The following is a 57,671-nucleotide window of genomic DNA, read 5'->3' on the forward strand; positions in this document are numbered from 1 at the left end:
GCGGGGCCGGGGGCTACTGTTCCGCGGCGCGTTTGGCCGCCTTGGCCGCCTGCTTCGCGTGCTGCTTGAACGCGCGGACCTCGGCGAGTGATTCCGGGCCCGTGATGTCGGCGACCGACCGGTGCGAGCCGGCCTCCCCGTACGGACCCGCGGCCTCTCGCCAGCCCTTCGGCCGGACTCCGAACTGCTTGCCCAGCAGCGCCAGGAAGATCTGGGCCTTCTGGGTGCCGAACCCGGGCAGCGCGTTCAGCCGTTTACGCAGTTCGGCCCCGTCGGGTACGTCGGCCCATACCGCGCTCGCGTCGCCGTCGTACTCCGCGACCAGGTACTGGCACAGCTGCTGGACCCTCTTGGCCATGGAGCCGGGATAGCGGTGCAGGGCGGGCTTCGTGGTGAAGAGCTCGGCGAACGCCTCCGGGTCGTAGGCGGCGATCTCATGGGCGTCCAGATCGTCCCCGCCCATCCGCTGCGCCAGCGAGTACGGGCCGGAGAAGGCCCATTCCATCGGCACCTGCTGGTCCAGCAGCATGCCCACCAATGCGGCGAGCGGGCTGCGCGCGAGGAGCTCGTCCGCCTTCGGCTCCTGGGCGATCCGCAGGGTGATGTGCTGGTCCTTGTCGCTCTTGGTCATGCCATCGATCATCCCGACGGCGGTGTGGCCCGGCCACTCCACTGCCCGCCGGTGCAGCCGTTTGCCGTACGGACGGGGCGGGTGCCCGAAGGGGCAGCGGCGGCTGCCCCCGGCCGGCGGGGTCCGGGCTGGACGGGGCAGTGAGGCGTCGTGAAGGTGGAGTGGTGAGGCCATCACGACGCGCCTTCGACCGGGGCGCGGGCAGGGGAGATGCGGTCAGGGGAGATGACGATGCACGCACCGGAATGGGACCGGGAACACGACCACGACCACGAGCGGGACCACGGTCACGGGCACGGGCATGAGCACGACGAGCCGGTGCACGCGTCGCGGGCGTCCGAGGGACGGGAGCCGGCGGACACCTCGCACCTCTACCGTGCGGCGGCCGCCGGGCGGCCCGATGTGGTCGGGGCCGGGGGCATGAGCGTGCTCCAACGGGCGGTCGGCAACAGCGCCGTGGGGTCGATGATCCAGCGCAAGGAGGAGGAAGAACGCTCCCCCGTGCACGACGTGGTCTCGTCGGGCGGCGGGCAGCCGCTGGACACCGACACCCGCGCCGATCTGGAGGGGCGGATGGGGGCGGACTTCTCCGACGTGCGCGTCCACACGGACTCCGCCGCCCACGAGTCCGCGAAGGGCGTGGGCGCGCACGCGTACACCGTGGGCAACAACGTGGTCTTCCAGCGGGACGCCTACGACCCGTCCTCGTCGCAGGGCCGCACCACGCTGGCCCATGAGCTGACCCATGTGATCCAGCAGCGAAACGGCCCGGTGGACGGTACGGAGGCGGCGGGCGGGATCCGGGTGAGCGACCCGTCCGACCGGTTCGAGCGGGAGGCCGTCGCGAACGCCGACCGGGTGCTGTCGGACCCGGCTCCGGCGTCGGCCCCCGTTTCGGACTCTGCCGCCGCCCCGGCTTCGGCGGCGTCCGTGCAGCGGGCCGCGACGGAGGACGAGGACGAGCAACCGGCCGATGTGCAGGGCTCCTTCGTGCAACGCGCCGAGGAAGGGGCCGAGGAGGAGGAAGAGGCTCCGCCCGAGTGAGGGAGGGGCGGGGTTCCGGCGGGGCGGTGGAGCGGGAGCGGGGCGATGGAGCGGGAGCGGGAGCTTCACCGGAAGCCCCGCCGCGTATCCGCCCCGTCGTGTCAGTCCGCCGAGTCCGTCTTCATCGTGCCGCCCAGGAACAGCGACTCCGAGCAGCGCGAAGGCGTCGGCGCGTTCACCGGCTTGCCGACCTTCCGGCAGTCCACGGTCAGCGTGACCCGGCCGCCGCCGAGCACCAGGATCGGCGTGACGAAGTGGTAGTCGGAGTCGCGGAAGTTCTCCAGCGCCAGCCGGAGCACGGGCGCGTCCCGCCCCGAGGAGACCACGAGCGTCCCCGCGTCGCCCTGCGGGTTCTGGACCACGATGTCGGTCAGCTGGAATGTGTGGCCGCCGGGCACCTGGAGGGCCGTCTCGGTGTTCGACCCGCCGCCCACCGAGTCCCTGACCTGCACCTGCGCACTGGTCGGGGCCGCGGCCGAGGCGCCGGAGTCCGCGTCGGCGCTCGGTGAGGGGCTGGGCTTCGGCGAGCCCCCGTTCGCCCCGGAGGAGTCACCGCCGCCCGACGCGCCGGCCGAGGACCCCTTCTCGGGCGCCTTGCTCTTGTCGGCCGCGGCGGCGGACCGTACCGCGTCCGGGGTGATCGCCTCGCGGGCCGCCGACTTCACGGCCGGGCGCAGCAGCGCGTACCAGAGTCCCACCAGCGCGATCAGCAGCACGGCCGCGGTGATCAGCGCGCGGGGGAGCCAGCGCGGCAGGATCGGCTCCTGCTGGTACGTGCCGTCCACGACCACCGGTGCGACCGGGGCCTGACCCTCGGCCACGTCCGGGGTGGCGACCAGCTGGAAAGGGTGCGTGACCGGGATGCCGCGCCACACGCGCTTGGCAGGCCGGATGCGCACCTTCCCGAAGTCCGCCCGTCCGGGCGCGATCAGCAGGGTGTCCTCGGCGAACGAGACCTGTGCCCGCTCCGTGCCCGACTGGGCCCCCAGCCGTACGGTGACCGGGGCGTTGCCCCGGTTGTCGACGGCGAGCTGGTGCTTGCCGCGCCAGGCTCCGTGCGAGCTGCGCGGCACCAGTTCGGCGGTCGTCTCGGTGAAGGGGAGTACGGTCACCCGCCCTTCGGGCACCACCGTGTCGCCCTGCTCACTGGTCGGCACCACGCGTATCCCGAAGGGCGTGTCCCCCGCGAGCACCGTCGAGTCCCGGGGCGGACGCAGTACGAGGGAGACCGTCTGCGAGTCGCCCGGATACAGGGAGAGCGTCGCCGGTTCGACCGTCGACCAGGCGGCACAGGCACCGACCACCTCGAAGCGGTACTCCTCGACGGTGCTGCCGGAGTTGAGGATCCGCAGGGGGAGGGCCGTCTCCTCGCCCGGTGCGGCAGTGACGGACGAATCGTCGAGGCTTGCCGTGAGACTCATAGGCGGCACCGTAGGTTCGCCGTTGAACACCGACATCGGCCGTGGAGGAACACTTCCGGGCAGATTCTGTGCCCGGATCGGCCTTTTTGTTTCCCTGTAGGGATACGCGGGCATCTTTTGACCGCCTCAGACGAGTGAGGCATACGAAAACAGCCGTGTTGGTTGTGTTCGCTGCGACGCCATCGGCTGTTGCCCAGGGGGAGCATTGCCATGGAGCGCATCACTGTTGCATTACGAGCTCAGGATCCGATCTCGCAAGCGGGCGTGGCCAGTCAGTTACGGACCCGGCCCGAGGTCAGCGTGACGGAGTGGGGAGAGGGCGACACCTCTCCCCGGATCGTGGTCGTCGTCGTGGACGCGGTCGACGAGGCGGTGTTGACGATGCTGCGCCACATCCAGCGCACCAGCACCTCACGCACCGTTCTGGTCACCACGGACATCGACGAGCAGAAGCTGGTGAGTGCCGCGGAGTGCGGTGTCGCCGGTGTGGTCAGGCGCTCCGAGGCGACTCCGGAGCATCTGGTGCAGGTCATCGGGACGGTGGCGCGGGGCGAGGGCCATCTCCCGTCCGACCTGCTGGGACGGCTGCTTGAGGAGGTGGGCCGCCTCCAGGGGCAGGTGCTCGGCCCGCGCGGTCTGCACTTCACCGGTCTCGCGGCGCGCGAGGTGGATGTGCTGAGGCTGGTCGCGGAGGGGTACGACACCGCGGACATCGCGACGAAGCTGGCCTACTCCGAGCGCACCATAAAGAACGTGCTGCACTCGGTGATGACCAGGCTGCAACTGCGGAACCGGTCGCATGCGGTGGCGTACGCGATGCGGCAGGGGCTGATCTGAGCCTTCCCGCGCCGGTGCGTACGTCGCCTCGGTAGGGCCCCCGGATGCACTTTCGGGCAGCGGGGGCTTCCCGAGGATGTGACTCCCGCACCGCTGTGCGTCCGCCGCCCGTACAGGACCCTGACGTCCGGTGTGCCGTTCGGCCTAGGGTGGGGGAGGACTTCCGTGCGCTGGTTCCAGCCGCTTCGGCGGGTGCCGCGGTCGCGGCGGGACGGATCGGTCCGGGCCCGGCCGTCCGCCTCGCGCCGCACCCTGACCGCGCTCCGGATCCCGGCCCTCGCCCTGCTTCTCGTGGTCAGTGGCGTGGCCCCCGGTTCAGCCGTCACGTCCGGGGCGCCGTCGGTGTCGGTGCCCGAACCCTGGGTCACCCCGGCCGAGTTCACCGACGCGGTCGACCCGGGCGGTTCCACGGGCGTGGCCAAGCAGGTGCGTACGCCGGCGATCCCGCCGAGGCCGGATGTGATCCTGCTGGTGGACGGCACGGGCAGCATGGACGTCCCGATCGAGCGGGTGAAGGCGCGGATCCCCGAGATCACGAAGGCGATCCGCGACGAGCAGGAGGATTCGCGCTTCGCCGTGGCCACCTTCGGTGACCAGCAGGTGGACCCCGACGCGGGCTTCAAGGTGCTGCAAGGGCTGACCGACAACCTGGACGATGTGCAGACGGGCGTCAACCAGCTCAAGTCCGACATGGGTTCCTTCAGCATCGGCCCGCCGGAGGACTGGATCTACGCGCTGTGGAAGCTGGCCAACGGTGGTGACGGGAAGACCGTTTTCCGCCCCGACTCCAGCCCCGTCATCGTGCTGGTCGGTGACGCGTCCAGTCATGACCCCAGCAACGAGCGGTCGTTCAGCGAAGCCGAGTTCGCCCTTCAGGACGCGGGGGTGCGGCTGATCGCGGTCGGACTGACCAGCGACAGGGGCGACGGCCTCAACGGGAACGGCCGCACACCCCAGTACCCCAATGACAAGGAGCACGAACCGAACCAGGCCCTGCGACTGGTGACGGCCACCAACGGCCGGATGATCGACGGCATCGAGGGCAGCGACGTCGTGGACGCCATCATCGACGGATTCAGCAACCTCCCCACCAACGTCAGTTACCGCCTGGACAACTGCGATCCGCATCTGTCCGTCGGCCTCGACCCGCCCACCCAGCAGCTCACCAGCGGGGACACGGCGCACTTCGCGGAGAACATCGACGTCTCCGCAGACGCGCCCCAGGGCACCCGGCTGACCTGCACCGTCCAGTTCCTGATGGGCACCCAGGCCCCGGGCACGGAAACGATCGGGCCGGCCGCGGCCGCCGACCCGGACTTCCAGGAGCAGATCAGCATCGATGTGAACGACATCGACGCGCCCGTCGTCACCGTGGACGATCTGACCGTCCGGGCCAAGGACAAGAAGGGCGCGCGCGTGACGTACGCCGCCACCGCCCAGGACACCACCGACGGCACGCTCCCGGTGACCTGCACCCCTGCTTCCGGTTCGCCCTTCCCGGTCGGCCGCACCACGGTGACCTGCTCGGCGACCGACTCGGCGGGCAACACGGGGACGGACACGGCGGAGATCGAGGTCCTGGAGGCTCCCGTCCCGCCCTCGGCGGACGTGGCGATGAAGGTCGACGTCAGCCCCGACCGTACGTACACCGGCCGCCCGGCCCGTGCGCGGTTCACCGTCACCAACGCCGGTCCGGACCCGGCGACCGGCGTCGTCATCGGCTCCAGCTGGCCGAAGCCGTCCAAGGGCAAGGACCGCAGCCTGCCCGCCCTGACCCGTTGCACGGCGGCGAAGCCGTGCACCATTCCGGCCGGCGGCCGCATCGAGCTGACCCAGACCGGTACGTACCGTGCGGCGATCACCGGGGACGTACGGGCCACCGTGCGCGGCACGTTGCCGGACCGCCGCAAGGCCAACAACCAGGACACCGACCGGCTGCGCGTCCTGAAGCCCTCGCTGACCGTCACTCCGCAGGTCGCCAAGCCCGGCCAGCCGGTGCTGGCCCGCGGCAAGGACTATCCGCCGGGCGCGACCGTACGTTTCACGTGGAACACCGGGATCACCCCCGGCGGAGCGACGGCCACGGTGGGGCGCGACGGCACCTTCGAGGTCCAGGTCCTGGTCCTGCGCAAGGACAAGCTCGGTCCGCGCGAGCTGCGAGCGGACTCGCGCGACCTCGCCCGGCTGAAGAAACCGGTCCTGGTGGTGCAGCGGAATCTCCAGCCACCGGACTTCGCGGGCCGCGCATGAGTACCGGTGGCCGCAGGGCCGGTGACACGGCCGGTGACCGCACGGCTGACGACCGCACGGCTGACGACCGCACGGGAGTGATCGGGTGATCCACGAGGTCGACGACGTACTGCGGGCACTGATCAGGGCGGAGGTACTCGAAGGCGGCCAGATCGCGGTGGTCTTCGACGCCCCGACCCGGGAGTGGGCGGCGAAGGTCAACGCGCCCATGGTCAACCTGTATCTCTACGACATCCGCGAGGACATGCGCAGGCGCGAGCGGGGTCTGCACAACGACTACGACGAGCGGGGCACGATCATCGCGCGCCGACGCCCGCCCCGCTTCTTCAAGCTGTCGTACCTGATCACGGCGTGGACGAAGCGCCCGGAGGACGAGCACCGGCTGCTCTCGTCGCTGCTTGGCTGCCTGCTGCGTTACGAGGCGCTGCCCCCGGAACGGCTGGCGGGCACCCTGGCCGAGATCGGGGCGCCGGTACCGATGTCGATCGCGCTGCCGCCACCGGAGGACCGCTCGTTCGCCGATGTGTGGAGCGCGCTGGGCGGCGAGTTGAAGCCCTCGCTCGACCTGGTGATCAGCGTGCCGGTGACGGCCTCGCCGAGCTATGTGGTCGGCCCGCCGGTGGGGGACGAGGGACTGCAGACCCGCTTCGGGGACGTACCCGAGCCGGCCGAGCCCGTATCGGAGCCGATGCCGGGCCGCGGCGGCCTCCCGGTGTACGGCGGCCGCCCGGGGCGGCCCGGCGGGAACGCCACCACCCGTGTCCCCGACACGGAACGACGACGCGGCCTTTCCCTCCGGATCGTGGAGACCCGGAAGGCCCGTACGGGTGCCGGGGAAGCCCGCGCAAGGACCGCGGAGAGTGCGGAGACGGCAGAGCGTGCGGTGACCGCGGTGACCGCGGTGACCGCGGAGAGTGCGGTGACCGCGGAGAGCGCGGAGAGCGCACAGGCCGCAGAGACCGCAGAGACCGCAGAGACCGCAGAGACCCGTACGGAGGACAGCGCCGAATGACCGACGCGGGCGACCCGAACCTGCGCCACCTCCTCGCCCGCGCGGTAGCGGTGGAGCAGCGCATCCGACGGGCGGTCGAGGCCCGGCAGCTCACCGATCCGGACCCGGACGACGCCTTCCGCGGCCTCTACCTCACGGACGAGAACATCGCCCGCCTGCTGGACGAGAACGAGGCCCGCGCCTTCCCGTATCCCGTGCCGGACCCCATACCGGACGCCGCGCCGGAATCCGACGAGGCAACGACAGAGCACTCCCGACTCACTTCCCTGGCAGCCGAATTCGACCTCACCGCCCTCGATACCGAGATCCTCCTCATCGCGCTCGTACCGGATCTCGACGACCGCTTCGAGGCGTTCTACGGCTACCTGAACGACGACGTCACCCGCCGCCGCCCGTCCATCGGACTGGCGCTGGGCCTGTGCGGGCTCTCCCCCGCCGACCAGGTGGCACGTGGCCGGCTCGCGGCCCGCGCCCCGCTCCGCGAGGGCCGCCTCCTCCTGGTCGAGGACCTGGACCGTCCGTTCCTGAGCCGGGCGCTGCGCGTCCCCGACCGGGTCACCGCCCACCTCCTGGGTGACGACACCCCCGACCCCCGGCTGGCCGACCTCCTCGCCCCCTGGCACGCCGTGCCGGGCGTCGGAGACCCGGCGCCGCTCGCCGGAGCCCTCGCCCACGGCGCCTCGCTGACCTACCTCCGCGAGGACCAGGGCGGTGCGGGCACCGCCCTCGCCGCCTCCGCGCTGACCCGTGCGGGCCACCGGGTCCTGGGCCTGGACCTGGCCCGCCTCGCGGAGGACCCGTCACCAGCCGAGGCGGTCCGCTCGCTGGTCCGCGAGGCCCGGCTGACCGGTGCGGGCGTGGTCTGCGCCCCGATCGACGCGGTCTGCCGCGAACACCCGGAGCTCCTCCGGCTGCTCACCGGCACCCCGGTCCCCACGATCCTGGTGGGCCGGGCTCCCTGGGACGCGGCCTGGTCCACCGCCCCGCCGCTCCTCCTGCACGCCCCACGCGTCGAACCCTCCACCAGGGCCGCTCTCTGGACCGACGCGTACGACGCCCCCGTCCCCGAAACCATCGACGTGGACCGCCTGCTCTCGCCGTTCCTCCTCACCCCGGAGCAGATCACCCGCGCGGCCCGGGGCGCCGCCCAGACCACCCATCTGGACGGCGGCACCCTCACCCCCGACCACGTCCGCCAGGGCGCCCGCGCCCAGAACGCGGCCGGCCTGGACCGCCTGGCCCGCCGCATCGAACCCACCGTCACCTGGAACGACCTGGTCCTCCCACCGGACACCCACGCCCAGCTCCGCGAACTGACCGCCCGCGCACGCCACCGCGACCGGGTCCTGGGGGAGTGGGGCATGCGCCCCGGCGGCGGCCGGGGCCGAGGCGTGTCCGCCCTCTTCGCCGGCGACTCCGGTACCGGCAAGACGATGTCGGCGGAGGTCATCGCCGCAGACCTGGGCCTGGACCTCTACACGGTCGATCTGGCGACAGTGATCGACAAATACGTGGGCGAGACGGAGAAGAACCTGGAGCGGATCTTCTCGGAGGCCGCAGGCGTGAACGGCGTCCTTCTCTTCGACGAGGCGGACGCGATCTTCGGCAAGCGCTCGGACGTGAAGGACGCCCACGACCGCTACGCGAACGTCGAGAGCGCGTACCTCCTCCAGCGCATGGAGTCCTTCGACGGCCTGGCGATCCTCGCCACCAACCTCCGGGCCAACCTGGACGACGCGTTCACCCGCCGCCTGGACCTGGTCATCGACTTCCCGGTCCCGGACCCCGAACAGCGCCTCGTCCTCTGGGAGCGCTGCCTGGGCCCCGTACTCCCCCGGGGCAAAGACCTGGACCTCGCGTTCTGCGCGGAGAACTTCGAGCTGGCGGGCGGCAACATCCGCTCGATCGCGGTGACGTCCGCGTACCTGGCGGCGGACACGGACGGACCGGTGACGATGCCGACGCTGATCCACGCGATCCAGCGCGAGTACCAGAAGCTGGGCCGGCTGACGCTGGCGTCGGAGTTCGGCCCGTATCTGAAGCTGCTGGCGTGAGATGCGGCAGCTCGCAGATCCAGGCGCTCAGACCTTGATGATCCGTACCCGGTCGCCGCACAGCAGCCCCAGATCCTCAGGGTCCGAAGTGAGGATCACCGCAGGCTTCGGCATCAGCAACGCAGTCGCCCCCACGACGGCGTCGATGGCGTACTTGTGCCCATGAAGGCCGGCGTCGGTCAGCAGCTTCATGGCCGAGCGTCCGATCTCCTCGCTCACGGGCTCGACCGTCAGCCTGGACACCACCCAGTTGAACCGGGCGGCGTTCACCTTCCGGTGGTGAGCTTCGATGAGCGTGAGAACGCTGACGATCACCCTCATGTCCTCCTGCTCCGCTCCACGGAGCAGTGCCATGACCTGCCGGTCATCGGCGACGACCTTGGACAGACCCTCGCTGTCCAGCACGAGCGTCCCGGCCCGAGCCATCAGGCGGCGTTCTGTGCATCGTCGGCGTCGCCCCGCAGAAGTGCTCGGGCGGCATCGACCTCCGTACTACTCAGCGCCCCCTGCTCCGCCTCGTGCGCGTTGGTCAGCTCGGCGAGGTTGTCCCGCTCGATCTGGCGCTGCACGGCAGCGTCCACGTAGGCGGAGAAACCCCGCTTCCCCACGCGTGCACGGACGGCAGCGATATTGCCCGAGTGCAGGCTGACGGAGACGTTGGCAGTGGGGCCTTCGCCCACGCCGTAGGTGGTGTCGTCACTCATGACATCAATCTAATACATGAACTCGTAGAAGGGTTGGGCTTGCCGCGACGCGGCGGTGGGCACCGGACACGCCCCCTTGCGCGGACCCGTGGTTGGCGCGACTGTGGTCCGCGACCGACCGGACCTCTCCGTACGGCGACGGGAGTCAGCGTGACCGCATTGCCTGTTCTGCCCCACGAACTGCACGGCGACGGCCCGCACAAGGTGATCGCGGTGCACGGCTGGCTCGCCGACCGCTCCGCGTACGCCCCCGTGCTGCCGGATCTCGATCGCGATTCGTTCCAGTACGCGGTGGTGGACCTGCGGGGGTACGGCGAGGCGCGGGACGCGGCCGGCTCGTACACCACGGCGGAGGGGGCCGAGGACGTGCTCGCGCTGGCCGACCGGCTCGGCTGGGAACGGTTCTCGCTGGTCGGTCACTCGATGGGCGGCTCCGTCATCCAGCGGACGCTGGCCGCCGCGCCGGAGCGGGTGCGTCGGATCGTCGGGGTCTCGCCCGTCCCCGCGTCCGGCCTGCCGCTCCCGCCCGAGCAGTGGGAACTCTTCGCCGAGGCGGCGCACACCCCGCAGAACCGGCGGATCATCCTCGACACCACCACCGGAGGCCGCCGCCCGGCGGGCTGGCTGGACCGCATGGTGCGTCGCTCGGTCGACTGCAGTGACGCCAAGGCGTTCCGGGCCTGGCTGGACTCCTGGGCGGGCGAGGACTTCCACGACCAGGTCGAGGGTTCGCCGGTGCCGGCCCTGGCCGTGGTGGGCGCGCTCGACCCGGCGCTGTCCGCGGAGTTGCAGCGCGCCACCTGGATGCGCTGGTTCCCGCGCGCCGAACTGGTGGAGCTGCCGTCGTGCGGCCACTACGCGATGGACGAGGCCCCGCTCGACCTGATCCGGGTGGTGGAGGACTTCCTGCGGGCGGACGCGGGCGCATGAGTGACCCCGCCCCCGCCCCCGCCCCCGCCGAGACGCCCGTACCGGACGTCTTCGGCCCCAGGCAGTACGGGCGGGGCATCCCCCACGACCACTACCGCCTCCTGCGCGACCACCACCCCGTGGCATGGCAGGAGGAACCGGAGGTGCTCGGCTGGCCGGCGGGCCCCGGCTTCTGGGCGGTCACCCGGCACGAGGACGTGGTCTGGGTCCTGAAGGACTCCGCCACGTACTCCTCGTACCTGGGCGCCACCCAGATCCGCGACCCGGACCCGGACGACCTGCCGTTCATCCGCCGCATGATGCTCAACCAGGACCCACCGCACCACCGACGCCTGCGCGTACTCGTCAGCCGCGCCTTCACCCCGAAGCGCGTGGACCATTTCGCCGAGGTCGTCCGCGAACGCGCTCGCTCCCTGCTCACCCGCGCGGTCGCCGAGGCGCGGGCCGGCGACGGCACCTGCGACCTCGTCACCCAGGTCACCGACGACTACGCCCTGCTCAACCTCACCGACCTGCTCGGCGTACCGGACACCGACCGCGCGCTCCTCCTCCACTGGACCCAGCGCGTCATCGGCTACCAGGACCCCGACGAGGCCGGAACCCCGGAACTCGGCCCGGACGGCAAACCGCTCAACCCCCGTTCCCCGTCCGCCCTGCGCGACATGTTCGACTACGCGCACGCCCTGGCCGCCCACAAGCGCCGCCACCCCGCCGACGACGTCATGACGTCCCTGGCCACGGACCCCGAACTGACCGCCCCCGAGCTGGAGATGTTCTTCTTCCTCCTGGTGGTGGCCGGCAACGACACCGTACGCAGCGCGGCTCCTGGCGGTCTGCACCTCCTGGCGGAGCACCCCGATGCGTACCGCCGCCTGTGCAAGGGCGAGGTGGGGCTCACGACGGCCGTGGACGAACTCCTCCGCCGCCACCCCCCGGTCCTCACTTTCCGCCGAACGGCGCGCGAGGACACGGTGCTGGCGGGCACCCGCATCCGCACCGGCGACAAGGTGGTCGTCCTCCACGCCTCCGCCAACCACGACGAACGCGTCTTCCCGGCCCCGTACACCCTGGACCTCTCCCGGTCCCCGAACCCCCATGTCTCCTTCGGCGATGGCCCGCATGTCTGCCTGGGGGCGCACTTCGCGCGGCTTCAGCTGCGGGCGCTGTACGAGGAGATGTGCCGGGCTCTGCCGCCAGGGCGACTCCAACTCGCGGCTCCACCTCGCCGCTTGGTGTCGAACTTCATCAACGGAGTGAAGTCGCTGCCGGTGCGGGTGGCCGATGTCTGACGATCGATCCCTCAGGTAGATGTCGGACGCCTGGCACGGTGACAACTACAGGCGCAATGCAGGTGTTCGACAGGAACCTCGTCGGGCCTGACACGGATGACCTGCTCGCCGTGGCACAGCCGGTGTCCCTCAAGCCATTCGGTGCCTGAGGTTCTGCACTCGGGGGATCTGTATGCGGCATGCGACCCCAGTCGGGGCGCGGAACCGCTCACGGTCGACCTGTGCCTGAGATCCGCCCTCGCACGCCAAGGTGAGGTGCATCTGCACCGGGGGCGGTGAACGGCGCACATTTGGGATGGGCATGGACATCAGGTCGTGCCCCGCTCATCGAGAAGCCGTCGCCGACCACCTCGGCCGCGCCTTCGATGAGTTCCTGGCAGTAGAAGCAGATCCTCATGACGCCGCTCGCTTCCCGCAGGTGTTGCAGCAACGGGGGAACCAGACACCGGTGCCATCGCGGTTGTGCCGACCCCTCGGGCCGAGGTCGACCGCAGTGCTCGGGGTCAGGGGGACGCCACACCACACGCAGTGTGCGCCGCGTTGCTGGGCCTGCGAGAGGAAGTCAGGATCCGGAAGCATTCTGGAGCCGTGCGCGTTGCAGCTCGCCTTGTAGGTGTCCACGCACTGACGGTCCCAAGCGTGGGAGCCTGATGGGAGGCGACAACCTATGACACGGAGTTGATCATGCACGCCGTGGCGATCACGGGCACTCGATCCACGGACCATCGCCCGCGAGACGAGTACGTGGCGCTCTTCGCCACGTACCTCGGAGCGTTCGCGCGCAGCGCCTTCTACGTAGGCGGTGCGAAAGGAATCGATACATTGGCTCTGCTCTGGTTGGCGGAGAGTACGCATGCGGACGTCACTGTCGTTGTTCCGGGCACGGTTGCCCAGCAACCGGAAGAGGCTCGGCAGTCCATCTCCCATGCCCGCAACCTGAAGCGCATCAAGAAGATCGTCGAACTCGGAGCTCCTGATCTGTCCGCCGAGGCGTACCACGCACGCAACCGTTGGATGGTCGATCATTCCGCGTTGACGATCGGGTTCCCGCACAGCGCTGCCCCGTCATCGGGTACGTGGCAAACCATCGGCTATGCAGCAGATCAGGGGAAACCGCGGCTGATCGTCCCCGTGTAGCGCTGGTCTGCGTCACGATGACGGGATGGACAGCTCAACCGCGGGTGCGGCGGCGCTGAAGAGGCTGAGGACTCGACGCGGTCTGTCTCTGGCCGACACGGCACGAGCCTTGACGCAGATCGCTCAGGACCTGGGCATGCCCAGGCTGCCGCAGATCTCGAGTGTCCAGCGCTCGATCGCGCGCTGGGAGTCGAAGTCGGCGACGATGCCTGACGAGCGTTACCAGCTGCTGCTTGCCCATCTCTACGTGGCCACGTCTGGTGGGAGTCGCTCGCTCGGAGCGGGGTCGGACTTCGCGCAGTACCTCGATGCGTTGGGGCAACTGGGGGAGAGCGAACACCGGATCGCGGAGTTGCGGAGCACTCTGCTCCGGGCGGTGACAGATGATGGCGGCGGTCTGCTCGGGCTGTTGGCACCCAAGACCGGTGTCGGATTGGTCCAGGCCCTCGCGAATGCGTCGCTCCTGGATGCGGAGACTGTCGTAGGACTCGCCTCTGTTGTTGCAGACGTCAACGCGCAGGTGGGGAGCCTCCCCTTCGTACGCCTGCAACTGATGCTCGCTCCGGCGCTGGAAGCGTGCCGTCGGCTGATGGCTGGTGGGCCGCCGGAGCCGGTGCGCGAGCGCTTGCGGAGCACGTGGGTGGAGGCAGCGGTTTTGGCCGGCCGCCTTGCGTTCGAGACGCGAGACGATGCCGCCAGTCGGTCTCTGTACGAGGAGGCGACCAGGGAGTCCGGCTGTTTGAGGGAACCATGGCGGCAAGCCCCGGTGCACCTGAGCCACGCCCTCACCGTCCTCTACTCGTCGCCCGACATCGCGAACGCGGCTGCACTCGCCGAGGCGGCAGTCCGAGCAGCCAGCAGTGGAGAAAGCCGACTGATCCGTGCGCGAGCGCATGCGCTGCGGGCGGAAGTCGCGGCCCGATCGGGTCAGGCCCGGCAATCTCAAGCGGCGCTTGGGCTGGCCTGGTACGACATCGAGCGGCAGTCTCCCGACGACCCCTTGCCCGGCGCGTTCTCTGCGGAGTACTTGCGTGGCTTCGAGGGGGTGTGCCACCTGTACGTGGGTGACCCGATCGTCGCCCACGACCAGTTCGCGGCCTCGGCCAGCTCTCTCGGATCTCCCCGGCAAGAGGTGCAGCGCATCATCGTCGCAACGGATCAGGCCCTGGCGAGGGTCCGGCTCGGCGAGCCGTATGCGGGAGCCGAGCTGCTGCACGAATGCATTACAACGGCAGCTTCAACTGGCGGGAGGGTCCCAATGATCCGCTTACGGAGGGCCCGCCAGGAGCTTCGGCCGTGGCGACGCGAGGACTTCGTGGCGGACTTGGACGACCACTTGATGGACGTGCTCGGTCGGTAAATTCGGGCCGCAGCTCCCTACTCTGAGCGGCGAAACCGAGTACACACAGTGGAGAGAGGGTGTTGTTGATGGTAAGAATTATCTGGCCCCGATGCGAGCCTTCGCCGAATACCGCGTGGTAACTTCGAATTGGCGAGAGACGCTAGCTATCGGCTTCGTGAGAGGGTGACAAACGAGCTGTTGGCCCCTGCCACGGAGGCTCAGGAAACGGTGGTCCGTTGGGGCCGTTCGCCTTATTGGGCGTGGCGTACCGCTGTCGCACATGGAGTCCTCCAGCGGTCCCTCAATTTTGGCGAAAAACCTGTGCGCCAACAGGAAAGAAATGCCTTACCGCTACCTGGTTACCTGGATCTTCATCAAGTCGTTGGGTAGGGGATTATTTTGAGACCCTATTTAAAATTTAGTAGTGACATCGATGCCAGATCTCGGACCTGTTCATCGGAATCGCTGTTTGCTGCAGCTGAGATCGCAGCCTTGAGGTCGGGCCAGGGGGTATACATTGAAGCAATTGCTGCGGCCTTCCTGACGTCTGGCTGATCGAAACCGATTCCATGCTTGATGACCTGACAGATGCCGGGCGTGGAATCCTCTCCAGCTGCTGCAGCAATCATCATCAGTGCGAGAACGCGCGCATTCCAATCTGGCTCAGCATAATAGAGGTCGACCAGCTCTTGGGTGGATATTGTGTCGAATTCCTCTGTAACCAAATTAAGTGCTGATTGTACGGCTTCCGGGGAGGTGCCCTTAACGGAGTAGTTCTCGATGGAGAGGTACATCAAGTCCAGTGCCTCGTCTTCGATCAAGTGCACCCCTACTCCGGCTGGTGTAGCCCAGACCACTTCTGCCGGCGCTGATTCGACGGCTGGGTAGGCGCCCTGGAATACCCAATTCTTACCCTCTGTGAATCTGGCAAATATTTGAGGGTCAATGGAGTCTCGAAATATCACGTTGAGGCGCATTAGTCACCTTCATGTGTGTGATGATCCGTTGATTGATTCGATGACCCAATGCGTTCACTTATTTGTGTTCTCCAACATGTCGCGTATTCCGATCTTGAGTAAGCGGAATTCATGTTCTATTTGTGATGGGGAAGCTCCAGACATTTTGGACTCCGCGTACCTTTCGATCTGCTCTGCGAGCGGGTTGACACTGTATCCGTCCGCCACCAGCATGTGAACTGAGGAGATCAGACTCTGTCCTGCTATCTGTGATTGTCCAGCTGTGGGAGCGGATTTGATCATCTCGATGAGGACGGTGCCGAGGCGCTCTTCGCGTTTCTGTTGCTGAGCGGGGTCCTGGGCGAGTGGTGCCATGATGTTCATGCTGCCATCCATCCCAAGAATCGGATCCAATCCTGTAACGGTACCGGATTGAACCAGTGAATTCCTCATGGTGGTCGCACTTGGCACGCCATGCATGCGCCCTGTTTCCACGGACTGCACGAGTCTGTGATTCCTCCTCATGGCGCGTATGAATATTTCCAGAGCTTTCTGTGCGGTCTTCGTGGTTCGTGTGGCGCGACTGCGCAAAACTGTTTCGTTAAATTCTGAAGAGCTCAATGATTTCGCTATGTCTTGATCGGGTAAAGGTGTTCCGTATGCCTTTTGTGACTTCCTTCGCAAGTCTTCCGATACGCTGAGTATGTCGACAATTTTTCCCTTTTTGTTCATTTTTTGCTTGGCGGCATAGGCGCCAACAGCATTGACTCTCCCGATCACTCCTACGGATGAACTGCTTCGCTGGCTGTCTGGAGTGAATATCGAAACGGACTTTTCGATTGCCAGCACCTTTGCGCCGGGGCGAAAATATGCCATGACCATGGCTCTCTCGAAAGATGAAAGTTTGGTGAGAGAGTTTGCCCGTCCGCCTATCCAGCCGGAAATTGCCTTTGTTATTATCGGGCCGCGATCTTCGGTGAGTAAGAGGTGGGCAAAATATTCCTGCTCGACTTGCGCCAGGGCCGGAATGATGAGAAGTGCCAATTCTTGATCCTTGACGCTGATATTGCCTATGGTGATCGAGGGGTTGATCTTGGCGGTGATCGAACCGTCCTGTGACACCACCAGACTTGCGAGGCGGTACTGGCGACGCCAAATCCCTAGCCTTGCTTCCAGGGCTTTGTGGGACTTTCCTGACCCTACATATTTGGCAATTTTGGGTGTTAGGGAAGCTACTATTCGGTTGAGGTCTTCTTGTTTCTTTTGAGGGCTATCCTTTTCGCGGCTTTCATTTCCTTTATTCTTGGGATTGTTCTTGTTGTCTTTCTTTTTGAGTTTTTCCCAGAGGGCTTTTCCTTTCTTGGTGATGAAGCCGACGATTTTGTCAATGGCCCTGTTCACGGGGCGGGCGACGGCGTGGAAGACGCTCTTGACCTTGTTGGCGAGGGAGCCGATGCCGAGGAGTGAGGCGAGGAAGCCGATCAGCAGCGGGACGCTGGCGGCGAGGGCGGTTTCGACCATCTTGGGGACGCCTGCCGAGCCGCCGTTGGCGATGGCGATGACCGCGTCCAGGACGGCGTTGACGAACTCCACGATCTGGGCGCCCTGGTTCACGATGAACGTGACGATGTCGATGATTCCCTTGACCGCGCGGACGAACGCGGAGGCGGGGTTGAGGAGGGAGATGATCCAGGTGATGCCGGCGATGATGACGGTGGGGATCAGGTAGCTGGTGAGTTTTTCGAGGATGGTGGCCTTGAGGTCGCCGGCTTCCTCGGTGATTTCCTTGACGGCGCCTGCGGGGCCCTCGGTGGCGAGTTTCTTCGCGACGGGGACGGAGGACTCTACGGCGGTCATGGCCTGGTCGGGGATGCCCTTGCGGGTGATGCGGGCGCGGATGTTGGCCCAGGTCAGGCCGAGGAGGGAGCCGATGAGCTGGATGATGCCCTTGAGGTCGAACTTCTGGGGGAGTTCGAGGCCGGCCTTGACGGCGGTGCCGAGCAGCCAGGAGACGACGCCGGTCTTCAGGTGTTCGGCGATGTTGGTGATGAAGAGGTTGAGGCCGGCGCCGACCGCCTTGACCAGGTTGCCGAGGAACCCGATGGGGTCCTTGATGATCTTCATGATCGCGGAGGCGGCCTTGGCGAGGATGCCGAGGAGGAGGTTCTTGAGTTCGTTGATCGTCTTGATGACGCCGACGATCGCGTCCTTCGCCTTGTCCACCAGGCCCTTGTTGGCCTCCTGGAGTTTCTTGATCTCCTCGTCGACCTTGTTCAGGGCAGCGGTGTACTTCTGGGCGAGGTCCTGGACGAGCTGTTCGGACTTCTCGTTGACCGTGGCTTCCAGGTCGTCGAACTTTCCCGCGAAGTCGGTGGCGGCTTCCTGGCCGAACTCGCGCAGGTCTGCGGGGAGTTTGTCCACCTCGGCCTTGAGTTCCGTTCGGCCCTTGGCGATGCGGGCCTTCGCCTTGCCGAGTTCGGCGCCGATGATGTCGGCCACCGACGAGATGACGGTCTGCATCTTCGCGACGTAGAGCTTGCGGGCCTCCTGGAAGAGGTCGTTGGCCTCCTTCGGCATGCCCATCAGCTTGTCCTTGGCCCACTTCGCGGGGCCGAACATGCTTGAGTAGCGCTTGTCCTTGTACTTCTTCATGCGGCGCTTGTGGTCGGCGGTGAACGCGTCCCGGGCCGCCTTCTCCCCCTGCGTGAACGCGGTGTCGACCTTCTTGTCCAGGTCGGAGAGGGTGGTCTCGACGTCCTTCTTCGTGCCGTCGTAGACCTTCTGGAGCTTGGCCGTTACCTCGGCGCGTTTCTTCTCGTCCTTGGACTTCGTCTCGCCCTTGCCGCCGTCGACCTGCTTGCCGGCGGAGGTGCGGGTCGCGGTGAGGGTGTTCATGGCCTGGGCGCCGGAGGCCGCCGCCCCCGCCTTGGCGTTGGACAGTTGCTGGGCCTCGGCCGCCTTGCCCTTCGCGGGGGCCTTCGCCGAATCCGCCTCGGCGGTCTTCTTCGTGGAGAGGGCCTGGTCGAACTCGGGCTCGTTGCCCTTGGCCAGCTGGTCCTCGGTGACCTCGGCGTCCGCCATCGCCTGGTCATTGGCGGCCGGGCCCTGCGAGAAGTCGGTGACCGAGGCCGGCTGCTTCTCCGGTACCGCGTCGGCTGCCGAAGGTGCCCCCGGGTTGGCGGGCGGCTGGTCCGGGGACATCGGGGTGACCGGCTTGTCCTTGGCCGCCGCCGTGTCCGGCGGGGCCTTCGTCGCCGTGTCGATGTCCTTGGCCGAGGAGTCCTTGCCGTCCTTGACCTTGCCGTCGACCTCGTCCTTGATCTTGTCGGCCTTCCCCGACTTGGAGAACTTGTCCGCCTGGTCGAGGTTCTTCGGGGCCTGGGCGTCGATCGCCTTGTTCACCGCGTCGATGAACGCCTGCTTGTTGAACTCGCCCGGCTTCGCCGCGTTCATCTTCTCCGCGTTCGCCGCCTTGCCCTGCGCCTCCTTGTCGTCGGGCGGCGCGACCGCCGCGTCCTGCGCCGACTTCGACTCGGTGGCGGCGGGGGCGTGGTGGGCCAGGCGGATCTTCTTCGCCGCCACGTCGGACTTGACCTTGCGGAAGCCGGGGGCCTGGGCGGGCGACGGCTTCACCGGGGCCGTGTAGCGCTGGGCGACGAGGCGGGAGACCGCGCTGTTCCCCGCCGCGCGTTGCAGGCGTTGCAGGGTGCGGGGATCAGGGGCCGGGCGGTCGCCGGGCGGGCGGTCGACGGGTGGGCGTTCCGGTGCCGTCGTCGTACGGGAGACGTCTGTACGGGCAGCGGCGGGGCCCTTCTCCGGAACCGCCTTCATCCGCCCTCCCCCCGGCCGCACACGCTCCTGACCGCGCCTGATCCCTGGCCGCGCCTGGTCCCCGACCGCACACGCTCCCGACCGCACACGCTCCCGACCGCGCATGGTCCTGTCGCCGTCCCAGGGTGTGCGCGACACCCGCGCGGTACGCAGGGCAGGCGCACCGCGGTCGGGGGCAGCGCACGGCGGTACGTACAGCGCGACGGCATTGCCTGATCGGGCAGGGGCCGGTGCACGGGCGGGCGGCCGTGTGTCCGTTCCCGGTGATCGCCGGTCTCGCGAGAATTGCGGGCGTTCCCCGGCCAAGGAGAGACTCACATGCCGTCGTACCTGTCCCCGGGCGTCTACGTCGAAGAGATCGAGTCCGGATCCCGGCCGATCGAAGGGGTGGGCACCTCGGTCGCCGCCTTCGTCGGCTTCGCCCGCAAGGGCCCGTTCGACGAGCCGACGCTGATCACCAACTGGAGCCAGTTCGCCAGCACGTTCGGTGACTTCGTCGACGGTACGTATCTGGCGTCCGCCGTGTACGGGTTCTTCGCCAACGGTGGCGGCGTCTGCTACGTGGTGCGCATCGACGACGGCACCGAGCCGCAGGCAGAAGGGGACGACGAACGGAGCGCCGGGCAGCTGCCCGCCGGTTCGGAGACGCAGATCGGGCCGTACGCGGTGAAGCCCCGCCCCGGGGCGGCCGGCGAGATCACCGTCGAGGTCACCGAGGTGGAGGGGGACGATCCGCCCTCCGACGTCTTCCAGCTGATCGTGAAGCGCGACGGGCAGGTCGCGGAGACGTACCCGAGCGTCACGACCAAGCGCAGCAAGGAGAACGTCGCCACCCGGGTCAACGCCAAGTCCGAGCTCATCGAGATACGCGAGACCGGGCGCGGCGCCGCCCCGGCCAGGCCCGGGCCGCAGAGCGTGACGCTGGCTCCCGCCGCGCCCGCCTCTCCCGACGCCGGGGCGCTGACCCCCGAGCTGTACGTCGGCGACCCCGACCGCCGCACCGGGCTCGGTGGGCTCGAAGCGGTCGAAGAGGTCACGACCATCGCCGTGCCGGACCTGATGAGCGCGTACGAACGCGGGCTGCTGGACCTGGAGTCGGTGATCGCCGTGCAGCAGGGGCTCATCAGCCACTGCGAGTTGATGGGCGACCGGGTCGCCATTCTCGACCCGCCGCCGGGACTGAGCCCGCAGCAGATCCGCGCCTGGCGCACCGACCGGGCCAACTTCGACTCCAAGTACGCCACGCTCTACTACCCCTGGATCCGGGTCGCCGACCCCTCGTCCGGGCGCGCCCGGCTCGTCCCGCCGAGCGGCCACATCGCCGGAGTCTGGGCCCGCAACGACGAGTCGCGCGGGGTGCACAAGGCCCCCGCCAACGAGGTCGTACGCGGTGCGGTCGCCCTGCAGACCCAGCTGACCAAGGGCGAACACGATCTGCTCAACCCGATCGGGCTGAACTGCATCCGGTCCTTCCCCGGGCGCGGCATCCGGGTCTGGGGCGCGCGCACGCTGGCCTCCGACCCGGCCTGGCGCTATCTGAACGTCCGGCGCCTCTTCAACTACCTGGAGGAGTCGATCCTCGCCGGTACGCAGTGGGTCGTCTTCGAACCGAACGACGACGCCCTGTGGGCCCGTATCCGGCGCACCGTCTCGGCGTTCCTGGTCAACGAGTGGCGCAAGGGGGCGCTGTTCGGGCTCACCCCGGAAGAGGCGTTCTACGTCAAGTGTGACCGCGAGACCAACCCGCCGGAGAGCATCGACGCAGGTCAGGTCATCTGCGAGATCGGGGTGGCACCGGTCAGGCCGGCCGAGTTCGTCGTCTTCCGCCTCTCCCAGCTGACCGGGGGCACCGGCGGCGTCGACGAGTAGCGCGGCCCGGTCCCCTAGGTCCACCAAGCGGTAAGAGCCGTAAAGGAGCCTGTTGTGCCACTTCCCGATCTCGACAGCACCGTCGGAGCCTCCTTCGGCCTCGAATTCGACAGCGTCGTCATCAAGCAGATCACTGAGGTCAGTGGTCTGAAGATGGAGCAGGACGTCATCGAGCTGAAGCAGAACACCGCCGACGGCCGCTACGCCATCAAGAAGCTCCCCGGCAGGCCGAAGGCCGGTGAGGTGACCGTGACCCGCGGTCTCACCGAGGACAACAGCTTCGAACGGTGGATCAAGGACTCCCGGTTCGGCCGGATGACCGCGGCCCGCCGCAACGGCGCGGTCATCGTGTACGACCACGAGGGCATCGCCATCAAGCGCTACAAGCTCATCAACGCCTGGCCGAAGTCCCTGGAGATCGGCACCCTCAAGGCCGGTGACACCTCGGTCCTCACGGAGAAGCTCGCGATCACGTACGAGAGCATGGAACTCGACTGATGCGACGTACGACATCGGCGGACGCCCTCGAACGCTCGGACCCGAACGCCCCGGCCGCCGGGACCGGGCGGTCCGGGCAACGGGAGCCGCTCCGTACCGAGTTCACCTTCGAGCTGCCGCGCGGGTACGTCGACGAGACGGGCGCCGTGCACCACACGGGCGTCATGCGGCTCGCGACCGCGCGCGACGAACTCGTGCCGCTGCGGGACGACCGGGTGCGCGAGAACTCCGCGTACCTCTCGGTCGTGCTCATCGCCAGGGTCGTCACCCGGATCGGCACGATCGACGACATCCACCCCGGCATCATCGAGGACCTCTTCGCCTCCGACCTGGCCTTTCTCCAGGACTTCTACCGGCGGATCAACGCCGAGGGGCACACCCGCGCCGCCGTCTCCTGCCCGGCCTGCAAGGAGGAGTTCGCGGTGAATCTCGCCGGTGGCCGCCTGGGGGAATCGTGACGTACGCGGCCGACCTGCTCTACGAGGAGGTCGCGTACCTCGCTTATCACTTCCACTGGCCGCTCGATGAGCTGCTGGACCTGGAACACCCGGAACGACTGAGGTTCGTCGCACAGATCGCTCGCCTCAACGGGCAGTAGCGAACAGCGCAGGGAGGGCGGGAGAATCCATGGGCCTGATGTCCTGGCTGCGCGGCGGCGGGCGTACGGAGACGAGTGCGGGTACGGGGGCAGGCGGCGCTGGTTACGCTCCGGCGGCGGCGCCGCGCGAGCGGGTCGATCCGGCCGAACTGCCGCCCATTCAGCGGATGTTGGGTGGTCAGGATCTGGTCATCGATCCGTCCGGGTTCCAGGGGTCGCTCGCCACCCGGCAGGACACCTCGCTCGGCACTCCCCTCGGGCATCTGGTCAGCCCGGACGCGCCCACCGGACTGGTGCACGGGATCACCGCCCCGGCTCCGGCGGAGAGCCCGTCGCCGGTGCAGCGGTCCGCGGAGCGGCCGGGGGAGGTGTCGGTCCGGACCGGGTACGTGCCTCTGCCCCGGCCCATGCCTGTGCAGCGTGCTGCCGCGAGCGGTGCGCCCGCGATGACGTCGGCTGGTGAGTCGGCCGTGGCGGGCCTGCCGGTACGCCAGTTGGTGGGTGAGCAGCCTCTCGTAGCGGCCTCGGCTCCGGAACCGGCGGCGGAGGCGTCCTCCGGCCCGGCCGTTCAGCGGTCTGCGCTGCCGTCTTCCCCGGACCGGCCCCGGCGGGCGCCCGGTCTCGGGGCACCCATGTCCGCACTGCCGCCCACCGCACAGCGGCAGGCCGCCCACGCCGCCCCGGAGGCGGAAGCGGCAGCCGGGAGCTATGAGGCCGCTGCGGCTCCCGAGGCCTCGGAGGTCCGCGAGGCCCCCGAGGCTCCCTCCGCGTCGTCCGGAGTTCCGGAGCCTGCCCCCGACACCAGTGGGGCCACCGCTCCGTTGCTCGGAGACTCCCCACTACTCCCCGCCGCGTCCGAGCCCGTACCGGCGGCACCCGCGCCGGCGGTGCAGCGGTCCTCCGCCGTGTCCTTTCCGGGCCCGCTCGCACCGCCCCGGACATCCGACCCGGTCGCGCCGCTGCTCGCCGAGCGGCCCGTGGCGCTCCAGGCCGGGCCGGGCGGCGGTGTGGGCGCCGTACAGCGTTCGGCCGTGGACGGGGCGGAGGCAGAGACGGCAGGGGTTCCGTCGGCCGGCACGGGGGCGAGGCCCGGTCCGTCGTCGTACTCGCCGCCGTCCGCCTCGCCGTCCGCTCCGCCGGATTCCGTTCCGGTGCGCTGGACCTCGGACCGGGCGGGCGTGCCCTCGGTGACGCCGGCCGCGTCCCTGCCGGCGGCGTTGCAACGTACGGCTACGGCTACGGCCACGGCCCCGGGGGAGGCGGCGCGTACGTCGTATCCGTCTCGTCCCGCCCTACAGCGTCAGGCAGTTGGCGGGCCGCCGGTGCCGCGTTCGTTGCCGGGTTCCGGTAGTCGTTCCGCACCGGCCGCCGCTTCTGCCCCTTCCGTGACCTCGACCTCCTTCACCACCGCCGGTTCGGCCGCCGTGGCCGCCGGAGTCGCTCAGCGGATGGCGGACGGCAGCGTCGTCTTCGGGTCGCCGCCGCCCTCGTACTCGGCGGCCGTCGTCCAGCGCGAGACGGAGAGCGAGGAGCCGCCGCCTCCGGATCCGCCCCAGGACGCCGCGCCGGAACCCGAGCCGGAACCGGAACCCGGGCCAACGGCCGAGGCCCACGGCGCGCCCGGCGCTTCCGGGGCCGCCCCCGCCCACGGAGGAGCGCCCGTCGTCAGCGACGAACTGGTACGCGCCCTGTACGCGCCGCTCAGCAGGCTCTTCAAGGCGGATCTGCGGCTGGAACGCGAACGTGCGGGCTTCCTCATCAACACCAGGCACTGAGAACGAGGCAACACCAGGCACTGAGAACGAGACAAGACCAGGCACTGAGAACGAGAGGTACGGACCATGGCCACCGCCCAGGAGAACGATCCCGCCGTCAGTGTCTGCTTCGTCGTCACGATCGACGACATCGAGCTCGGATCGTTCAACACATGCGACGGGCTGGGCTGCGAAGTGGTGCTCGAAACCCGTGAGGAGGGCGGCAACAACGGGCATCTGTGGCAGCTGCCGACCCGGCTGAAGTACTCGAACGTCAAGCTGTCCCGGCCGCTCACCAAGGAGACCGAGAAGGTGGCGCGCTGGTTCGCCACCATGACGACCGGGTTCAGCCGCAAGACGGCGCACATCGAGGCACGGACCGGGGACGGGCAGAAGGTGGCCCAGTGGGGGCTGCTGGAGGTCGTGCCGGTCCGCTGGACCGGGCCCTCCTTCACCCCCGAATCGCCCAAGGTCGCGATGGAGACGATCGAGATCGCCCATCACGGCTATGTGATGGAGGGCTGAGCGTCGTGAGCGGTGCCGGTCCCATCGCCTTCAGCGCCGCCGGTACGTCCGGGGCGGCGGGAGCGAAGGCGGGCAAGGGCGGTTCGGCCCGGCCCAAGCTGGAGCACGCCTATCTGGAGCTGCGGACCCCGCCGACCGGCGGCGGCCTCACCCCCGGCGGCCCGTGCGGGCGGATCGACTTCCAGTTCAACCCCAAGGAACTGAGCCTCACCAAGGCCGCTTCCTGGAAGCGGAGTCCGGCCAAGGGCGCGAAGAGCTCCGGCCCGCCGGAGTACCAGGGCTCGCAGCCCAGCAAGCTCACCGTGGAGATGTTCTTCGACGCCAGCGACACCCAGGACACCCGGGTGGTGACTTCGGTGGAGCAGCTCTTCGCCTGCTGCGTGCCGACGAACGAGACCCGGCAGCAGCAGCGGTCCTCGCCGCCGTGGGTGGTCTTCCACTGGGGCGGGCTGACCGGGTTCCCCGGCTACGTGAGCCAGGTGCAGGCGAAATACACCCTGTTCACCACGTCGGGCGTGCCGATCAGGGCCGTCTGCCAGGTGACGATGGAGGAGATCAGCGGCGACACCCCGGGCCAGAACCCGACCTCGGGCGCCCTCGCCGCCCGCCGGGTGCACCAACTGGGCGCCGGGGACTCGCTGCCCTCGCTCGCCCAGCGCGAGTACGGCGACCCGGCGGCCTGGCGGGTGATCGCCGAGGCGAACGGGATCGACGACCCGCTGCGGCTGGCCCCCGGACGGCAGCTGCTGCTCCCCGCGCTCGACGAGCTGAACCGGCTCCGAGAGGCCGAGGGCGGAGGGCGGTCCTGATGGCGCAGTCGGGCGTCGCGACGGCGCTGGTGGTGGAGTTCGGCGGCAGTCCGCTGCCGGCGAAGTTCGTGAACACCCTGGTCGAGGGGTACGTCGACGACAGCCGGACACTGCCCGACCTGTTCCTCCTGCGCTTCCGCGACCCGGACCGGGTGCTGCTGGAGCAGACCGGGCTGAAGATCGGCAGCGAGGCCCGGCTGCTGGCCCGCGCGGGCGGCGACTCGGCACCGAAGCCGCTGCTCAAGGGGGTCGTCACCGCTCTGGAGGTGGAGCTCGACGAGACCGGCACGTTCACCGTCGTACGCGGGCTCGACGAGTCGCACCGGCTGTTCCGGGGGCGCCGGGTGGCCAGCTACCAGAACATGACGCTCGCCGACATCTGCGCCCAGGTCGCCCAGCGCGCCGGACTCAAGCCGGGCACCGTCGACGTGGCCGGTCCGGTGCTCGAACACATCGCCCAGCCCAACGTCACGGACTGGGAGTTCATCCGGGACCTGGCCGAGGAGGCGGGCGCCCAGGCGTATGTGCTCGACGGTCAGCTGCACATCACCCGGCCCGCGGAGGCGAGCGGCGCACCCGACGGTTCGGCGCGGGCCGACCGCGACCCGCTGGTCCTGGAGATGGGCAGCAACCTGCTGCGCTGCCGGGCCGGGGTGTCCTCCGCCGAGCAGGTCTCCGAGGTCGAGGTGCGCGGCTGGGACGTCAAGGCCAAGCAGCCGCTGGTCGGGCGGGCACCCGCAGGGAAGTCGGCGACGCTGGAGCTGGGGGTGAGCGCGGCCGAGGTGTCCGCCCCGTTCGGCGAGGCGCGCTTCGTGGTCACCGACGCGGCGTACGGGGCGCAGGCGCAGGTGGACCAGGCGGCGAAGGCCCTGGCGGAGCGGATCGCCGGGTCGTTCGCGGAGCTGGAGGCGGTGATCCGGGGGAACCCGGAGGTGCGGGCCGGCAGCGCGGTGGCGCTCAACGCGGTGGGGGCGCCGTTCGAGGGGCGGTACACGGTCACGTCGTCCCGGCATGTCTTCGACCCGGTGCGCGGCTACGAGACCTGGCTCACCGTCTCCGGGCAGCAGGAGCGTTCGCTGTTCGGGCTGACCGGCGGCGGGCCTGGTTCGGGTGGCCCCGGTGCGGGGTCCGGTGGGGGTTCACGGTGCGCGGGGCTGGTCAGCGGGACGGTCACGGACACCCATGACCCGGAGGGCTCGGGCCGGGTCAAGGTGCGGTTCCCCTGGCTGTCGGACGAGTACGCCAGCGACTGGGCGCGTACGGCCCAGTCGGGCGGGACGAGCGGCGGCGAGGCGTTCATCCCCGAGGTCGGGGACGAGGTGCTGGTGGGGTTCGAGCACGGCCATCTGGACCGCCCGTACGTCCTGGCGGGTCTGTACAACGGGAAGGACCGGCCGTCACAGGGCAGCGGCGGGGGTGGTGGCGGTGGGAGCGGCAGCGCTCCGGCGGGCGCGGCCGGTGCCGTGGCCGGTGCGGTGTCCGGCAGCCCGGACACCTCGGGGTCCGCCCCGGAGTCCGCCGCCCCGGGCGCCCCCCTCGTCGACCCGACCAGCGGGGCCGTCAACCGGCGTTCGATCGCCTCCAAGAGCGGCAACCAGCTGGAACTCCTGGACGACGCCAACGGCCCGCAGGGCGTACGCCTGCTCACCGGCGACGGAAAGCTGAAGATCGATCTGGACCGCAAGGGCACCGTGATCGTGATCAACAGCGACGGCAGCGTGAACATCGAGGCCCAGCAGCAGGTGTCCATCAAGGCCGCCCGCGGCGTCGCGCTGGACGGCGGGCAGGGGACGCTCGAACTGAGCGGCGACAGCGTCACGTTGAAGTCCCGCAGCGGAGTGAGCGTCGACGGCGGGACCGGCGAGGTCAAGCTCTCCACCGGCGGCACGGTGGCCGTGCAGGGCGGTCAGGTCACGGTCGACGGAACGCAGCGCACCGACATCAAGAGCGGCGGCTCCCTGGCCGTCAACGCACCCATGGTGAAGATCAATTGACGGCGCGGACGCGCGGAGCGAGAGGAACGGACTGCCATGTCAGCAGCCGCACGGGTCGGTGACCCCACCGGCCACCCCGGCACGGTCGGGCCCCCCGGCGTCCCGACCGTGCTGATCGGCGGGCTCCCCGCCGCCACGGTCGGCACCCCGCACCTGTGCGCGATGCCGCCGCCCGCGGTCCACGCCCCGTCCGCGATCGTCCCGCCCGGCAGCACCACGGTGCTGATCGGCGGCCGTCCCGCCGCCCGGGTCGGGGACCGGGCCGCCTGCGGCGCGCCGATCGTGTCCGGGTGCCCGACGGTGCTGATCGGAGGCTGAGCGTCCATGGGACAGGAGTTCATCGGCGCGGGCTGGGCCTTCCCGCCGCGCACCGACGCCACCGGCTCCATCGCCCTGGTGCGCGGTGAGCACGAGCTGGAGGAGTCGATCCGGCTGATCCTCGCGACATCGCCGGGCGAGCGGCCGATGCGCCCGGAGTTCGGCTGCGCCGTCAACGACTACGTGTTCGCCCCGGCGGACGCGGGCACGGCCGGGCAGCTCGCCTACGAGGTGCGGCTCGCACTGGACCGGTGGGAGCCCCGGATCGAGGTCACCGAGGTCGTCGTCCGGTTCGACGAGGCGGACAACGGCGTCCTGTACATCGACATCGGCTACACCGTGCGGGGCGCCAACGACCCCCGGAACCTGGTCTTCCCGTTCTATGTGATCCCGCAGCACGAAGAGGTGGACGGCGCGTGACACTGCCCAGCCCGCACCTGGACGACCGTCACTTCCAGGGCCTGGTCGACGAGGCGAAACGGCTCGTCCAGCAGCGCTGCCCCGAGTGGACCGACCACAATGTGTCGGACCCCGGAGTGACCCTCATCGAGGCCTTCGCGACCATGGTCGACCAGCTCGTCTACCGGGTGAACCGCGTTCCGGAGAAGAGCTATCTGACCTTCCTCGACCTGATCGGGGTCCGGCTCCACCAGCCCACGGCCGCCCGCACCGATGTGACGTTCCGGCTCTCCGCGCCACAGCCCGAGCCGGTACGGGTACGGGCCGGCACGGAGGTCGCGACCGTACGCACCGAGACCGAGGAAGCGGTGGTCTTCACGACCGAGGGCGAACTGTCCATAGCTCCCTGCGAGTTCGCCCATCTCGCCACCTGGCCGACGTCCGGCGACACCCTGGACCGTACCGAGGAACTCGCGCTCGGCCGCTCCGTCCCCTGCTTCGGCGCCACGCCCGCGCCCGGCGACGCCCTCTATGTCGGCCTGTCCGCGGCCGTCCCCGCGGGCGTCGTCGTGCTCCGGCTGGACTGCGCCGTCGAGGGCGTCGGCGTGGACCCGCTGCGACCGCCCCTGGTCTGGGAGGCGTGGGACGGCGGCGCCTGGACCGCCTGCGAGGTCGAGAAGGACGACACCGGCGGCTTCAACCGGTCCGGAGAGCTGATCCTGCACCTCCCGAAGGGCCACACCCCGAACGTCGTCGTGCGCCGGACCGGCGGCTGGCTGCGCTGCCGGCTGGTGGAGGCCGCCCCGGGGCAGCCCACCTACATGGCGCCCCCGGTGGTCCGCCGGATCACCGCGTTCACGATCGGCGCGACCGTCGGCGCCGTGCACGCCGAGACCGTGACCGACGAGGTGCTCGGCCCGGCCGAGGGCGTACCCGGCCAGACCTTCACGATCAGCCGCCCGCCCGTCGTACCCGGCGACTTCGTCGTCGAGGTCGCGGATCCGGCGGGCGGCCCGCAGGGCACGGAGTGGACCCGGGTCGACGACTTCGCGCACTCGGGCCCCGAGGACCGGCACATCACGCTCGACCCCAACTCGGGGCGGGTCGAGTTCGGCCCGGCGGTACGGGAGCGGGACGGCTCCATCCGCTACTACGGGAAGGTGCCGCCGAAGGGCGCCACCGTACGCGTGCGTTCGTACCGCACCGGCGGCGGCCTGCGCGGCAACGTCGCCCGCTCCACCCTCCGGGTGCTGCGCAGCGCCATCCCGTACGTGGCCCGGGTGGAGAACCGCGGCGCGGCGCTGGGCGGGGTGGACGGCGAGACGGTGGAGAGCGCACGGGTGCGCGGGCCGATGACGCTGCGGACCCTGCACCGGGCCGTCGTGCCGCACGACTACGAGCTGCTGGCCCGCGAGGTCGCGCCCGACGCGGCCCGGGTGCAGTGCATCCCGGCCGGCGAGGACTCGGACGTCGAGGCGGGCGGGGTGCGGCTGCTCGTCGTACCGGCCGGGCGCAGCGACGAGCAGGGACGGATCCGGTTCGACGAGCTGATCCCGCCGCAGCAGACCCTCGCCCTGATCGCGGGCCATCTGGACGAACGCAGGCCCATCGGCGCCCGGTTGGTGGTTGAGCGGCCCTTCTACCAGGGCGTCACGGTGGTCGCCACGGTCCAGGCCCGCCGAGGTGCCGTGCTGGAGAAGGTGCGGGAGGAGGCGCTGACCGCCCTCTACAGCTACTTCAACCCGCTGAGCGGCGGACCGGGCCGGGACGGCTGGCCGTTCGGCCGGCCGATCCAGTCGGGCGAGGCGTTCGCCGTGCTCCAGCAGGTGGCGGGCGTGGACCTGGTGGAGGACGTACGCCTCTTCCCCGCGGACCCCGTGAACGGGCAGCGCGGCGAACCCACCACCAAGATCGCGCTGGACCGGCACGCGCTGGTCTTCAGCTACGAGCACCAGCTCCGGGTACGGGAGGCCTGACCACCATGCGCACAGCCGTGACCGGCCTGCCGACACCGCACCCGCTGATCGAACAGCTCCCGGCGGTCTACCTGGAACAGGACTTCCTGCAACGGTTCCTCGCGGCGCTCGACGACGTACTCGCCCCGGTCCTGCTCTCCATCGACAACCTGCCCGCCCACCTCGACCCGCGCAGCGCGCCGGAGGACTTCCTCGACTGGCTGGCCCAGTGGGTGGCCGTCGACACCCGCGCGGACCACCCGGTCGAGCAGCGGCGGGCGACGGTGCGCGGCGCGGTCGAGCGGCACAGCCGACGGGGCACCCGGCGCGGTCTCGCGGAGGCGGTGCTGCTGGAGACCGGGATCGAGCCGGAGATCGTGGAGAGCGGCGGCACGGCGTGGTCGACGATGCCGCACACCCGGTTCCCGGGCGGCCCAAGGCCCTGGGTGACGGTCCGGGTCCGGGCCACGCGGCCGTACCAGGTCGACCGGGTGCGGCTGGAGGAGCTGATCCGTACGGAGATACCGGCGCATGTGGGCTTCGACCTGGAGGTGCTGTGATCTGCGAGTCGTGCGGGCAGAACAACGCGCCGGGGACGCAGTTCTGTACGTCGTGCCAGGCGTTCCTGGAATGGGAGGAGCCGCCGAGCGGGACCCCGGCGCCCTCCACCACCCGGCCGCCCCGGGCACATTGGGATCTCCACGTTCCTCCGGCCGCCCCCGCGCCGCAGCCGGATCCCCAGCCCCGGCCCCGGCCGCAACCGTCCCCCCAGCCCTCCCCGCAGCCCCCCGCGACCGCCGCCCCGCGCCGCCCCGGTGACGAGACGGACGAGCCGGTGCCGGGGCCCGAGGCGCTGCCCGACGCACCGCCCGAACCCGCGAACACACCCCCGGGCCCACCGCCCGCACCGCCCGTCGTCTGCCCCAACTGCCGTACGGAGAACGCCCCGGAGCGCACCATGTGCGTCCGCTGCGCACTGCTCCTGAACCCGGGACCGCCGCCCGAGGTGCGGCCTGTCTGGTGGCGCCGGATCTTCCGGCGGCGGCCGCGTCAGGCGCCCACCGCGGGCACCCGGCCGAAGCGCCGGCTGTGGCGCCGCCCCGGTCTGGCGCTGCCGATCGTGCTGATCGTGCTGGCCTGCGGGGTCTGGTTCGCGCTTCCGCACGTGCCCGGCTGGTTCGGCTTCGCCAAGGACGAGACCGGGACGCCGGAGGCGGTGCCACCGACCCGGTTCCGGGCCTCCAGCAGGGCTCCGGGACACCCGGCGGGTGCGGCGTTCGACGGCTTCAACAACCGCTACTGGGCACCCTCGGCCGCCGGACCCGACACCGGGGTGGGCCAGTACCTGGAGTGCGACTTCGAGCAGCCGGTGCGCGTACTGAAGCTGGTGGTCTTCTCGGGCACGTCGGCCAAGATGGACGAGTTCCTCACCCAGGCCCGCCCGGCGAAGATCACCGTGCTGCTCACCTCCGCCGACGGAACCAGCGTCAGCAAGAAGCTGCGGGTCAAGGACCAGCCGGGCCAGCAGACCTTCGACCTGCGCGGCTCGGAGATCGTCAGGGCGCGGCTCACGACCGACACCACCTACGGAGCGGGCCCCGACCGTCGTCTCGCCGTCGCCGAGATCGAATTCTTCGGCCGCAGGAGCTGACCGGGGCGGAGACGGCCCCGCCGGGACGGGAAGGCCGAATCGTTTGTTCGCCCGTGCCGGGGCCTCCGATGATCCAGGATGGACGGCACAGCCGGCCCACCTCATCGGAGTCCTCTCATGACCACAGGCCAGGACACGCCAGCATCCCGGATAGACACCAGCAGGCCGCACCCGGCACGGGTGTACGACTTCCTGCTGGGCGGGAAGGACAACTACCTCGTCGACCAGAAGGTCGGCGAGAAGCTGCCCGAAGTGGCCCGGCGTGCCTGCCTGTTGAACCGGGCGTTCATGCACCGGGCGTCGGCGTGGGTAGCCGGCACGGGCGTCGACCAGTTCCTCGACATCGGCACCGGCATCCCCACCGAACCGAATCTGCACCAGATCGTCCAGGCGGTCGCCCCGGCGGCCAGGGTCGTCTACACCGACAACGACCCCGTCGTCCTGCGTCACGCCGAGGCCCTGCTGACCAGTACGCCGCAGGGCGTCACCTCGTACATCGAGGCGGATGTCCGCGACCCGGAGGCGATCCTCGCGCACGCCCGCGAGGTGCTGGACTTCGACCGGCCGATCGCGCTGTCGCTGATCGCGCTGATGCACTTCCTGACGGACGAGGAGGACCCGTACGGCCTCACCCGCACCCTCGTCGACGCGTTGCCGTCCGGCAGCTACCTGATCCTCTCGCACGGCACCGCGGACTTCCTGCCGGCCGAGCTGACCGAGCGGATCGGCAGTACGTACCGGGAGGGCGGCATGACGCTGCTCGCCCGCGACCGCGCCCAGGTCGAGCGGTTCTTCGAGGGGCTGGAGTTCGTGGCCCCCGGGCTGGTGTCCGGCCCCGAGTGGTACAAGGACACCCCGGCGCCGGAGTACGAGCCCAACGGCGTGTACGTGGGCGTGGCACGGGTCCGCTGAGAACGGGTGCGCGGCGCCCGCGGGCGCCGGGGCCGTCACGCCCTGCGCAGGTCCACCAGCGCCTCCGCCTGCGCGAGACCGCTCTCCTCGACGACCTCGCGCACGCTCTGCGCCTCGCGCACCAGCGCGAACCGCACCCGCCCGTCGGCGTCGGCGCGGTAGCCGTACACACCGGGCCGGGGCAGCGAGTTGTACGAGAAGTGCGAGGAGAAGTAGTACGCGCCGGTGTCGTGGAGGGCCACCACGTCGCCGGGCTCGACGGCGGGCAGCCAGACCCCGGTCGCGGTGAGGTCCCCGGCGAAGCAGCAGGGGCCCGCGATGTCGACGACCTGGGCCGGGCCCTGCTTGGGGCGGCCCGCGGCGTCGAAGACCCCGACGCGCAGCGGCCAGGAGCCGGGCATGAACACCGTACGGGTGGCGACCTGGGCGCCCGCGTGCGTGACCGCGATCCGCCTGCCGCCGGCCGACTTGGTGTACTCGACGACGGTGCCGATCGTTCCGCTCTTGGCCAGCAGCGAGCGGCCGAACTCGGTGACGAGGGTGTAGCGGCCGTCGAAGAGCCCCGGTACGGCCGCCCGGAGCTCGGCGACGTAGTCGGCGTACGTGGGCCGGTCGTCCTCGTCGGTGAAGTTGACGGGCAGGCCGCCGCCGATGTCGATCCCGGTGATCCGGGCGTGGCCCAGCCGGTCGTTGATCCGCTCGGCCAGCTCGTACGCCGCGCGGATGCCCTCGGCGATGAGCGGCAGCGGGCAGCCCTGGGAACCGACGTGCGCATGCAGCCGGTTGAGCCAGGGATGGCGCTCGAACGCCTCGGTCACCGCGTCCACGGCACCCGGATCACGCAGCGCGACGCCGAACTTCGAGGTCGCGGTCGCGGTGCTCATCGCGCCGATGGCCCCGGCCCCGACCTGCGGGTTCACCCGGATCCCGATGGGTCCGGCGGCCTCCCGGCCGGCCAGCAGGCGGTCCACCCGGGCCAGCTCCTGGAAGTTGTCCAGGTTGATCGCGATGCCGTGGGCGAGCGCGAACTCCAGCTCCGCGACGGTCTTCGCGGGACTGTCGAAGACCAGCCGGTCGTACCGGAACCCGGCCGCGAGGGCCTGCTCCAGCTCACCGGGCGAGGCCACCTCGCACCCCATCCCCGCGTCCGCGAGCAGCCGCAGCACCGGCACCAGACCGCACGCCTTGGCGGCGAACGTGTGCTGCACCGGGGCGGGCCCCGCGAACGCCTCGTTCAGCGCGTCCACCGCGGCGAGCACACCGTCCACGTCGAGGAGACCGACCACGGGGGAGTGCGGGCCGAGCAGCCCGTCCTCGACGGCACGCGCCAGCGCCGCCGTGCGGCGGTCACCGCGCTGCCGGGACGCCGAACCGGAAGTCATGCGAGTCACAGGAACACCCCTCCATCTGTCACGTCTGCCGTACGGACAGCATCGGCGCGCGGGGGACGGCGCGTCTTCGACCGACACGACGACGCCCGCCCGATTCCTTTGCCGTACCGGACAGCGGAACGATCAAAGGCTCCCGGGCCGGTCCGACCGGCGGGCCGCGAGCCGCAGCCCGATCTCCGCCAGCAGCCGCACCGCGGGGTCGGCCGGATCGACGCCGAACAGCTCCCGGGCCCGGCGCAGCCGGTACCGCAGGGTGTTGGGGTGCACATTGAGGCGCCGCGCGGCCGTACCCGTGTCGCAGGACGCGTCGAGGTACGCGGTGACCGAGTCGCCGTACGCCGAACCGTGCACCCGGTCGTGCTCCACCATCGCGTGCACCGGCCCCGCCAGCGACCCCCACAACGGCTCCACCCGGTCGAGCAGCCGGAGCACCGTCGCCTCGGGGACCACCTCGTCGTACGCCGCCACCGCCGACCGCACCTCCCCGGCCGGCAGCCTCGCGGCCCGTTCCCGCAGCACCCGCACCACCAGCTCCGCGGCCTCCCGCGAGGCGGGCAGCCCGGCCGGCCCGGCCGCCACCGGTCCGGCGCCCGCGAGAACCACGTCGCGCGCCACCGAGTGCACGCTCGCCAGCAGGGTGCGCGCGGGACCGGCCTCCCCGTCCCCGGCCGGGACCAGCACGTACAGCCGCCGCCCGGACCGCGCGGTCACACACCCCGGCCGGTACGCGGCGGCCTGGAGCGCGAGCACATCCAGCACCCGCCGCCCGGCACGCCCCGCGCCGCGCCCCTCGGGCGCCCCGGCTCCCCGCCCGTCGGAAGTGCCCTGCCCGTCGTACGCCTCCTCTCCCCGCCCGTCGTACGCCTCCGCGACCACCACCGCGTACGGCCGGTCCGCCGTGACCCCGGCCTCTCGCGCGGACCGGACGTCCCCCCTCAGCAGTGCGTGCACCGCGCCCTCCCGTGCCCTGGCGGCCGCCAGGCCCCAGGTCTGATGGTGGGACAGATGGGGCACGGCGGCCCGTGCCGCGGTGCGCAGCGCGGCCGCCGCGTCCTCGGCGAGCGGCCGGCCGTCGGCGGCGGCCCAGATGGACCCGAGCACCTCGGAGCCGTGGCGCACCGCGATGGCCAGCCGCTCGGCGTACCGGTCGTCGGCGGGCAGCCGCACCACGTCCTCGGTGCTCCACAGTGTCCGGAAGAAGCCGCTCGCGCGGAGCTCGTCGACCCGCCAGCGGGGGACCTCCTGGCCGAGGATGGTCAGCCGGCGCATCGGGTCGGGTTCGTGGTCCAGGCGCGAATAGGCCAGCACCCGCGACTGCGGGTCCTCGATCGTGATGGCGCCGCCGACCAGGGCCGCCACCGTATTGGCCAGCCCGGACAGGTCGCCGGGCCGCAGCCCCGCCACCCCGGTGGTTCCGGCCGGGTCGCTGTGCACCAGGGCGGTCCGCAACCGGCCGAGCACCTCCGTCCACCCCTGCTCCGGCCGCCGGGTCAGCAGCGCCGTGCGCCCCCGGCCCGCCGCCTCCACCAGTTCGGCGCGCGGCCCCCGGGCGCCGGGCCGCATCACCACGGCCGCCGCCCCGGCCCGGTCGGCGGCGCGCAGCACGTCGAGCGCCTCGGGCGAGGCGGCCTCCACGCCGACCGCGAGCAGGATCAGCCCGGCCGCCGCCCGTGCGCCGTCGTCCTCCCGTTCCTCGCCGGGGTCGTGCAGCACCACATCGGTCACCGGCACACCGGTGCCGCGCGGTGCCACGACGACATCGAGCATTCCGGGGTCGATCAGCCCGAGGATCCGTTCCAGCGAGGGCCCGGTCTCGCGCCGGTCCGGTTCGTGCGTCGGCATCCGTCCATCATGGTCCGGACTGCCGGCTTCAGGAACGCAGCCCGTCGAACGCGATGTTCAGATGGCGGGGCCCGCGCAGCACGGCGTTCTGCCGGTACGGGGGCGGGTCGTCCAGCAGCCGGGGGCCGTCGAGCCGGTGGGCCAGTGCGGTCAGGGCGAGCTGGGCCTCCAGCCGGGCGAGGGGCGCGCCGAAGCAGTTGTGGATGCCGCTGCCGAAGCCGAGATGCTGGATGTCCGGCCGGTCGGGGTCGAAGCGGTCGGGGTCGGGGAACCGTTGCGGGTCCCGGTTGCCGGCCGCCAGGACGAGCCAGACGGAGGCGCCCTCGGGGATGGTGGTGCCGGCGATGTCGATGTCCGCGAGTGTGGTGCGCTGCGGGAGCAGCTGCACGGGCGGCTCGAAGCGCAGCAGCTCCTCCACCAGCGGGACGGCCAACCGGGAGTCGTTGCGCAGCCGTTCGAGGACGTCGGGGTTGCGCAGCAGGGTGAGCGTCCCGTTGGTGATGAGGTTGACCGTGGTCTCGTGACCGGCGATCAGGAGCAGCGCCGCGGTGCTGAGCACCTCCATCCGGCTCATCTGCCCGTCCGGGCCCTGCTGGGTGACCAGCGCGGAGAGCATGTCGTCGCCGGGCGCACCGCTGCGTTCGTCGATGAGCCCGGACAGGTACATCCCCAGTTCGGTGCGGGCCTCGTGGGTGGCGCGGCGTTGCTCACCGGGATCCCCGCCCGGGTCCGGGTCGAGGCCGGCGGCGATGATGTCGGCCCAGGAGTGGAAGCGTGCCTCGTCCTCGCGCGGAATGCCCAGCAGCCGGCAGATCACGGTGACGGGGAAGGGGTACGAGAAGTCGTCGACGATGTCGACCTCCTTCCGGTCCCCGAATCCGTCGATGAGGTCGTCGACGATGCGGGCCAGTTCGCCGCGCATGTTGTAAACGCGCCGGGGCGTCTCCGGCGGGCCGAACGGCCGCATCGCCATCCGGCGCAGCCGGTCGTGCTCGGGTGGGTCCAGCCGCAGGAAGGCGGGCGGCAGCGGTGAGTCCTCCTCCTCCTGGAGCAGGGTGCCCGCGGCGCCGGGGGAGAGGTTGCGCGCGTCGGAGCTGATCCGGGGATCGTGCAGCAGGCTCTTGATCTCCCAGTAGGTGCTGACGACGAACAGCTCGTCCCCCTCCTGCCGCACCGGTTTCTTGCGGAGCTCGGTGTACAGCGGGTACGGGTCTGCGCGGTTGGCGTAGTCGATGATCTGCCGCAGGAGCATCTCTTGCGTCATGGTGGCGGGTCCTTGCTGGCGTCCTTGGTGGCGTCCGTGACGGACGTGGGGCAGCGGTACGTGGGGCAGCGGTGTGCGGGGGCAGCGGTGTGTGGAGCACCGGTACGCAGGGCGGTGGCGCCTGGCGCCGTCACCCCCGGCCGGGGGTGAAAGTGATCCGCTGGTCGGTCGGCGAGTAGCCGCTGACCGTGACGGTGGGACCGTGGGTGGGCAGCGAAGGGTCCGGGAAGTCGGCCGGGACCGGCCGCAGACCCTCGGTCCTGCGGTCCACCGAGGAGTACTCCGGCGGGAACGGGGCGCCCGACTCGATCTGCCGCTGGTAGAACTCCAGCCACTTCGTCTGGTCGAAGGAGACCGCGGCGATCACCCGGCCCTGGTACCCGTACACACCCGTGAAGCGGTGGTCGGCGAGCGAACCCTGGGCGACGATGACCTCCTCGCCCAGGGACGGTACGCCGACCGATTTGATGTTGACCCCGAACTGGGAGGACCAGAAGGCCGGCACCCACAGGTGCGGGCGGCGTTCGGAGCTGCTGCTGATCATGTTGTGCGCCGCGGTCGCGGCCTGCGCGACGGCGTTGCCCCAGTGCTCCAGGGAGAGGAACTGGTACCCGAACAGCGCGTGCGGGGACCGGGCGACATCACCGGCGACGAAGATGTCGTCGGTCACGATGCCGCGTACGTCGAAGGCCCGGCACCCCGCGTCGCAGGCGATGCCGCGCGGACCGGCGCCGAGCCCGGACCCGGCCAGCCACTCGGTGTTCCGCGTCGCGCCGAGCGAGACGACGGCGACATCCGTGTCGATGGAGGTGCCGTCGGACAGATGGGCCCGCCGCAGCCGGCCCGCCGAGTCGCCCTCCAGACCGGTGACCATGATCCCGCAGCGCAGGTCCACCCCGTGCGCGCGCTGGAGTTCCGCGGCCACCTGGCCGATCACTCCGCCGAGCGCGCCCACCAGGGGCGCCGCCCCGCGTTCGGCGACGGTCACCGGCAGTCCGCGCTCGCGGCAGGCCGAGGCGATCTCGGAGCCGGTGAAGCCCGCGCCGATGACCAGCACCCTGCGCGGCGACGCCGCCAGCCGCCGCTGGAGCCGGGCCGCGTCGTCGCGGGTGCGCAGGACGAAGACCCCGTCCAGCTCGGCCTCCGCCGGGTGCGGCCAGGGCCGGGCCCGTACCCCGGTGGTGATCAGCAGCCGGTCGTACTCCACCTCGTCGCCGTCGTCCAGCCGCACCCGCCCGGCCGCCATGTCCAGCCCGGCGGCGGCGACCCCGAGCCGCCACTGCGCGTCGAGCCCGTGCCGCCGGGGCAGCTCGGTGCGATCGGCGGACGCGTGGCCCAGCAGGACCTGCTTCGAGAGCGGCGGACGGTCGTACGGCTCGTGGGGCTCGTCACCGATCAGCGTGAGCGAACCGGTGAAGCCCTCCTTCCGCAGGGTCTCCGCGGCCCGGAGGCCGGCCAGGGAGGCGCCGACGATCACGATCCGCCCCTCGCGCCTCAGCCGCTCCAGAGCACCGTCACCGGACACCGGACAGCCCTTCTCCCATCGTGGCCGGTGCCTCGTCCGTGTCCTCGACCAGGATGGCCTGCACCGGACACGCGGTGGCGGCGCGCAGCACCTGCTCGCGCTGAGCCTCTTCGGCGTGCGGGTTGTACAACAGGGATTCCTCGCCGTGCATGGCGAAGACATCGGGTGCCAGGAACGCGCACTGTGCGTACCCCTGGCACCGGTTGAGATCGACGACAAGCCTCATCAGGGGCTGCCCTTCCAGTAGTGCTCCCAGTACCCCCGCCTCAGCGTGCGAGGGCCGTTCCGGATCCGCGAGCACAGGCGGACCGATGGAGTCACGGAGCGGCCGATGGAGTTATCGCCTGGCCGAAGGAGTCATCGCCGGACCGAAGGAGCTATCGCCGGACCGGCGGATCCGCGGTACCGGCCACGAGGATGTGGACGCCGACGGCCAGGGCCCACAGGGGGAACACCAGCTCGGACCAGGCGACGACGTTCGTCGCGAAGAGCAGGGTCAGGCCGACCAGCGCGCCGAGGACCGTGAGCGGGCGCGGCAGGACGCCGAGCCGGTGCCCGATGCCGGAGGTCGAGAAGACGAAGACCGCGGCCATGCGCATCGCGTAGGTGGTCAGCAGGCCGTACGTGAAGTGCCCGCCGAACGTCCACAGTTGACCCCCGGGTTCGGCCCCGGACGCGGGGACCGTCGACAGCAGGCCGCCGGCCGCCGCCGCGGCCCCGAAGAGGGTCGCCACGAAGATCAGGCCGCTGCCCAGGAAGACGGTGGCGAGGAACTTGTCCTCGGCGTCCCCGATGCGTGCGCGCACGGCCCCCATGAACCACAGGAAGGAGATGCCCGCGAACGGGACGAGTTCGAGCGCCGTCCGCACCGCGCGCCGGCGCGAGGGATCGGTGAGCCACTCGCCGGCGCCCGAGCCCGGCCCGGACGGGATCGCCAGCCGGATCATGACGATGGCGGCGGCGAGCAGCAGGGCGAAGACGATCCCGGCCGTTCCCGCGGCCCGCGGAGTGCGCAGAGCCCGGCCCCGCGTATCCGACTGCGTATCCGGTCGCGGCTCCATGGGCGGTGGCTCGTCTCCTCGGGCTACGGGCCGTCGTCGTACCGACGCACCCTGGAACCAGCAAGCACCCGCGCGGCAGCCCGTGCCACCGGGACCGACCGGGAGGGTGAAACCGGGTACCGGACCAGCACGCCCGACGGTGCCGGAGGAGCGACCGGTGACCGGTCAGCCCGCCCACCGTCCGGACAGGAACGTGACGGCGACGATCGTCGTCAGCGGCGCCCCGACGGTGAGGCAGACGGTCCGGACGCGCGGGCTCCGCAGGCTCCAGGCGGCGAGCCCGGTCCACAGGGGCCACCACAGCAGGGTCGCCCGGGGTATGGAGGTGTACCAGTAGGACGTGCCCAGCGCCCAGAGGCTGAGCGCGATGTACACCGCCTCCGCCCAGCGCCGCCGCCGCAGCAGCAGGCCGCACAGCACCAGGCCGACGACCATGGTGAGGAGTTCGGCCTGGGACATCAGGGCGTACCCGGTGCTCTGGGAGTGCCCGAAGGCGGCGTGCCAGGTGTTCTTCCACGCCTCCCAGGGGGCGTGGAAGTCGCGGTACCAGCCGCGTTCCTCGGCGTGCTTCCAGGCCATCCAGTCGCCGGTGTGCGCGTGCAGGTACCAGCTGTGGAGCAGCGGCGCCAGAACGGGCAGCGCCAGCCAGGGGAGACGGCGCCAGTGCGCGGAGGTGCGGGCGGTCACCAGGAAGTGCACCGCGATCGCCCCGGCGAGGAAGAGCCCGCTGACCCGGACGGTGGTGGCCAGGCAGGTGAGGAGGGCCGCCAGCGGCCAGTTGAGCCGCTGGGCGGCCAGCCAGGCCGGCAGGGCGAAGGCGAGGAAGAGCGCCTCGGTGTAGCCGGCGGCGAGGAAGACCGCGCACGGGGAGAGCAGGAAGAACAGCGCGGCGCGGGGCCCCGCGCCCTCCTGCGGCAGATGCAGCCGGGCGATCCGGGCCAGGGCCAGTACGGCGACCCCTCCGGCCACGAACGAGATCAGCGCACCGGCGGCGGACCAGCTGGGGACGACGGTGTGGACGGCCCGCAGCAGGAACGGGAAGCCGGGGAAGAATGCCTCCCTGTTGTCCCAGTCGGCCGTCCAGGGGCCGGTCCCGTCCGGGAAGTAACCGGACTGGGCTATGTGCAGGTAGTGCCACCAGTCCCACCGCTGCCACGACGAGAAGAACGAACCGGCGTGGCGGGCCCGCCCGTCGTCCGGGAACAGCCACCGGGTGCAGTACGCGGTGGTCCAGATCCCGGCCCGGGTCAGCAGATACAGCCACAGCACCTCGCGGTCGGCGGCCCCGATCCGCGGAAACCGCAGACGGGAAGCCGCCGGCTCCGGCGCGCGCCGGGGAGCGGTGATCCCGGCGCCGGCAGCGTACGGACGCTCCCGCTGCCTCTCCGCCTGCCGCTGCGGAGCGGAAATACTCACGACAATCTCTTCCGATCTTTCCGTCTTTTTCTTTTCCCTTGTCACCCGGCTCATCGACTTCGCCCGGATCAGGAAGGCGGCAGAGTGATGCTCCGGCCGGGAGCGGTGGTCGACTCCGCCGGGCTCACGCTCTCGCTCTCGCTGGAGGAGGGCGTATTGGGGGGCGGCAGGCTGGTCCTGGGTGCGCCGGGCGAGGGCGTGGACGACGAGGACGTGGACGGTGAGGGCGAGTTCCGGGGCGACGGAACGGGCGACGGGGTGGTGGCGGGCACGGTGGTGCTCCTGCTGTCCGGCAGGAGGGTGGCCACGGCCGCACCCGTACCGGAGAAGACCAGACAGGCCCCCACGGCCATCGCGACCATCCGCCGCCTGCGCACGCGCTCGCCGCGCTCGGTGATGTACGACGGCGGCGCGGAACGCGCACGCGACTGACCGACCGCCGCGGCTTCCTTGAACAGGGACCTCAATGGGTCTCGGGGTTCAGACACAGGGCCCCTCCTCGGTACGCGGATCCTGCAGACGGTGCGAGAGCGTGGCCCGGCCCCGGGCCAGATGTGTCTTGACGGTGCTGGCCGCCAGGCCGGTCTCCGTGGCGATCTGTTCGACGGTCAGATCACAGACGTAGTGCAGCGCCAGCGTGCGACGCTGCTTGGCCGGCAGCTCCCGCAACGCCTCCACCAGCGTCACGGTCTCCGGCCCCGGCGCCTCCGTATGGGGCGGCGCACCACTGCGCTGCCAGGCATCGGCCGCCCGCCGCCGCCCCCGCCACCGGCTCACCGCCAGCCGCCAGGCGACCGTCCGGATCCATGCCTCGGGCTGCCCGTCACGGTCGAGCTGACGCCGCCGGCTCCACCCTTTGACGAAAGCTTCCTGCACCACGTCCTGCGCTTCGTGCTGGTCGCCGAGCATCACGAACAACTGCCCCGTCAGCCGGGCAGCCGTCAGCGCGTAGAACTCTTCGAACTCCTCGACGGTCAACAAACAACTCCTGGATCTCCTCGGTCTCACCCGGCATACGCCCGGCCCCCCTCATCCGGACGACACGGAACCCGAAGAAAACGGGTGACGGTGATCACACGGCTCCGGAGCGGGGTGCGCCGCCGAAGCGGGGTGCGCCGGAAGCCCTGATCACCGACATCCGGGCATACGGGAGAAAGAGTTATCAAACCCCTTGACCAGCGGGAAATTGGGAGGAGAATCGTCAATACACCAGAAAACCAGAGCGAGCCGCACCGCCGACGGAGACGTCCGCCGACCCGAGTGACCCTCTCGTTGGCTCTGGCCAGGCCCCCGGCAGCTCCTCCGGATCCGGAGCTTTCAGCGACGGCTGGAAGTCCCGGCACCGAGAAGGACTACCGGGGACTGCATGTGTGCACCCACGGCCGCGTGATCACGCCATGGAGGCGGGGCGCGGGACGCCGTGGAAGACCTGACCGGGGGTTTGGAAGCCGGTCAGGTGTCCAGCCGGCCGGTCAGCCGTTCATCCGGTGATGCCTGGAACCATCAGACCGGACTCGTACGCGATCACCACCGCGTGGGTCCGGTTCTGCGCGCCGAGCTTGGTCAGCACGTTTCCGACGTGGGTCTTGACCGTCTCCAGGCTCACCGTGAGGGACTCCGCGATCTCCGGATTGGAGAGGCCGGTGGCCATCAGACGCAGCACCTCCTCCTCCCGCCCGGTCAGGTCGGCCTGCGGCAGGGCCTCGGCGGAGCCCAGCGGACGGGCGGCGACCATGCGGCCCAGGGCGGCCGGGAAGAGGACCGCTTCGCCCACCGCCACCACCCGGACCGCCTCGGCGATCCGGCGGACCGGGAGGCGCTTGAGGACGAAGCCGCTGGCGCCCGCGCTGAGGGCGGCGGTGACATAGCCGTCGTTCTCGAAGGTGGTGATCACCACGACCTTCGGCGGGTCGGCCGCCTCGGCCAGCAGCCGGCGGGTGGCCTCGATCCCGTTGAGACGCGGCATCCGGACGTCCATCAGGACCACGTCCGGCCGCAGGCTCCGTGCCCGTTCGACCGCCTCGACGCCGTCGGCGGCCTCGCCGACCACCGTGATCCCCGGCTGTGCGGCGAGCAGCATGCCCAGGCCGCTGCGGGTCACCTCGTCGTCGTCGGCGATCAGGAGGCTGACGGCGGTGTCGGTGACGGCGGGGAGGGCCGTGCCTTCGTCCGTACCGGAAGCACTTACGCCGACGCCCGTACTGGAAGCACTCACGCCGACGCCCGTACTGGAAGCACTCACGCCGACGCCCGTGCCGGAAGCACTCACGCCGACGTCCGTACTGGAAGCACTTACGCCGACGCCCGTGCCGGAAGCACTCACGCCGACGCCCGTACCGGGAGCCGGACGGCCAGCCGCCAGTGCTGCGTCCCGTCCGGGCCGGCCCGGAACTCACCGTGCAGCAGCCGGACACGTTCGGCCAGTCCGGACAGGCCGTGGCCGGAGGTCGGGAAGGCCCCCGAGTGCGCGCCCGGGTCCGTACGCGCCCCGGTCCGGTTGACCACCGCGAGGTCCAGCGCGTCCGGCCCGGCCACCACCTCGATGCCGATCGGGCCGCCCGCCCCGTGACGCAGCGCGTTCGTCAGCCCCTCCTGGAGGATCCGGTACGCCGCCCGGGAGAGCGTCCCCTGCACCTGCGCCAACTCGCCCGACAGCTCCGGCTCCACCACCGCACCCGCGTGCCGCAGACGGTCCAGCAGCCCGGGGAGATCGGCCAGGGTCCGGGTCGGCGCCGTCCCCGACTGTTCCTCGCGCAGCACTCCGAGTACGTAGTCCAGGTCCTCCAGCGCTGCCCGCGTCGACTCCTCGATGCTGCGCATCGCGGCCCGCGCCGCCGCCGGGTCGGCGGAGAGCATCTCGCCCGCCACCGCCGCCTGGATGGTGGCCGCCGTCAGTGTGTGGCCGATCGAGTCGTGCAACTCGTGGGCGATCCGGTTGCGTTCGGCCAGCAGCATCTCCCGCTCGGCGGCCAGCGCGAGCCGTTCGGCCGCCGACGGCCCAAGCAGCCGCGGCGCAGACCACCGCAGGAGCTTCGTCATCAGTACGCAGATGGTCACCGCCAGCATGATCAACACGGCCGCCACCACCCAGCTCCACCCGCCCGAAGCCTGGAACGACGAACCGAACAGGCTCAGCCGCGCCTCGCCGCCGATCCAGTTCCCCGGCAGCGCGATGCCCATGATGAACAGCACCCCGCTCGCCAGCGCCCCCATCCACCCGACGGCCACGTGCAGCACCAGCCAGAGCGGGGTCCGCCAGCGGTCGAGACCGGATGAACCGGAGGCCCGGCGACCGGCCACCGGATTCGGCAGCGGCACCTGCAACAGCTTGCGGGCGGATACGACCAGCGCCCGCCGTACGGGGCGCACCAGCCCGGCCGCGCCGACCAGTACCGCCCAGATCAGCAGGACCAGGACGATCTGCACGCTCTCGGGCGCGGACGGCCACAACAACGCGGGCAGCAGGGCGAACGGCAGCAGCGGAAGGCCCGCCAGCGCGCCGCAGTAGGCGAACAGCGCACCCGAATACGTGGAGCCGCGCAGCAGCGGCCGGATTCCCCTGATCATGGCGTCAGTATCACCGGGTGGCCCACCGGCAGCCTCCCCCGATCGGGGGAGCGATTTCTCCCGCCTTGCCGCGATGCGGTCGAGGGGCCCTGGAAACCAGGATCGTGCTCCGACCAAACGATTCCCCAGCCCAGGAGCTGACTCATGCGTGCTCGGACCCAGCAGGGCCCCCGTTCCTCGACCCGGCAGCAGGGCGGCAGGCGGCGACGAACCGTATCGGCCGCGGCCGCGATGGCCATCGGCGTCATGACACTGGCCGCACTCACCCCACCCGCCTCCTCCGCCTCCGCGGCTGTCGCCACCGCCCGGCCGGACGCCGTCCAGCAGGCCCTGAACACGCTGGTGCGCGACGACGGGATGCCGGCCGCGCTGGCGAGCGTCAAGGGCCGTGACGGCCGCACCCGTACGTACACCGCGGGAGTCGGCGACCTGGCCACCGGCTCGAAGGTGCCCAGGGGCGGCCAGGTACGGATCGGCAGCAACACCAAGGCGTTCACGGCGGTCGTGGTTCTGCAACTGGTCGGCGAAGGGAAGATCGCGCTCGACGCCGACATCGACACCTACCTGCCCGGTCTCGTCCGCGGGAAGGGGATCGACGGGCGCCGCATCACCGTCCGCCAGCTCCTCCAGCACACCAGCGGACTCCCCGAGTACGGCCTGCACATCGACGACGACGAGCTCAGGCACCGGTACTTCGAGCCGCGCGAGCTGCTCGACATCGCCCTCCGGTACAAGGCCGACGCGGCTCCGGGCGAGAAGTGGGGATACAGCAACACCAACTACCTCCTGGCCGGCCTGATCGTCCAGAAGATCACCGGCCGCCCCCTCGCCGAGGAGATCGACCGGCGCATCATCAAGCGCGTCGGGCTGCGCCACACCTACTTCCCCACCCCCGGCGACAAGACCATCCGAGAGCCGCACCCCCAGGGCTACCACCGCAACCCGGCGGACGGACCGCTGCGCGACTTCACGGAGATAGACCCCTCCGCGGGCTGGGCCGCAGGCCAGCTGATCTCCACCGACTCCGACCTCAACCGCTTCTTCGGCGCACTCCTGGCCGGCCGCCTCCTCCCGGCGGCCCAGCTCGCCGAGATGCGCACGACCGTCCCCGTCGGTGACTCGGGGATGCGCTACGGACTGGGGCTCACGAGCAGGCCGCTGCCGTGCGGCGGCGTCTACTGGGGCCACGGCGGCGACATCCCGGGCTACGAGACCCGGGGCGGCGTCACCGAAGACGGCCGCGCCGTCAACGTCACGGTCACCAGCATCCCGACGGACGAGGCGGCCGTGCAGCACGTGAAGGACGCCGTGGACAGGGCCCTGTGCGGATGAACCACGCACACCCGCGCCCCACCCCGCACCCCACACCCACAGCTCGTACAACGGTCCGACGATCCCCAGGAGTTGAATCATGCGCGGACAGACACGGCAAACACTGCGCGAGTCGGACCACAAGCCGGACCGCGAGCAGGAACACAAGCCGGACCACAAACCGGGCCGTCGACCGGGCACCCGGCGAAGGGCCCTGTCCGCCGTGGCCGCGATGGCCATCGGCGTCATGACACTGGGCGCACTCACCCCGCCCGCCTCCGCAGCCTCCGCAGCCACCTCAGCCTCCGCCGGTCGCGACGCCGTCCGGCAGAGCCTGAACGCGCTGGTGCGCGACGACGGGATGCCGGCCGCGCTGGCGAGTGTCAAGGGCCGTGACGGCCGCACCCGTACGTACACCGCGGGAGTCGGCGACCTGTCCACCGGCTCGAAGGTGCCCGTCGGCGGGCAGGTGCGGATCGGCAGCAACACCAAGGCGTTCACGGCGGTCGTGGTGCTGCAGCTGGTCGGTGAAGGGAAGATCGCCCTCGGCGCCGACGTCGACACCTACCTGCCCGGTCTCGTCCGCGGGAAGGGGATCGACGGTCGCCGCATCACCGTCCGCCAGCTCCTCCAGCAGACCAGCGGACTCCCCAACTACACCAACTACCTCGGGGACGACGTCCGTTACTACACCCCCCGCGAACTGCTCGCCACCGCCCTCCGCCATCCGGCCGACTTCGCCCCCGGGAAGAAATGGGCATACAGCAACACGAACTACATCGTGGCCGGCCTGATCGTCCAGAAGGTCACCGGCCGCCCCCTCGCCGAGGAGATGGACCGGCGCATCATCAAGCGCGTCGGGCTGCGCCACACCTACTTCCCCGCTCCCGGTGACGCGCGCATCCGGGAGCCCCACCCCCACGGCTACTACCGGGAATCGGCGGACGGACCGCTGCGCGACATCACGGAGATCGACCCCTCCTGGGGCTGGGCGGCAGGTCAGTTGATCTCCACCGACTCCGACCTCAACCGCTTCTTCGGCGCACTCCTGGCCGGCCGCCTCCTGCCCCCGGCCCAGCTCGCCCAGATGCGCTCCACCGTCCCCGCCGAAGCGACCTTCGGCCCCGGCGCCCGCTACGGACTCGGCCTCGTCAGCAGACCGCTGCCGTGCGGCGGCCTCTCCTGGGGCCACGGCGGCAGCTTCCCGGGCTACGAGACCCGGAGCGGCGCCACCGACGACGGCCGCGCCGCCAGTGTCGCGGTCACCATGCAACTCACCGACGAGGCGAGCCGGCGCAACCTCGAACGCGCCGTGGACACCGCCCTGTGCCGCTGAACCCCACCGAGAACCACGGACGCCGAAGGCCCCGCAGCGAGCTGCGGGGCCTTCGGCGTATTGCCCGGTGGAAGCCGGCTGTTCAGGACGGAGGCGGGGCGCGGAGATCGGCACCGGCACCGAGGTGCTGGCCGCCGCGCAGCGGACCGCGCCCGACATCGCGCTGCTCGACGTGCAGATGCCCGGCCGGATACGTCGTGAAGGACTCCTCACCGGAACAACTGGTCGCCGCCCCCGCGCTGTCCGTCCTGGCATGCACCCTGCTCGGAATCGGCGGCGGCGCGTGCCTCGTCCTCGCGCTGACCTTCCAGAGCCAGCGCGCCGGCAACTCCGGCGAAGCCGCCGCACTGGCGGGCATGGCACAGTCCATCGGCTACCTCGTGGCGGCGGCCGGGCCCCTCCTCCTGGGCATCCTGCACGACACCACGCACAGCTGGACGCTTCCGCTCACCGTCCTGGCCGTCCTCGGCATCGCCACGGCGGTCGCCGGACACGGTGCGGGACAGGACCGCCACATACATCAGCCCTCCCGCTGACACGACCGCGTTGCGCGTCCTGGAGCGGTTGGACACGCTCACCTGCGGCGAACTCCGGTAACGGGTCGGCGCTGTGGCCTCCGAGCGGCGCCGGGCCGGTGCCTCGGCGGAGCACCCGGCCCCCATGGTCGAGCAGACCGGACCCCTACGGGCAGACATGTGGCGCGGAGGGGGAACAACGTCGAAGGGCCCCGCAGCAAGCTGCGGGGCCCTTCGACGTATTGCCCGGTGAGAGCAATGGCGGAGGATACGAGATTCGAACTCGTGAGGGGGTTGCCCCCAACATGCTTTCCAAGGGTTCGTCCGGGGGTTCGAAGACGTACCGGAGCGTTCCGATCTGCGGTGCAGCAGCTGCGGGCGGGGCTTCTGAACGGTGCTGTACGTGGGCGAACACAACCGGAACTGCAACCACGGAGCAGCAGGAGGGGGCCTGCCGCTCTGCCGGCCGTAGGTCGGACTGCCGGCGGGTCCGCTTGGCGGGGCAGTTCCAGTGTGGCGACGGTTCCGTGGGGCGTGGTGTTGGCCAGAGTGAGGTGGGCGCCGATGACGTGGGCCTGGCCGGGGGCGATGGTGAGGCCGAGGCCGAGGCCGTGTCCGTGGCCCCGTTCGGCGGATTCGGTGCGGAAGCGCTGGGGTCCGTGGGCGAGGAGTTCCGGGGAGAAGCCGGGGCCGTGGTCGCGTACGACGATGGTCGTGCCGTCGACCGTGACCTCGACCGGCGTCGCGCCGTGGCGGTGGGCGTTGAGGATCAGGTTGGTGACGATGCGGTCGAGACGGCGCGGGTCGGTCTCGGCGACCGGGTGGCCGGTCACCCCGACCCGCGTCTCCAGGCCCGTGCGTCGCACGGATTCCCGCCACCAGCTTGTCGAGTGGCACCGCCTGGACGTCGGCCTGACGACCACATGGTCCAGGAGGAACTGGCGGACACGGAGGCGCTGCGCATCATTCTCTACAAGCTCTTCGACCATCTCCCGGCACCGCCCCTGCTGGACGGCCTGCCCACCGTATGGGCGGCGGGCCGCGCGCTCGCAGGCCCGGTCATCGGCACGATCACGGTGGCGTCCCTCCCCGAGCCCTTCCGCCGACAGGCGGGTCTGCCCGAAATCCCCGGCGCCCAGACGCTGATGCAAAGCGTCTGCGTGGCCGTCGGCCCGGCGCGCTTCCTCCCCGACAACTGGCTCCGGGCCGAGGGCCTCACCAGCCTGCTCCATCTGTCCTCGGACAGCGACGTCCCTCAAGCCGCGACGCTCACCGCGCTGCGCGGCCGGATGAAACAGGTCGGCGCCCTGTTCCGGCTGGTCACGCCGTTTGCCGTGCAGCACGGTCCCGCCGAGAGAACCGGATCGCAGCGGAGCGCTGACGAATTCCTCACCGCGGTGCTGGACCAGGCCGGCGACGGCTACCTGGACTGGCCCGATCTCGCCGCCATGGCCCGGGAGCTGTCATCCCGCCTCGATCTGGACGAACCGGAGGAGACCAGGCTCTACCACGCGTATGCCGAGTGGTTGAGGGAACTCCAGGCGGCCCTCGACATCGACGGCGACGGCCGCATCAGCAAGGAGGAGTACGCCGCCGCTGTCCCCTCCCTCGCCGGGCCCGCGCTGATCAGGGTCGCCGAAGTGCTCTTCGACGTCACCGACGCGGACGGCAACCAGTTCATCGACGCGGACGAGTACCGGGCCCTGTTCCGGACCGGGTTCCGGCGCACGGTGGCCGACGCCGACGCAAGGTACTCACGCAGCGCGTTCGTGAAGGACTTTCTCTCCTTCATGTCGGGCCGCCGGCGCTCGACCGCCCATGACCCGCTGCTCGCCGACGCGTAGGACCCCCGGACCGAAGGGGCCGCGGGGAGGACAGGATTACGGGAGGAGCTTCACCACCCCGATCCGGTTCGGCAGTCCCCGCGTGGCCCCCTCACGCCGATGGCACCGGTCCCCGTGGCGGGGGGCCGGTGCCATCGTTCAGGTGGTGCGCTCAGGGACCGTCAGCGCGGGACGTGGCCCCCGGGCGTCAGCCCTGGCGCGCGTCCGTGACCTTCCCCGTGAGGAGGGGGCCCTCCAACCACTCGTTCTCCTTGAGGATGTTCACCTGCATCCGCAGGGACTCCTCCGACTCGGTCAGCGCGTCGGTGACCGTGGGCACGGACACTTCGGTGCTCGTCTCGCCCTTGGGGACGGACACCCAGAGGGAGGGACTGTTCGTGGACAGGGGCCGCTCCGGGTCGGCGTCCTCGCCGAGGCTGGAGAGCCACTCCTCGTCGACATCCTTCGTGGACAGCTCCGTGCCCTCGCGCACCGGCAGGAGGTCGAACCGCGTCTCGATGCTGATGTCGGCGGGCTGGGAGAGCTCCACCTTCCAGGTGAGCTTCTGGCCCTCGGTGACCGAGTCGGCGACCGGGGTCACGGTGACCGTGGGCATGGGGTCGTCGTTCTCGACGAGCACGCCTCCGAAGGCGCCGCCGACCGCAGTGCCGCGTACGGCCTTGGCCGCGACCTCGTGGCTGAGGTCGTAGTTGTAGCGGGAGTTGCCCGTGACCGTGATCGGCACGTCCACGGAGCCACCGGCCTTCACCGTCATGGTGCGGATGGTGGACTTGCGGGTCTCCGGGTCGCGGACGGCGAGCTTGATCACGCCGGCGCCCTTGCCGGTGACCTGGACGGGCACGCGGTAGGTGCGGGTGCCGGAGTCGCCCTCCTTGACCGTCAGCCTGCCGATGTCGACACGCGAGGGCGCGACGGGGCGTACCACCGGGGTGCCGGGGCGCCAGCCCCAGGCGTCCATCAACCAGAGCTCGCCGGAGCCGCTGCGCGGGGTGATCTCCAGCGACTGCGCCCGCTTCAGGTCGACACCGGCGCTGACGGCGGCCTTCAGCGGGACGCGGACCTCACGCGCCCAGTACGCGGCCGTCGAGTCGGAGCCGGGAAGGCCGTCGACGGTGACCTGACCGAGCCCCACCCGCTTGCCGGAGGTGTCGGTGAGGGCGACGTCGAGCCGGGTGCCCCGGGTGTTCGGCGGCACCACCAACCGCAGGGCGAGCGCGTCGGAGCCCGCCAGCGAGAAGGCGCGCTCCGGCGTCAGCCGGACCGGGGTGCCCGGCTTGGTCCAGCGGGCCGTGACCGCGTTGCGGCCCGGCTCACGGGTGGTCTCCGCCCAGGACGCGAAGTGCGGCGACTTACCGGGGGTGGAGTCAGGCATACAGGCCCGGGCTGCGCTCGTCGTGACCTGCTGGCACACGCGCCCGTTCGTCACCGAGAGCGGGTCGTCGGGCCGGATCGCCGGGGTGCGGTTGCCGCCGACGGCGTGGGTCAGCACCCGGGCGGGATCGGCCGAGGGCGCACGCCGGCCGGAGCCGTCGAGCAGCGGGCGGACCCGATCGTCGCCCGCGAGGAAGAGCCGCGCGGCGGCGGCGATGTAGGTGGCGCCCGCCGTCTGCTGCTGCTTGGCGCTCAGCCGGGTCTCGGCCCGTGCCGAGCAGACCGGGTCCGGGTTGTTCTTGTCGTCCCAGAAGTCGTCGGCGGCCGGGGCCTCGGCCTGGCCTGGCGTCCACTCGGTGTTGAAGAAGTTGTGGTTGGCGCCGACCATGTACACCGCGCTGTGCAGCGCCGTGCCCTGGCCGATGCCCCGGGTGCCGTCGAGGTACATCTGGCCCTGAAGGTCGCTCACATCGCCGTCACAGCCCGGCAGGATGGTCATGGAGGGCACGTCGGGCGTGGGGTTCTGGCCGAAGTTGGTGGGGCCGATCAGGACGGTGCCGCGGATCCGCCAGCCCACCGGCCCCCGGTAGCCGTCCTCGGCGGGCGGCGGCGGGGAGACGCTGTCGAGAGCCGCCCGGTTGACGCCCTCGCCGCCCCGGGAGTGGCCGACCAGGAGCACCTTCGAGAGGTCCGCGGGCTCCGTCGCGCGCACGGCCTCGGGGGCCTTCGCGGGGCTCGCACCCCACTCCGCCCAGCGGGCGAGGTGCTGGCGCACCAGGGACGAGCGGGCCTGCGCCCCGAAGTCGGCCGCGCGGCCGTCCTGCGCGTTGACACCGTTCGCGGAGATGGAGACCGTCACATAGCCCTGGGATGCCAGGAGCTTCTGGTCGTGCAGAAAGCCGCGGTAGCTCGGGATCTCCTTGTTGCCCGGCTTGCACGGCCACTCCATGCCCGCGCTGTTCTTGCCGGGCTCGTAGCAGGTGGCGCCGCGGCCGTGGACGAAGAGCGCCAGCGGTCGCTTCCCCGGTGCGTCCGTCGGGCCGACGACCGTGGCGCGCATCTCCACGGGCTCGGCGTAGCCCGGCAGCCTCACCGACTTCAGGGAGTACTCACCACTGATGGTGTGGTACTTACCGGCGACACCGGGGTCGACCGGGTTGGCGGGGAACGGCTCCGGGGGTGCCTCCGCAGCCGACGAGCGCCGCTGACGGGGTGCCGGGTCGGCCTTTGCGGCGTCCAGCCGCCGCGAACCGGCGACCACCTGGAGTTCGCTCACCGGTCCGACCCTCGCCCCGTCGAGGCGGAGCCGGAAGGTGCGTTGGTCGGGGGAGGGCTCCGGGACGCCGAGGGTCCGCTCCCCCGAGCGGAACTCGACCAGGGCGCCGCCCATGCCCACGGGCTCGGGCGAGCTCCAGATCAGCTCCCCGCCCTCGACACGCCACCCCTCCGGCAGCCGCTCTCCGGAGGCGCCCGGCGGCGCGCCGGGTATGGACTCGGCGGCCGGTTGTGCATGCGCCGGCCCTGGCACACCCGCCGCCAGCGCCACGGCCGCCAAGGCAGCCGTCAGCGCGCGTGAGACCTGTCTCACGATGGTGTCTCCTCGTTGTTGGTCGTGCTTCAGCGCCCCAGGAATCCCAGGAGCACCTCCCCGCACCGGGGAGAGGGTGACGTGTCATCACCGGTTGTCCCACCTCGGAGAACCTGACAGGAATCTGACAGGAGTCGAACAGGAGCCGAACAGGAGCGCCAAAGAGGAGCCGGACGGGAGTCATGGGGCCGGTCGCTGATCGAAGGATCCTGACCCGGAGCGGCGGTCCGATGTCCGTGCGGCGATCGGGGCCCGGCGCCCTGTGTTCGCCGACGCTCGGCGCGACCGGGCCGGTGGGATGAGCGGGATCTCCGTGATGGAGCGTTCGGCACGCCGGATCAACGACCCCTGCCCGAGAGGGGGCGAGCTGCTCGCGGCGGTGCCTTCGAGCCCGATACGGACTCGCGCTTCGTTCCCGCCTTCCTGTCCCTTCCGGGAGTACAGACATGGATCAAAGACCGAGCAGAGATGACCGTCGTCGCCTCGATCAGGACAAAGGCGATGCAGCAGCTTCCCGTACTGCTGCCATCCATCGAGGAGCAGCGCCGCATCGGTGATCTCCTGTGCGCACTCGACAGCCAGATCGGGGCCCACCACCAGGTAGTGGCGGGCGGCGGAACGCGCGCACGGCGAACTCGCGACCCTGCTGATGGGGAGCGCTCTCTCGTCCGATGAACGGACGCCCGCACCTGACGCGAGGGCGGCGGAGCCACGTGAAAAGGGGCTCAGGGACAGGACAACCCGAGGCTGTCTTCGTAGCCGGCACGGCGTTCGTCGGCTGCATGGTCCTGTGCCTCGGTGTGCTGAAAGCGGCCTAACGCCGTCCGGGCCGGAGACGGTTCGAACCCATCACCCACGACTACGAACGTCGAAGGGCCCCACCGCAAGTGATGGGGCCCTTCGACGTATTGCCCGGTGAGAGCAATGGCGGAGGATACGAGATTCGAACTCGTGAGGGGTTGCCCCCAACACGCTTTCCAAGCGTGCGCCCTAGGCCACTAGGCGAATCCTCCGCGGCAAACAATACAAGACGTTGAGGAGTGCTCGCGAACCCGTTCCCCCGGAGATCGGTTCGGGCTCGTTCCGAGGTCGTTCCGAGGTCGTCCCGGGCGGTACCGGAGGGTGGGGGGAGTGGACCGGCAGGGGTGGGGATCGGCTAAGGTGGGCGTCAGCCCCTCACGTGGCGCTATCTGACTGAACTCCCCCAGGGCCGGAAGGCAGCAAGGGTAGGTCGGCTCTGGCGGGTGCGTGGGGGGCCCTTGTGTTTCCCGGGGCTTCCTGGCGGTGCTTCGCACGGTCCGGGGCCGGTTGTCGGTCCGCCCGGATAACCTCGTATGTGTGTCGTCCCTTGCGCTGTACCGCCGCTACCGCCCCGAGTCGTTCGCCGAGGTCATCGGGCAGGAGCATGTCACCGACCCGCTGCAGCAGGCGCTGCGGAACAACCGGGTCAATCACGCGTACCTGTTCAGCGGTCCGCGCGGCTGTGGCAAGACGACCAGTGCGCGCATCCTGGCCCGCTGCCTGAACTGCGAGCAGGGGCCGACGCCCACGCCGTGCGGGGAGTGCCAGTCCTGCCGGGACCTCGCGCGCAACGGGCCGGGATCGATCGATGTGATCGAGATCGACGCCGCATCGCACGGTGGCGTGGACGACGCCCGTGATCTGCGGGAGAAGGCGTTCTTCGGGCCCGCCTCCAGTCGTTACAAGATCTACATCATCGACGAGGCGCACATGGTCACCTCGGCGGGGTTCAACGCCCTGCTGAAGGTGGTCGAGGAGCCGCCGGAGCACCTCAAGTTCATCTTCGCCACGACCGAGCCCGAGAAGGTCATCGGCACCGTCCGGTCGCGTACGCACCACTACCCGTTCCGTCTGGTGCCGCCGGGAACCCTGCGCGAGTACCTCGCCGAGGTCTGCCACAAGGAGAACAGCCCCGTCGAGGACGGTGTGCTGCCGCTCGTGGTGCGGGCCGGGGCCGGATCCGTGCGTGACTCGATGTCGGTGATGGACCAGCTGCTGGCCGGCGCGGGCGACGACGGTGTGACATACGCCATGGCGACCTCGCTGCTCGGTTACACCGACGGCTCGCTGCTCGACTCGATCGTGGACGCCTTCGCGGCGGGCGACGGTGCCGCGGCGTTCGAGGTCGTGGACCGGGTGATCGAGGGCGGCAACGACCCGCGCCGGTTCGTCGCGGACCTCCTGGAGCGGCTGCGCGACCTGGTGATCCTGGCCGCCGTTCCGGACGCCAGGGAGAAGGGGCTGATCGACGCCCCCGCCGATGTCGTCGAGCGGATGCAGGCCCAGGCGTCCGTTTTCGGCGCCGCCGAGCTGAGCCGCGCCGCCGACCTGGTCAACGAGGGGCTCACGGAGATGCGCGGCGCGACCTCGCCGCGTCTCCAGGTCGAGCTGATCTGCGCCCGGGTGCTGCTGCCCGCGGCCTTCGACGACGAGCGTTCGCTGCAGGCCCGGCTCGACCGGCTGGAGCGGGGCGCCTCCTTCGCGACCACGGGCCCGGGGCCCGCCATGGGTTACGTACCCGGGCCGGAGGCACTGGCCCACGCCCCCGTGCCCCCCGCACCCGCCGCCCCCGTCGTACAGCCCGGCACGGGGCCCGCCGTCGCGCGTGCGGCGGTACGGGGCGAGGCCCCCGCCCCCGCTCCGGCCCCCGCACCGGTCCAGGCGGCACCGACCGCCCCCGCACCGGCCCAGGCCCCGCAGCCCGCGGCCCCCGCCGCCCCGGAGCCGCCGGCCGAGGCGGCCCCCGCCACCGCGGGCGGTCAGCGGCCCGGTGCCTGGCCCACCGCCGCCGCGCCGGAGTCGGGCCGGCGCCCCGGCGGCTGGCCGACCGCTTCCGCCCCGGGCCAGTCACCCGTCCCGCAGTCCGCGCCGGCCGCCGCGCCGGCCCAGGCCGCGCCCTCGGCACCGGTGCCCGCCGCCGAGCCGAGTCCGGGCATGACCCAGGGCGCCGGCCAGGTGCGGAACATGTGGCCGGACATCCTGGAGGCGGTGAAGAACCGCCGCCGCTTCACCTGGATCCTGCTCAGCCAGAACGCCCAGGTGACCGGCTTCGACGGCACCACCCTGCAGATCGGCTTCCTCAACGCCGGTGCGCGTGACAACTTCGCGAGCAGCGGCAGCGAGGAAGTGCTGCGGCAGGCGCTCGCCGAGCGCTTCAACGCGCAGTGGAAGATCGAGGCCGTCGTCGATCCGTCGGGCGGCGCCGGAGCACCCGCGCAGACCGGCGGGGGCCGCCCCGCCGCGCCGCCCGCGCAGCAGTACCAGGCCCCCGCGCCCCAGCAGGGCTACGAACCCCGGACGGCCGCTTCTCCGCAGCAGCATCAGCAGCAACAGCAGGCGCAGCCGAGCCACCAGCAGCAGCCGGGCGCCGCATCCGCCGCCGAGCCCGCGCCGCAGTCGTACTCCGCACCACCGCAGCAGCAGTACTCCGCGCCCGAGCCCCCGCGCGCGGTCGCCCCCGAGGACGACACCCCGGAGGCCGACGACCCCGACCTCGTCGACTCGGCGCTCTCCGGGCACGACCTGATCGTCCGCGAACTGGGCGCCACGGTCGTCGAGGAGTTCACCAACGAATAGCGGGTGAACCGATGGGTGAGTGACGGGCGGCTGCGGGGGTGCGTGGACACCCCGAGGCGTCCGCCGCGGCTCCCCGGGGTGTCCACGCACCGGCGTCCGTCAAGGGCGCCGCGCCCCGGCGGCTAGGCTGCACCCCGTGAAGGTCCTCGTCATCGGCGGCGGCGCCCGCGAACACGCCCTGTGCCGCTCTCTGTCCCTCGACCCCGACGTCACCGCTCTGTACTGCGCTCCCGGCAACGCCGGTATCGCGGAGGTGGCCGAACTGCACCCGGTCGACGCCCTCGACGGCGACGCCGTCGCGCGCCTCGCCACCGACCTGGGCGCCGAGCTGGTGGTCGTCGGCCCGGAGGCGCCGCTCGTCGCCGGGGTCGCCGACGCCGTGCGCGCCGCGGGCATCCCCTGCTTCGGCCCCTCCGGCGAGGCGGCCCAGCTGGAGGGCTCCAAGGCGTTCGCCAAGGACGTGATGGCCGGGGCCGGCGTCCCGACCGCCCGCAGCTACGTCTGCACCACCCCCGCCGAGATCGACGCCGCCCTCGATGCCTTCGGTGCCCCGTACGTCGTCAAGGACGACGGTCTCGCCGCCGGCAAGGGCGTCGTCGTCACCGACGACGTCGAGGCGGCCCGCGCCCACGCCCTGGCCTGCGACCGCGTGGTCATCGAGGAGTTCCTCGACGGCCCCGAGGTGAGCCTTTTCGCGATCACGGACGGCACCACCGTGCTGCCGCTCCAGCCCGCCCAGGACTTCAAGCGCGCCCTGGACGACGACGAGGGCCCGAACACCGGCGGCATGGGCGCGTACTCCCCGCTCCCGTGGGCCGACCCCAAGCTGGTCGACGAGGTCATGGACTCGGTGCTCCAGCCGACCGTCGACGAACTCCGCCGCCGCGGCACCCCGTTCTCCGGGCTGCTGTACGCGGGCCTCGCGATCACCTCGCGCGGCGTCCGGGTGATCGAGTTCAACGCCCGTTTCGGTGACCCCGAGACCCAGGTGGTCCTGGCCCGCCTGAAGACCCCGCTGGCCGGTGTCCTGCTCGGCTCCGCCAACGGCACGCTCGACGAGCTGCCCCCGCTCAAGTGGCGCGACGACGCCGCCGTCACCGTGGTCATCGCCTCGCACAACTACCCGGGCACGCCGCGCACCGGCGACCCGATCGAGGGGCTCGACGACGTGGCGGCGCAGGATGCCCCGCACGCGTACGTCCTGCACGCGGGCACCAAGCGGGAGGGCGACGCGATCGTCAGCGCGGGCGGCCGGGTGCTGTCCGTGACCGCGACCGGCAAGGACCTCGCGGGCGCCCGGGAGCGTGCCTACACGGCGGCGGC

At 70.9% G+C, this 57,671-nt stretch carries 49 protein-coding genes, 1 tRNA gene, 1 other RNA gene and 1 pseudogene (1 of these 52 cut by a window edge); 31 read left to right on the top strand and 21 right to left on the bottom strand.

All coding sequences use genetic code 11. The features are described from left to right. Window positions 1-13: 13 nt before the first annotated feature. The gene (locus EES42_RS22340; protein ID WP_124719996.1) at window positions 14-631 is read right to left on the bottom strand and encodes an HhH-GPD-type base excision DNA repair protein; all 618 of its coding nucleotides are present in this window, start codon (window positions 629-631) and stop codon (window positions 14-16) included. 225 nt (window positions 632-856) lie between these two features. Between EES42_RS22340 and EES42_RS22345 the strand changes: the two genes are divergently transcribed. After that, entirely contained in the window at window positions 857-1,675 is an 819-nt protein-coding gene (locus tag EES42_RS22345; RefSeq protein WP_124719997.1) for an eCIS core domain-containing protein, read from the top strand. Window positions 1,676-1,776: 101 nt separating this feature from the next. On the opposite strand, the gene EES42_RS22350 is transcribed toward EES42_RS22345, so the two are convergent. Next, entirely contained in the window at window positions 1,777-3,096 is a 1,320-nt protein-coding gene (locus tag EES42_RS22350; RefSeq protein ID WP_124719998.1) for a COG1470 family protein, read from the bottom strand. Between the two features lie 210 nt (window positions 3,097-3,306). Here EES42_RS22350 and EES42_RS22355 point away from each other — a divergent pair, with 210 nt between their 5' ends. From EES42_RS22355 to EES42_RS22370, 4 genes are all read left to right on the top strand, one after another. Next, window positions 3,307-3,933: a helix-turn-helix transcriptional regulator gene (locus tag EES42_RS22355; RefSeq protein ID WP_124719999.1), complete on the top strand. Its 627-nt coding sequence runs from the start codon at window positions 3,307-3,309 to the stop codon at window positions 3,931-3,933. A 165-nt stretch (window positions 3,934-4,098) separates the two neighbouring features. Further along, window positions 4,099-6,183 (top strand): VWA domain-containing protein, encoded by a 2,085-nt coding sequence (locus EES42_RS22360; protein WP_241196507.1) that lies wholly within the window; start codon window positions 4,099-4,101, stop codon window positions 6,181-6,183. 85 nt (window positions 6,184-6,268) lie between these two features. Beyond that, window positions 6,269-7,195, top strand: a complete 927-nt coding sequence (locus EES42_RS22365) for a Pvc16 family protein (RefSeq protein ID WP_124720000.1) — start codon at window positions 6,269-6,271, stop codon at window positions 7,193-7,195. Then, on the top strand, window positions 7,192-9,249 hold the full coding sequence (locus EES42_RS22370; RefSeq protein WP_124720001.1) for an ATP-binding protein: 2,058 nt from the start codon (window positions 7,192-7,194) through the stop codon (window positions 9,247-9,249). Before EES42_RS22365 ends, EES42_RS22370 begins: the two co-directional genes overlap by 4 nt. A 27-nt stretch (window positions 9,250-9,276) precedes the next feature. On the opposite strand, the gene EES42_RS22375 is transcribed toward EES42_RS22370, so the two are convergent. After that, entirely contained in the window at window positions 9,277-9,675 is a 399-nt protein-coding gene (locus EES42_RS22375; RefSeq protein WP_124720002.1) for a PIN domain-containing protein, read from the bottom strand. After that, a complete protein-coding gene (locus EES42_RS22380) occupies window positions 9,675-9,953 on the bottom strand; it encodes a hypothetical protein (protein ID WP_124720003.1) in 279 nt (92 codons plus the stop codon). The genes EES42_RS22375 and EES42_RS22380 overlap by 1 nt, the downstream gene beginning before the upstream one ends. 150 nt (window positions 9,954-10,103) lie before the next feature. Between EES42_RS22380 and EES42_RS22385 the strand changes: the two genes are divergently transcribed. The 4 genes from EES42_RS22385 to EES42_RS22405 all read left to right on the top strand — a co-directional run bounded on the left by EES42_RS22385 (window position 10,104) and on the right by EES42_RS22405 (window position 14,669). Continuing rightward, on the top strand, window positions 10,104-10,883 hold the full coding sequence (locus EES42_RS22385; protein ID WP_124720004.1) for an alpha/beta fold hydrolase: 780 nt from the start codon (window positions 10,104-10,106) through the stop codon (window positions 10,881-10,883). Beyond that, entirely contained in the window at window positions 10,880-12,172 is a 1,293-nt protein-coding gene (locus EES42_RS22390; protein WP_124720005.1) for a cytochrome P450, read from the top strand. Before EES42_RS22385 ends, EES42_RS22390 begins: the two co-directional genes overlap by 4 nt. A gap of 684 nt (window positions 12,173-12,856) precedes the next feature. After that, on the top strand, window positions 12,857-13,309 hold the full coding sequence (locus EES42_RS22400) for an LOG family protein (RefSeq protein ID WP_124720006.1): 453 nt from the start codon (window positions 12,857-12,859) through the stop codon (window positions 13,307-13,309). A gap of 25 nt (window positions 13,310-13,334) precedes the next feature. Next, window positions 13,335-14,669: a hypothetical protein gene (locus tag EES42_RS22405; protein WP_206433535.1), complete on the top strand. Its 1,335-nt coding sequence runs from the start codon at window positions 13,335-13,337 to the stop codon at window positions 14,667-14,669. Between the two features lie 389 nt (window positions 14,670-15,058). On the opposite strand, the gene EES42_RS22410 is transcribed toward EES42_RS22405, so the two are convergent. Next, window positions 15,059-15,628, bottom strand: a complete 570-nt coding sequence (locus EES42_RS22410; protein WP_124720007.1) for a hypothetical protein — start codon at window positions 15,626-15,628, stop codon at window positions 15,059-15,061. A gap of 54 nt (window positions 15,629-15,682) precedes the next feature. Continuing rightward, window positions 15,683-19,438, bottom strand: coding sequence for a phage tail protein (locus EES42_RS22415; protein WP_241196508.1), 3,756 nt, complete (start codon window positions 19,436-19,438; stop codon window positions 15,683-15,685). 318 nt (window positions 19,439-19,756) lie between these two features. On the opposite strand from EES42_RS22415, the gene EES42_RS22420 reads away from it, so the two are divergent. The 4 genes from EES42_RS22420 to EES42_RS44820 are packed head-to-tail and all read left to right on the top strand — an operon-like array spanning window position 19,757 to window position 22,403. Further along, the gene (locus EES42_RS22420; protein WP_124720008.1) at window positions 19,757-21,307 is read left to right on the top strand and encodes a phage tail sheath family protein; all 1,551 of its coding nucleotides are present in this window, start codon (window positions 19,757-19,759) and stop codon (window positions 21,305-21,307) included. A gap of 54 nt (window positions 21,308-21,361) precedes the next feature. Further along, a complete protein-coding gene (locus EES42_RS22425) occupies window positions 21,362-21,805 on the top strand; it encodes a phage tail protein (protein ID WP_072488539.1) in 444 nt (147 codons plus the stop codon). Then, the gene (locus EES42_RS22430) at window positions 21,805-22,263 is read left to right on the top strand and encodes a hypothetical protein (RefSeq protein WP_124720009.1); all 459 of its coding nucleotides are present in this window, start codon (window positions 21,805-21,807) and stop codon (window positions 22,261-22,263) included. Before EES42_RS22425 ends, EES42_RS22430 begins: the two co-directional genes overlap by 1 nt. Continuing rightward, entirely contained in the window at window positions 22,260-22,403 is a 144-nt protein-coding gene (locus tag EES42_RS44820; RefSeq protein WP_093896703.1) for a DUF6760 family protein, read from the top strand. Before EES42_RS22430 ends, EES42_RS44820 begins: the two co-directional genes overlap by 4 nt. 178 nt (window positions 22,404-22,581) lie before the next feature. On the opposite strand, the gene EES42_RS22435 is transcribed toward EES42_RS44820, so the two are convergent. Both EES42_RS22435 and EES42_RS22440 read right to left on the bottom strand, forming a co-directional pair. Continuing rightward, window positions 22,582-22,812, bottom strand: coding sequence for a hypothetical protein (locus tag EES42_RS22435; protein WP_124720010.1), 231 nt, complete (start codon window positions 22,810-22,812; stop codon window positions 22,582-22,584). Between the two features lie 297 nt (window positions 22,813-23,109). Further along, window positions 23,110-23,649 carry a hypothetical protein gene (locus tag EES42_RS22440; protein ID WP_124720011.1) on the bottom strand — a complete coding sequence of 180 codons (540 nt, stop codon included), beginning with the start codon at window positions 23,647-23,649 and terminating at the stop codon, window positions 23,110-23,112. A 139-nt stretch (window positions 23,650-23,788) separates the two neighbouring features. Between EES42_RS22440 and EES42_RS22445 the strand changes: the two genes are divergently transcribed. The 10 genes from EES42_RS22445 to EES42_RS22490 all read left to right on the top strand — a co-directional run bounded on the left by EES42_RS22445 (window position 23,789) and on the right by EES42_RS22490 (window position 32,720). Then, window positions 23,789-24,178 carry a hypothetical protein gene (locus EES42_RS22445; protein WP_124720012.1) on the top strand — a complete coding sequence of 130 codons (390 nt, stop codon included), beginning with the start codon at window positions 23,789-23,791 and terminating at the stop codon, window positions 24,176-24,178. A 66-nt stretch (window positions 24,179-24,244) separates the two neighbouring features. After that, window positions 24,245-24,682: a phage tail protein gene (locus EES42_RS22450; protein ID WP_072488542.1), complete on the top strand. Its 438-nt coding sequence runs from the start codon at window positions 24,245-24,247 to the stop codon at window positions 24,680-24,682. A gap of 5 nt (window positions 24,683-24,687) precedes the next feature. Next, window positions 24,688-25,491 (top strand): CIS tube protein, encoded by an 804-nt coding sequence (locus EES42_RS22455; RefSeq protein ID WP_124720013.1) that lies wholly within the window; start codon window positions 24,688-24,690, stop codon window positions 25,489-25,491. Then, on the top strand, window positions 25,491-27,485 hold the full coding sequence (locus tag EES42_RS22460) for a VgrG-related protein (protein WP_124720014.1): 1,995 nt from the start codon (window positions 25,491-25,493) through the stop codon (window positions 27,483-27,485). Before EES42_RS22455 ends, EES42_RS22460 begins: the two co-directional genes overlap by 1 nt. Before the next feature lie 36 nt (window positions 27,486-27,521). After that, entirely contained in the window at window positions 27,522-27,803 is a 282-nt protein-coding gene (locus EES42_RS22465) for a PAAR domain-containing protein (RefSeq protein ID WP_124720015.1), read from the top strand. Between the two features lie 6 nt (window positions 27,804-27,809). After that, window positions 27,810-28,223: a GPW/gp25 family protein gene (locus tag EES42_RS22470; RefSeq protein ID WP_124720016.1), complete on the top strand. Its 414-nt coding sequence runs from the start codon at window positions 27,810-27,812 to the stop codon at window positions 28,221-28,223. Further along, the gene (locus tag EES42_RS22475; protein WP_124720017.1) at window positions 28,220-30,178 is read left to right on the top strand and encodes a putative baseplate assembly protein; all 1,959 of its coding nucleotides are present in this window, start codon (window positions 28,220-28,222) and stop codon (window positions 30,176-30,178) included. The genes EES42_RS22470 and EES42_RS22475 overlap by 4 nt, the downstream gene beginning before the upstream one ends. Before the next feature lie 5 nt (window positions 30,179-30,183). Beyond that, a complete protein-coding gene (locus tag EES42_RS22480; protein ID WP_124720018.1) occupies window positions 30,184-30,717 on the top strand; it encodes a phage tail protein in 534 nt (177 codons plus the stop codon). Next, window positions 30,714-31,808 carry a discoidin domain-containing protein gene (locus EES42_RS46300; RefSeq protein ID WP_241196509.1) on the top strand — a complete coding sequence of 365 codons (1,095 nt, stop codon included), beginning with the start codon at window positions 30,714-30,716 and terminating at the stop codon, window positions 31,806-31,808. Before EES42_RS22480 ends, EES42_RS46300 begins: the two co-directional genes overlap by 4 nt. Before the next feature lie 117 nt (window positions 31,809-31,925). Then, complete coding sequence (locus tag EES42_RS22490; protein WP_124720019.1) at window positions 31,926-32,720, top strand: SAM-dependent methyltransferase; 795 nt, start codon at window positions 31,926-31,928, stop codon at window positions 32,718-32,720. 35 nt (window positions 32,721-32,755) lie between these two features. Here EES42_RS22490 and EES42_RS22495 read toward each other — a convergent pair whose 3' ends face one another. The 7 genes from EES42_RS22495 to EES42_RS22525 form a co-directional block, all read right to left on the bottom strand. Then, window positions 32,756-34,102: a type III PLP-dependent enzyme domain-containing protein gene (locus tag EES42_RS22495; RefSeq protein ID WP_124720020.1), complete on the bottom strand. Its 1,347-nt coding sequence runs from the start codon at window positions 34,100-34,102 to the stop codon at window positions 32,756-32,758. Between the two features lie 132 nt (window positions 34,103-34,234). Next, the gene (locus EES42_RS22500) at window positions 34,235-35,953 is read right to left on the bottom strand and encodes a helix-turn-helix domain-containing protein (protein ID WP_124720021.1); all 1,719 of its coding nucleotides are present in this window, start codon (window positions 35,951-35,953) and stop codon (window positions 34,235-34,237) included. A 28-nt stretch (window positions 35,954-35,981) separates the two neighbouring features. Beyond that, window positions 35,982-37,217 carry a cytochrome P450 gene (locus tag EES42_RS22505; protein ID WP_124720022.1) on the bottom strand — a complete coding sequence of 412 codons (1,236 nt, stop codon included), beginning with the start codon at window positions 37,215-37,217 and terminating at the stop codon, window positions 35,982-35,984. Window positions 37,218-37,347: 130 nt separating this feature from the next. Next, window positions 37,348-38,742, bottom strand: a complete 1,395-nt coding sequence (locus tag EES42_RS22510; protein ID WP_124720023.1) for an NAD(P)/FAD-dependent oxidoreductase — start codon at window positions 38,740-38,742, stop codon at window positions 37,348-37,350. Continuing rightward, window positions 38,732-38,968, bottom strand: coding sequence for a ferredoxin (locus tag EES42_RS22515; protein ID WP_124720024.1), 237 nt, complete (start codon window positions 38,966-38,968; stop codon window positions 38,732-38,734). The genes EES42_RS22510 and EES42_RS22515 overlap by 11 nt, the downstream gene beginning before the upstream one ends. A gap of 151 nt (window positions 38,969-39,119) precedes the next feature. Further along, window positions 39,120-39,803 carry a hypothetical protein gene (locus tag EES42_RS22520; RefSeq protein ID WP_124720025.1) on the bottom strand — a complete coding sequence of 228 codons (684 nt, stop codon included), beginning with the start codon at window positions 39,801-39,803 and terminating at the stop codon, window positions 39,120-39,122. Window positions 39,804-39,968: 165 nt separating this feature from the next. Continuing rightward, window positions 39,969-41,108 (bottom strand): mannosyltransferase family protein, encoded by a 1,140-nt coding sequence (locus tag EES42_RS22525; RefSeq protein ID WP_241196539.1) that lies wholly within the window; start codon window positions 41,106-41,108, stop codon window positions 39,969-39,971. A 198-nt stretch (window positions 41,109-41,306) separates the two neighbouring features. Here EES42_RS22525 and EES42_RS44825 point away from each other — a divergent pair, with 198 nt between their 5' ends. Then, on the top strand, window positions 41,307-41,651 hold the full coding sequence (locus EES42_RS44825; protein ID WP_164495290.1) for a hypothetical protein: 345 nt from the start codon (window positions 41,307-41,309) through the stop codon (window positions 41,649-41,651). Between the two features lie 48 nt (window positions 41,652-41,699). Here the strand turns inward: EES42_RS44825 and EES42_RS22535 are convergent, their stop codons facing one another. The 3 genes from EES42_RS22535 to EES42_RS22545 form a co-directional block, all read right to left on the bottom strand. Beyond that, window positions 41,700-42,197, bottom strand: coding sequence for a SigE family RNA polymerase sigma factor (locus tag EES42_RS22535; protein ID WP_124720027.1), 498 nt, complete (start codon window positions 42,195-42,197; stop codon window positions 41,700-41,702). A 502-nt stretch (window positions 42,198-42,699) separates the two neighbouring features. After that, window positions 42,700-43,341 carry a response regulator transcription factor gene (locus EES42_RS22540; protein WP_124720190.1) on the bottom strand — a complete coding sequence of 214 codons (642 nt, stop codon included), beginning with the start codon at window positions 43,339-43,341 and terminating at the stop codon, window positions 42,700-42,702. A gap of 197 nt (window positions 43,342-43,538) precedes the next feature. After that, entirely contained in the window at window positions 43,539-44,786 is a 1,248-nt protein-coding gene (locus EES42_RS22545) for a sensor histidine kinase (protein ID WP_124720028.1), read from the bottom strand. 144 nt (window positions 44,787-44,930) lie between these two features. Between EES42_RS22545 and EES42_RS22550 the strand changes: the two genes are divergently transcribed. The 3 genes from EES42_RS22550 to EES42_RS22560 all read left to right on the top strand — a co-directional run bounded on the left by EES42_RS22550 (window position 44,931) and on the right by EES42_RS22560 (window position 47,969). After that, window positions 44,931-46,118 (top strand): serine hydrolase domain-containing protein, encoded by a 1,188-nt coding sequence (locus tag EES42_RS22550; protein ID WP_124720029.1) that lies wholly within the window; start codon window positions 44,931-44,933, stop codon window positions 46,116-46,118. Window positions 46,119-46,329: 211 nt separating this feature from the next. Further along, on the top strand, window positions 46,330-47,433 hold the full coding sequence (locus EES42_RS22555) for a serine hydrolase domain-containing protein (protein WP_241196540.1): 1,104 nt from the start codon (window positions 46,330-46,332) through the stop codon (window positions 47,431-47,433). A gap of 197 nt (window positions 47,434-47,630) precedes the next feature. Next, entirely contained in the window at window positions 47,631-47,969 is a 339-nt protein-coding gene (locus tag EES42_RS22560; RefSeq protein WP_241196510.1) for an MFS transporter, read from the top strand. A 38-nt stretch (window positions 47,970-48,007) separates the two neighbouring features. Here EES42_RS22560 and EES42_RS47620 read toward each other — a convergent pair whose 3' ends face one another. Next, a complete protein-coding gene (locus tag EES42_RS47620; protein ID WP_323138511.1) occupies window positions 48,008-48,937 on the bottom strand; it encodes an ATP-binding protein in 930 nt (309 codons plus the stop codon). Here EES42_RS47620 and EES42_RS22570 point away from each other — a divergent pair. After that, window positions 48,866-49,792 (top strand): annotated as a pseudogene (locus tag EES42_RS22570) (EF-hand domain-containing protein); the annotation flags it as partial. The gene EES42_RS47620 and the pseudogene EES42_RS22570 sit on opposite strands and share 72 nt — an antisense overlap. A 187-nt stretch (window positions 49,793-49,979) precedes the next feature. Here EES42_RS22570 and EES42_RS22575 read toward each other — a convergent pair. Together EES42_RS22575 and EES42_RS22585 are read right to left on the bottom strand one after the other, a co-directional pair. Further along, window positions 49,980-52,751 (bottom strand): hypothetical protein, encoded by a 2,772-nt coding sequence (locus tag EES42_RS22575; protein ID WP_124720033.1) that lies wholly within the window; start codon window positions 52,749-52,751, stop codon window positions 49,980-49,982. A 925-nt stretch (window positions 52,752-53,676) separates the two neighbouring features. Further along, window positions 53,677-53,764, bottom strand: a tRNA-Ser gene (locus EES42_RS22585). A 154-nt stretch (window positions 53,765-53,918) separates the two neighbouring features. Here EES42_RS22585 and ffs point away from each other — a divergent pair. From ffs to purD, 3 genes are all read left to right on the top strand, one after another. Beyond that, window positions 53,919-54,015, top strand: an RNA gene (gene ffs, locus EES42_RS22590) — signal recognition particle sRNA small type. Between the two features lie 74 nt (window positions 54,016-54,089). After that, window positions 54,090-56,348, top strand: a complete 2,259-nt coding sequence (locus tag EES42_RS22595) for a DNA polymerase III subunit gamma and tau (RefSeq protein WP_124720035.1) — start codon at window positions 54,090-54,092, stop codon at window positions 56,346-56,348. A 136-nt stretch (window positions 56,349-56,484) separates the two neighbouring features. Further along, window positions 56,485-57,671 carry the 5' portion of a phosphoribosylamine--glycine ligase gene (gene purD / locus EES42_RS22600; RefSeq protein ID WP_124720036.1) on the top strand. 64 nt of this gene lie beyond the right edge of the window, so only the first 1,187 of its 1,251 coding nucleotides appear in the window; it begins with the start codon at window positions 56,485-56,487; the stop codon falls past the right edge of the window.

This window comes from Streptomyces sp. ADI95-17 (assembly GCF_003846175.1).
GTDB classification, from domain to species: domain Bacteria; phylum Actinomycetota; class Actinomycetes; order Streptomycetales; family Streptomycetaceae; genus Streptomyces; species Streptomyces sanglieri.

What these genes read in the sequence shown, in the direction of transcription:
- EES42_RS22345 (WP_124719997.1), top strand. Translation starts at nt 857, where the DNA reads ATGACGATGCACGCACCGGAATGGGACCGGGAACACGACCACGACCAC.
- EES42_RS22370 (WP_124720001.1), top strand. Translation starts at nt 7,192, where the DNA reads ATGACCGACGCGGGCGACCCGAACCTGCGCCACCTCCTCGCCCGCGCG.
- EES42_RS22550 (WP_124720029.1), top strand. Translation starts at nt 44,931, where the DNA reads ATGCGTGCTCGGACCCAGCAGGGCCCCCGTTCCTCGACCCGGCAGCAG.
- EES42_RS22450 (WP_072488542.1), top strand. Translation starts at nt 24,245, where the DNA reads ATGGCCACCGCCCAGGAGAACGATCCCGCCGTCAGTGTCTGCTTCGTC.
- EES42_RS22490 (WP_124720019.1), top strand. Translation starts at nt 31,926, where the DNA reads ATGACCACAGGCCAGGACACGCCAGCATCCCGGATAGACACCAGCAGG.
- EES42_RS22400 (WP_124720006.1), top strand. Translation starts at nt 12,857, where the DNA reads ATGCACGCCGTGGCGATCACGGGCACTCGATCCACGGACCATCGCCCG.
- EES42_RS22515 (WP_124720024.1), bottom strand. Translation starts at nt 38,968, where the DNA reads ATGAGGCTTGTCGTCGATCTCAACCGGTGCCAGGGGTACGCACAGTGC.
- EES42_RS22470 (WP_124720016.1), top strand. Translation starts at nt 27,810, where the DNA reads ATGGGACAGGAGTTCATCGGCGCGGGCTGGGCCTTCCCGCCGCGCACC.
- EES42_RS22480 (WP_124720018.1), top strand. Translation starts at nt 30,184, where the DNA reads ATGCGCACAGCCGTGACCGGCCTGCCGACACCGCACCCGCTGATCGAA.
- EES42_RS22545 (WP_124720028.1), bottom strand. Translation starts at nt 44,786, where the DNA reads ATGATCAGGGGAATCCGGCCGCTGCTGCGCGGCTCCACGTATTCGGGT.
- EES42_RS22520 (WP_124720025.1), bottom strand. Translation starts at nt 39,803, where the DNA reads ATGGAGCCGCGACCGGATACGCAGTCGGATACGCGGGGCCGGGCTCTG.
- EES42_RS22390 (WP_124720005.1), top strand. Translation starts at nt 10,880, where the DNA reads ATGAGTGACCCCGCCCCCGCCCCCGCCCCCGCCGAGACGCCCGTACCG.
- EES42_RS22415 (WP_241196508.1), bottom strand. Translation starts at nt 19,438, where the DNA reads ATGAAGGCGGTTCCGGAGAAGGGCCCCGCCGCTGCCCGTACAGACGTC.
- EES42_RS22430 (WP_124720009.1), top strand. Translation starts at nt 21,805, where the DNA reads ATGCGACGTACGACATCGGCGGACGCCCTCGAACGCTCGGACCCGAAC.
- EES42_RS22350 (WP_124719998.1), bottom strand. Translation starts at nt 3,096, where the DNA reads ATGAGTCTCACGGCAAGCCTCGACGATTCGTCCGTCACTGCCGCACCG.
- EES42_RS22465 (WP_124720015.1), top strand. Translation starts at nt 27,522, where the DNA reads ATGTCAGCAGCCGCACGGGTCGGTGACCCCACCGGCCACCCCGGCACG.
- EES42_RS22355 (WP_124719999.1), top strand. Translation starts at nt 3,307, where the DNA reads ATGGAGCGCATCACTGTTGCATTACGAGCTCAGGATCCGATCTCGCAA.
- EES42_RS22340 (WP_124719996.1), bottom strand. Translation starts at nt 631, where the DNA reads ATGACCAAGAGCGACAAGGACCAGCACATCACCCTGCGGATCGCCCAG.
- EES42_RS22460 (WP_124720014.1), top strand. Translation starts at nt 25,491, where the DNA reads ATGGCGCAGTCGGGCGTCGCGACGGCGCTGGTGGTGGAGTTCGGCGGC.
- EES42_RS22420 (WP_124720008.1), top strand. Translation starts at nt 19,757, where the DNA reads ATGCCGTCGTACCTGTCCCCGGGCGTCTACGTCGAAGAGATCGAGTCC.
- EES42_RS22505 (WP_124720022.1), bottom strand. Translation starts at nt 37,217, where the DNA reads ATGACGCAAGAGATGCTCCTGCGGCAGATCATCGACTACGCCAACCGC.
- EES42_RS22405 (WP_206433535.1), top strand. Translation starts at nt 13,335, where the DNA reads ATGGACAGCTCAACCGCGGGTGCGGCGGCGCTGAAGAGGCTGAGGACT.
- EES42_RS22435 (WP_124720010.1), bottom strand. Translation starts at nt 22,812, where the DNA reads ATGGGCCGGGGCAGAGGCACGTACCCGGTCCGGACCGACACCTCCCCC.
- EES42_RS22495 (WP_124720020.1), bottom strand. Translation starts at nt 34,102, where the DNA reads ATGACTTCCGGTTCGGCGTCCCGGCAGCGCGGTGACCGCCGCACGGCG.
- EES42_RS22500 (WP_124720021.1), bottom strand. Translation starts at nt 35,953, where the DNA reads ATGCCGACGCACGAACCGGACCGGCGCGAGACCGGGCCCTCGCTGGAA.
- EES42_RS22375 (WP_124720002.1), bottom strand. Translation starts at nt 9,675, where the DNA reads ATGGCTCGGGCCGGGACGCTCGTGCTGGACAGCGAGGGTCTGTCCAAG.
- EES42_RS22555 (WP_241196540.1), top strand. Translation starts at nt 46,330, where the DNA reads ATGGCCATCGGCGTCATGACACTGGGCGCACTCACCCCGCCCGCCTCC.
- EES42_RS22380 (WP_124720003.1), bottom strand. Translation starts at nt 9,953, where the DNA reads ATGAGTGACGACACCACCTACGGCGTGGGCGAAGGCCCCACTGCCAAC.
- EES42_RS44825 (WP_164495290.1), top strand. Translation starts at nt 41,307, where the DNA reads ATGCTCCGGCCGGGAGCGGTGGTCGACTCCGCCGGGCTCACGCTCTCG.
- EES42_RS47620 (WP_323138511.1), bottom strand. Translation starts at nt 48,937, where the DNA reads ATGGTCGAAGAGCTTGTAGAGAATGATGCGCAGCGCCTCCGTGTCCGC.
- EES42_RS22410 (WP_124720007.1), bottom strand. Translation starts at nt 15,628, where the DNA reads ATGCGCCTCAACGTGATATTTCGAGACTCCATTGACCCTCAAATATTT.